General features: G+C 48.2%; 52 protein-coding genes, 1 tRNA gene and 2 pseudogenes. 24 read left to right on the forward strand and 31 right to left on the reverse strand.

Annotated features, from left to right (window positions below):
- Positions 1–319: 319 nt before the first annotated feature.
- Genes JCM11969_RS17715 through JCM11969_RS08010 form a run of 3 tightly spaced genes read right to left on the reverse strand, consistent with a single transcriptional unit; the run spans position 320 to position 3,159 of the window.
- Entirely contained in the window at positions 320–493 is a 174-nt protein-coding gene (locus JCM11969_RS17715; RefSeq protein WP_156319305.1) for a FeoB-associated Cys-rich membrane protein, read from the reverse strand.
- Between the two features lie 39 nt (positions 494–532).
- Complete coding sequence (feoB, locus tag JCM11969_RS08005) at positions 533–2,653, reverse strand: ferrous iron transport protein B (protein WP_054710361.1); 2,121 nt, start codon at positions 2,651–2,653, stop codon at positions 533–535.
- A 32-nt stretch (positions 2,654–2,685) separates the two neighbouring features.
- The gene (locus JCM11969_RS08010; RefSeq protein ID WP_054710245.1) at positions 2,686–3,159 is read right to left on the reverse strand and encodes a FeoA family protein; all 474 of its coding nucleotides are present in this window, start codon (positions 3,157–3,159) and stop codon (positions 2,686–2,688) included.
- Between the two features lie 464 nt (positions 3,160–3,623).
- On the opposite strand from JCM11969_RS08010, the gene JCM11969_RS18880 reads away from it, so the two are divergent.
- The 3 genes from JCM11969_RS18880 (at position 3,624) to JCM11969_RS08025 (ending at position 6,123) form a co-directional block, all read left to right on the forward strand.
- Complete coding sequence (locus tag JCM11969_RS18880) at positions 3,624–4,022, forward strand: helix-turn-helix domain-containing protein (RefSeq protein WP_054710247.1); 399 nt, start codon at positions 3,624–3,626, stop codon at positions 4,020–4,022.
- Complete coding sequence (locus JCM11969_RS18885) at positions 4,004–4,477, forward strand: hypothetical protein (RefSeq protein WP_225353185.1); 474 nt, start codon at positions 4,004–4,006, stop codon at positions 4,475–4,477. The genes JCM11969_RS18880 and JCM11969_RS18885 overlap by 19 nt, the downstream gene beginning before the upstream one ends.
- Positions 4,478–5,145: 668 nt before the next feature.
- Positions 5,146–6,123: a polyprenyl synthetase family protein gene (locus JCM11969_RS08025; RefSeq protein WP_054710253.1), complete on the forward strand. Its 978-nt coding sequence runs from the start codon at positions 5,146–5,148 to the stop codon at positions 6,121–6,123.
- Positions 6,124–7,001: 878 nt separating this feature from the next.
- Here JCM11969_RS08025 and JCM11969_RS08030 read toward each other — a convergent pair.
- The 10 genes and pseudogenes from JCM11969_RS08030 to JCM11969_RS08060 all read right to left on the reverse strand — a co-directional run bounded on the left by JCM11969_RS08030 (position 7,002) and on the right by JCM11969_RS08060 (position 17,949).
- A complete protein-coding gene (locus JCM11969_RS08030; RefSeq protein WP_054710256.1) occupies positions 7,002–8,642 on the reverse strand; it encodes an NAD(P)/FAD-dependent oxidoreductase in 1,641 nt (546 codons plus the stop codon).
- Positions 8,643–8,953: 311 nt separating this feature from the next.
- On the reverse strand, positions 8,954–10,282 hold the full coding sequence (locus tag JCM11969_RS08035) for a hypothetical protein (protein ID WP_054710259.1): 1,329 nt from the start codon (positions 10,280–10,282) through the stop codon (positions 8,954–8,956).
- Between the two features lie 609 nt (positions 10,283–10,891).
- Positions 10,892–11,503: a DUF4867 family protein gene (locus JCM11969_RS17090; protein ID WP_082409236.1), complete on the reverse strand. Its 612-nt coding sequence runs from the start codon at positions 11,501–11,503 to the stop codon at positions 10,892–10,894.
- A gap of 71 nt (positions 11,504–11,574) precedes the next feature.
- Entirely contained in the window at positions 11,575–12,240 is a 666-nt protein-coding gene (locus JCM11969_RS08045) for a transaldolase family protein (RefSeq protein WP_054710265.1), read from the reverse strand.
- Between the two features lie 44 nt (positions 12,241–12,284).
- Complete coding sequence (locus JCM11969_RS18890) at positions 12,285–12,443, reverse strand: hypothetical protein (protein ID WP_225353186.1); 159 nt, start codon at positions 12,441–12,443, stop codon at positions 12,285–12,287.
- Entirely contained in the window at positions 12,443–13,189 is a 747-nt protein-coding gene (locus JCM11969_RS19800) for an MFS transporter (protein WP_263850027.1), read from the reverse strand. The genes JCM11969_RS18890 and JCM11969_RS19800 overlap by 1 nt, the downstream gene beginning before the upstream one ends.
- A pseudogene (locus JCM11969_RS19805) lies at positions 13,155–13,712 on the reverse strand (MFS transporter). The gene JCM11969_RS19800 and the pseudogene JCM11969_RS19805 overlap by 35 nt, the downstream one beginning before the upstream one ends.
- An 843-nt stretch (positions 13,713–14,555) precedes the next feature.
- On the reverse strand, positions 14,556–15,926 hold the full coding sequence (locus tag JCM11969_RS08055; protein ID WP_054710269.1) for an aldehyde dehydrogenase family protein: 1,371 nt from the start codon (positions 15,924–15,926) through the stop codon (positions 14,556–14,558).
- Complete coding sequence (locus JCM11969_RS19810) at positions 15,926–16,288, reverse strand: glycoside hydrolase family 31 family protein (protein ID WP_263850028.1); 363 nt, start codon at positions 16,286–16,288, stop codon at positions 15,926–15,928. The genes JCM11969_RS08055 and JCM11969_RS19810 overlap by 1 nt, the downstream gene beginning before the upstream one ends.
- On the reverse strand, positions 16,285–17,949 hold the full coding sequence (locus tag JCM11969_RS08060; protein WP_263850029.1) for an alpha-glucosidase: 1,665 nt from the start codon (positions 17,947–17,949) through the stop codon (positions 16,285–16,287). Before JCM11969_RS08060 ends, JCM11969_RS19810 begins: the two co-directional genes overlap by 4 nt.
- 678 nt (positions 17,950–18,627) lie before the next feature.
- On the opposite strand from JCM11969_RS08060, the gene JCM11969_RS08065 reads away from it, so the two are divergent.
- The 4 genes from JCM11969_RS08065 (at position 18,628) to JCM11969_RS08075 (ending at position 20,732) form a co-directional block, all read left to right on the forward strand.
- Positions 18,628–18,885 carry a type II toxin-antitoxin system Phd/YefM family antitoxin gene (locus JCM11969_RS08065; protein ID WP_054710272.1) on the forward strand — a complete coding sequence of 86 codons (258 nt, stop codon included), beginning with the start codon at positions 18,628–18,630 and terminating at the stop codon, positions 18,883–18,885.
- A gap of 649 nt (positions 18,886–19,534) precedes the next feature.
- Entirely contained in the window at positions 19,535–19,852 is a 318-nt protein-coding gene (locus JCM11969_RS08070) for a hypothetical protein (protein WP_225353187.1), read from the forward strand.
- A complete protein-coding gene (locus JCM11969_RS18895; protein WP_263850030.1) occupies positions 19,810–19,986 on the forward strand; it encodes a LytTR family DNA-binding domain-containing protein in 177 nt (58 codons plus the stop codon). Before JCM11969_RS08070 ends, JCM11969_RS18895 begins: the two co-directional genes overlap by 43 nt.
- Positions 19,983–20,732: a LiaF transmembrane domain-containing protein gene (locus tag JCM11969_RS08075; protein ID WP_054710275.1), complete on the forward strand. Its 750-nt coding sequence runs from the start codon at positions 19,983–19,985 to the stop codon at positions 20,730–20,732. The genes JCM11969_RS18895 and JCM11969_RS08075 overlap by 4 nt, the downstream gene beginning before the upstream one ends.
- Before the next feature lie 36 nt (positions 20,733–20,768).
- On the opposite strand, the gene JCM11969_RS08080 is transcribed toward JCM11969_RS08075, so the two are convergent.
- From JCM11969_RS08080 to JCM11969_RS17720, 4 genes are read right to left on the reverse strand one after another with little or no spacing between them, the layout of a single operon-like run.
- Positions 20,769–21,533, reverse strand: coding sequence for a MucBP domain-containing protein (locus JCM11969_RS08080; RefSeq protein WP_225353191.1), 765 nt, complete (start codon positions 21,531–21,533; stop codon positions 20,769–20,771).
- A complete protein-coding gene (locus JCM11969_RS18900; protein WP_156319306.1) occupies positions 21,422–21,730 on the reverse strand; it encodes a hypothetical protein in 309 nt (102 codons plus the stop codon). Before JCM11969_RS18900 ends, JCM11969_RS08080 begins: the two co-directional genes overlap by 112 nt.
- Complete coding sequence (locus tag JCM11969_RS08090; protein WP_225353192.1) at positions 21,694–22,863, reverse strand: DUF3329 domain-containing protein; 1,170 nt, start codon at positions 22,861–22,863, stop codon at positions 21,694–21,696. Before JCM11969_RS08090 ends, JCM11969_RS18900 begins: the two co-directional genes overlap by 37 nt.
- A 21-nt stretch (positions 22,864–22,884) precedes the next feature.
- Entirely contained in the window at positions 22,885–23,046 is a 162-nt protein-coding gene (locus JCM11969_RS17720) for a DUF6056 family protein (RefSeq protein ID WP_156319307.1), read from the reverse strand.
- 811 nt (positions 23,047–23,857) lie between these two features.
- Between JCM11969_RS17720 and JCM11969_RS08095 the strand changes: the two genes are divergently transcribed.
- Both JCM11969_RS08095 and JCM11969_RS08100 read left to right on the forward strand, forming a co-directional pair.
- Complete coding sequence (locus JCM11969_RS08095) at positions 23,858–24,766, forward strand: ABC transporter ATP-binding protein (RefSeq protein ID WP_054710286.1); 909 nt, start codon at positions 23,858–23,860, stop codon at positions 24,764–24,766.
- Positions 24,766–25,539: a DUF2705 family protein gene (locus tag JCM11969_RS08100; protein ID WP_054710289.1), complete on the forward strand. Its 774-nt coding sequence runs from the start codon at positions 24,766–24,768 to the stop codon at positions 25,537–25,539. The genes JCM11969_RS08095 and JCM11969_RS08100 overlap by 1 nt, the downstream gene beginning before the upstream one ends.
- Before the next feature lie 781 nt (positions 25,540–26,320).
- Here JCM11969_RS08100 and JCM11969_RS08105 read toward each other — a convergent pair.
- Positions 26,321–27,268 carry an L-lactate dehydrogenase gene (locus JCM11969_RS08105; protein ID WP_054710292.1) on the reverse strand — a complete coding sequence of 316 codons (948 nt, stop codon included), beginning with the start codon at positions 27,266–27,268 and terminating at the stop codon, positions 26,321–26,323.
- Positions 27,269–27,504: 236 nt separating this feature from the next.
- Positions 27,505–27,696, reverse strand: a complete 192-nt coding sequence (locus JCM11969_RS08110; protein ID WP_054710295.1) for a hypothetical protein — start codon at positions 27,694–27,696, stop codon at positions 27,505–27,507.
- Positions 27,697–27,935: 239 nt separating this feature from the next.
- On the opposite strand from JCM11969_RS08110, the gene JCM11969_RS08115 reads away from it, so the two are divergent.
- Positions 27,936–28,514, forward strand: coding sequence for a hypothetical protein (locus tag JCM11969_RS08115; protein ID WP_054710300.1), 579 nt, complete (start codon positions 27,936–27,938; stop codon positions 28,512–28,514).
- 27 nt (positions 28,515–28,541) lie between these two features.
- Here JCM11969_RS08115 and JCM11969_RS08120 read toward each other — a convergent pair whose 3' ends face one another.
- The 3 genes from JCM11969_RS08120 to JCM11969_RS08130 form a co-directional block, all read right to left on the reverse strand.
- Positions 28,542–29,090 carry a L,D-transpeptidase gene (locus JCM11969_RS08120; protein ID WP_054710303.1) on the reverse strand — a complete coding sequence of 183 codons (549 nt, stop codon included), beginning with the start codon at positions 29,088–29,090 and terminating at the stop codon, positions 28,542–28,544.
- A gap of 950 nt (positions 29,091–30,040) precedes the next feature.
- A tRNA-His gene (locus JCM11969_RS08125) sits at positions 30,041–30,115 on the reverse strand.
- Between the two features lie 101 nt (positions 30,116–30,216).
- Positions 30,217–30,441 carry a hypothetical protein gene (locus JCM11969_RS08130; RefSeq protein ID WP_054710306.1) on the reverse strand — a complete coding sequence of 75 codons (225 nt, stop codon included), beginning with the start codon at positions 30,439–30,441 and terminating at the stop codon, positions 30,217–30,219.
- A gap of 587 nt (positions 30,442–31,028) precedes the next feature.
- Here JCM11969_RS08130 and JCM11969_RS18905 point away from each other — a divergent pair.
- The 4 genes from JCM11969_RS18905 (at position 31,029) to JCM11969_RS08140 (ending at position 33,826) form a co-directional block, all read left to right on the forward strand.
- Positions 31,029–31,280, forward strand: coding sequence for a hypothetical protein (locus JCM11969_RS18905; RefSeq protein WP_225353188.1), 252 nt, complete (start codon positions 31,029–31,031; stop codon positions 31,278–31,280).
- Complete coding sequence (locus tag JCM11969_RS19815) at positions 31,277–31,903, forward strand: ABC transporter substrate-binding protein (RefSeq protein ID WP_263850031.1); 627 nt, start codon at positions 31,277–31,279, stop codon at positions 31,901–31,903. The genes JCM11969_RS18905 and JCM11969_RS19815 overlap by 4 nt, the downstream gene beginning before the upstream one ends.
- A gap of 38 nt (positions 31,904–31,941) precedes the next feature.
- On the forward strand, positions 31,942–32,640 hold the full coding sequence (locus tag JCM11969_RS19820) for an ABC transporter substrate-binding protein (protein WP_263850033.1): 699 nt from the start codon (positions 31,942–31,944) through the stop codon (positions 32,638–32,640).
- A gap of 463 nt (positions 32,641–33,103) precedes the next feature.
- Positions 33,104–33,826: a gamma-glutamyl-gamma-aminobutyrate hydrolase family protein gene (locus JCM11969_RS08140; RefSeq protein WP_054710308.1), complete on the forward strand. Its 723-nt coding sequence runs from the start codon at positions 33,104–33,106 to the stop codon at positions 33,824–33,826.
- Positions 33,827–34,492: 666 nt separating this feature from the next.
- On the opposite strand, the gene JCM11969_RS08145 is transcribed toward JCM11969_RS08140, so the two are convergent.
- The 3 genes from JCM11969_RS08145 to JCM11969_RS08155 form a co-directional block, all read right to left on the reverse strand.
- Positions 34,493–35,839, reverse strand: coding sequence for a dihydrolipoyl dehydrogenase family protein (locus tag JCM11969_RS08145; protein WP_054710313.1), 1,347 nt, complete (start codon positions 35,837–35,839; stop codon positions 34,493–34,495).
- Positions 35,840–35,930: 91 nt separating this feature from the next.
- Positions 35,931–36,371, reverse strand: a complete 441-nt coding sequence (locus JCM11969_RS08150; protein WP_054710316.1) for a MarR family winged helix-turn-helix transcriptional regulator — start codon at positions 36,369–36,371, stop codon at positions 35,931–35,933.
- Between the two features lie 589 nt (positions 36,372–36,960).
- A complete protein-coding gene (locus tag JCM11969_RS08155; protein WP_054710319.1) occupies positions 36,961–37,200 on the reverse strand; it encodes a hypothetical protein in 240 nt (79 codons plus the stop codon).
- Between the two features lie 294 nt (positions 37,201–37,494).
- Between JCM11969_RS08155 and JCM11969_RS17725 the strand changes: the two genes are divergently transcribed.
- The 5 genes from JCM11969_RS17725 (at position 37,495) to JCM11969_RS08175 (ending at position 39,789) form a co-directional block, all read left to right on the forward strand.
- Entirely contained in the window at positions 37,495–37,668 is a 174-nt protein-coding gene (locus JCM11969_RS17725) for a DUF1659 domain-containing protein (protein ID WP_156319308.1), read from the forward strand.
- Between the two features lie 16 nt (positions 37,669–37,684).
- Positions 37,685–37,921, forward strand: a complete 237-nt coding sequence (locus tag JCM11969_RS08160) for a DUF2922 domain-containing protein (RefSeq protein WP_054710322.1) — start codon at positions 37,685–37,687, stop codon at positions 37,919–37,921.
- Between the two features lie 416 nt (positions 37,922–38,337).
- On the forward strand, positions 38,338–38,520 hold the full coding sequence (locus tag JCM11969_RS08165; protein WP_156319309.1) for a hypothetical protein: 183 nt from the start codon (positions 38,338–38,340) through the stop codon (positions 38,518–38,520).
- Positions 38,521–38,553: 33 nt separating this feature from the next.
- Entirely contained in the window at positions 38,554–38,979 is a 426-nt protein-coding gene (locus JCM11969_RS08170) for an immunoglobulin domain-containing protein (protein ID WP_054710328.1), read from the forward strand.
- A 468-nt stretch (positions 38,980–39,447) separates the two neighbouring features.
- Positions 39,448–39,789, forward strand: a complete 342-nt coding sequence (locus tag JCM11969_RS08175; RefSeq protein ID WP_054710331.1) for a hypothetical protein — start codon at positions 39,448–39,450, stop codon at positions 39,787–39,789.
- A gap of 77 nt (positions 39,790–39,866) precedes the next feature.
- Here JCM11969_RS08175 and JCM11969_RS08180 read toward each other — a convergent pair whose 3' ends face one another.
- From JCM11969_RS08180 to JCM11969_RS08190, 3 genes are all read right to left on the reverse strand, one after another.
- The gene (locus JCM11969_RS08180) at positions 39,867–40,718 is read right to left on the reverse strand and encodes a hypothetical protein (RefSeq protein ID WP_054710334.1); all 852 of its coding nucleotides are present in this window, start codon (positions 40,716–40,718) and stop codon (positions 39,867–39,869) included.
- Between the two features lie 85 nt (positions 40,719–40,803).
- Positions 40,804–41,337, reverse strand: coding sequence for a helix-turn-helix domain-containing protein (locus tag JCM11969_RS08185; protein ID WP_054710337.1), 534 nt, complete (start codon positions 41,335–41,337; stop codon positions 40,804–40,806).
- The gene (locus JCM11969_RS08190) at positions 41,330–41,719 is read right to left on the reverse strand and encodes a hypothetical protein (protein WP_054710340.1); all 390 of its coding nucleotides are present in this window, start codon (positions 41,717–41,719) and stop codon (positions 41,330–41,332) included. The genes JCM11969_RS08185 and JCM11969_RS08190 overlap by 8 nt, the downstream gene beginning before the upstream one ends.
- A gap of 301 nt (positions 41,720–42,020) precedes the next feature.
- Here JCM11969_RS08190 and JCM11969_RS08195 point away from each other — a divergent pair, with 301 nt between their 5' ends.
- The gene (locus JCM11969_RS08195) at positions 42,021–42,518 is read left to right on the forward strand and encodes a putative DNA binding domain-containing protein (protein WP_054710341.1); all 498 of its coding nucleotides are present in this window, start codon (positions 42,021–42,023) and stop codon (positions 42,516–42,518) included.
- Positions 42,515–42,718: an ATP-binding protein gene (locus JCM11969_RS08200; RefSeq protein ID WP_054710345.1), complete on the forward strand. Its 204-nt coding sequence runs from the start codon at positions 42,515–42,517 to the stop codon at positions 42,716–42,718. The genes JCM11969_RS08195 and JCM11969_RS08200 overlap by 4 nt, the downstream gene beginning before the upstream one ends.
- 69 nt (positions 42,719–42,787) lie before the next feature.
- Here the strand turns inward: JCM11969_RS08200 and JCM11969_RS08205 are convergent, their stop codons facing one another.
- From JCM11969_RS08205 to JCM11969_RS08215, 3 genes and pseudogenes are all read right to left on the reverse strand, one after another.
- Positions 42,788–43,087 (reverse strand): helix-turn-helix domain-containing protein, encoded by a 300-nt coding sequence (locus JCM11969_RS08205; protein WP_054710349.1) that lies wholly within the window; start codon positions 43,085–43,087, stop codon positions 42,788–42,790.
- Positions 43,088–43,377: 290 nt separating this feature from the next.
- Positions 43,378–43,575, reverse strand: coding sequence for a hypothetical protein (locus tag JCM11969_RS08210; RefSeq protein WP_054710352.1), 198 nt, complete (start codon positions 43,573–43,575; stop codon positions 43,378–43,380).
- A 90-nt stretch (positions 43,576–43,665) separates the two neighbouring features.
- Positions 43,666–44,576, reverse strand: a pseudogene (locus JCM11969_RS08215) (LysR family transcriptional regulator).
- A gap of 134 nt (positions 44,577–44,710) precedes the next feature.
- Between JCM11969_RS08215 and JCM11969_RS08220 the strand changes: the two are divergent.
- From JCM11969_RS08220 to JCM11969_RS08230, 3 genes are all read left to right on the forward strand, one after another.
- Positions 44,711–45,919, forward strand: a complete 1,209-nt coding sequence (locus JCM11969_RS08220) for an aminotransferase-like domain-containing protein (RefSeq protein ID WP_054710355.1) — start codon at positions 44,711–44,713, stop codon at positions 45,917–45,919.
- A gap of 584 nt (positions 45,920–46,503) precedes the next feature.
- Complete coding sequence (locus tag JCM11969_RS08225; protein WP_054710357.1) at positions 46,504–47,544, forward strand: matrixin family metalloprotease; 1,041 nt, start codon at positions 46,504–46,506, stop codon at positions 47,542–47,544.
- Between the two features lie 821 nt (positions 47,545–48,365).
- Positions 48,366–49,748: a hypothetical protein gene (locus tag JCM11969_RS08230; protein WP_054710360.1), complete on the forward strand. Its 1,383-nt coding sequence runs from the start codon at positions 48,366–48,368 to the stop codon at positions 49,746–49,748.
- The last annotated feature ends 131 nt before the right edge of the window (positions 49,749–49,879 follow it).

Below are 49,879 nucleotides of genomic sequence, written 5' to 3' on the forward strand. Positions count from 1 at the left end.
GGATAATCTGCGAACTAGGGCTACTGCTGGTTCGATACTTAACTCGTGAATTAGAAGTGTTCAATTTGAGTGTAGTGGAGTGAATCTGGGCGGGCGGCGTGGTGTCGAGACTAGTTAGCGAGGGTTCCTTCCTCGCTTAGTAGTCTAAGAGTCGGAGGAGATCCTTGAATTTCTGGAAGAAATTCAATAGCTCCGGAGCGACCCACTACGCCGCCCGCCCAGATTCACGGAACGGAACGCAAGTTACGCGCATTAAGGTTTCACAGGTATGAATAAGCCCACAAAAAAAGCCCCTTGCACAAGACAAGGGGCAAACATGTTAATCCGTTTTTTTAGCGTTATTGCGTTGCATCATTTTCGCTTGATCGACGAGGGGACAGCCGACTTCTTCACAGTCGTGACAGCCGCCTGAATGGTTCTTTTTGAAGAAACGCAGGTAGGTGATGTAGATGACAGCGCCAAAGATGATGGCGGCAAGAATGAGTGTTGACATGGGCGAGACGACCTTTCTGGTACTGAGGTGACGATCGAATTAATCCAGAGTGAGCTGATACTGATGACTTTCACGTTTGATAAACACGCCGTAAATCATCAGCGCAAGAGCAATGATGCCCATAATCAAACCAACGGGTGCGATAGCGTGGGTGAAAACCAGCGAGGATTGGTAGATCACAACGGCGACCATGTAGGCCACTAGGGTTTGATAGCCAACCGCCCGCCAGGTCCAGCCGGTGTCGCCGAACTCCTTGTACATGGTCCCGATAGAGGCAAAACAAGGGGCACACAGAAGGTTGAAGGCGAGAAACGCGTAACCAGCCATTGGGGTGTAATACCCGCGCAGAACGCTGGCAAATGCGGCACTGGAGCTGCCGGCGCCAAACGTGATGTGCAGGGTGCCGACGCAGTTTTCTTTAGCAATCAGACCGGCGAGGACAGCCACGGTGGCGTGCCAGTCACCGAATCCAAGTGGGGCAAAGACTGGTGCAATCAGGGAACCAAGTGTTCTGAGAATACTGTGGTTTTGGTCGACCATTTGCAGCTGCCAGTTGAAGTTGGACAGGAACCAGATCACAACACAGGAAAGAAAAATGATGGTGCCGGCCTTGATGATGAAAGACTTGGCCCGCAGCCAGACGCTTTGCACCAGGTTGCTGACCTTTGGAAAATGGTAGGCGGGCAGTTCCATGACAAATGGGGCTGGGGCGCCTTTGAACATCTTTGTTTTCTTGAGGAAGACCCCGGAGCCGATAACGGTGAGGATGCCGATGAAGTAGGCGGAAGGGGCGACCCAGGTGTTGTTTGGAAAGAAGGTCTCGCTGACCAGCGCGATGACGGTGAGTTTTGCCGAACAGGGCATGAACGTTGTCAGCATAATGGTCATCCGGCGGTCCTTTTCGCTTTCGATGGTTCGGGTCGCCATGATGCCGGGAACGCCGCAGCCAGTTGCAATCAGCATGGGGATAAAGGATTTTCCGGATAAGTTGAAGCGGTGGAAGATCCGGTCCATGACAAACGAGATCCGCGCCATGTAGCCGCAGTCCTCAAGAATGCCCAGACAGAGGAACAGCATCATAATCTGCGGCAAGAAGCCAAGGACGGAGCCGATCCCGTTGATGATCCCGTTAACCACGAGACTTTTGAGCCAGGGGGCAATATGTAAGGCTGTTAAGGCAGCGGTGGCGCCGTTTGGAATCCATTTACCGAATAACACGTCGTTCATCCAGTCACTGCCGATGGTGCCTACCGTTTGAATGGACAGGTAGTAGACCACCCACATGACCATGACGAAAATGGGCAGGGCCAGGAAGCGGTTGGTGACAATTTTATCTAGTTTATCGCTCATCGATTCGGTGAAGTCATCGGTATCGACCACGCACATGTTGATGACTCGCGCGATGAAGTCGTAGCGAGCGTTGACAACGATGCTATCGCTGTGGTCGTCGAAGATTTTCTCGGTGTCTTTGATGATGCCGTCAATTTCGGCTTGTTGCGCATCGGTGAGTTCGATGAGGTTACCGATTTCTTCGTCACGCTCAAACAGCTTAATGGCGAACCAGCGCTGCTGGGATTCGGAAACGACATTCTTGATCTGTTTGGTGATCATGTCGATGGCGGACTCGAGCCGGGCATCGTACTTTGGATAGCTGTAACAGATCGGATGTTCCTTTGCGTCCTTGACTTTATTGACCAGTTTATCGATATGTTCTTTCCGCAGGGCGCTGATGCTGACCACTGGTACGCCCAACATATAGGAAAGTTTCTTTAAATTAATGGTCCGGTTACCCTGTTTTTTTAACAGGTCCATCATGTTCAGGCTGATGATAAGCGGGGTGCCAGTTTCCATGACTTGCAGTGTGAGGTAGAGGTTACGTTCTAGATTGGTGGCATCCACGACGTCTAAGACTTCGTCGGGATGTTCTTCCAGCAGGTAGTTTCGGGTAATGATCTCTTCTGAACTGTAAGGGGACAGGGAATAGATGCCCGGGAGATCTTGAATGTCATAATCTTCATCATGCTTGAGCTTGCCGCTCTTGCGATCGATCGTGACGCCCGGCCAGTTACCGACGTGCTGATTGGTGCCCGTTAACGCGTTGAACAGCGTGGTTTTGCCACTGTTAGGGTTGCCAATGAGGGCGAGGTCTGTCTTGTCCATCTTCATATCCATGTTCATGTCCATTTCCATCGTTACACCTCTTCTAGTAACACACAGCTGGCATCGGCTTTCCGGAGACTGAGTTTGTATCCGCGCACAAGCAATTCGATTGGATCGCCCAGCGGAGCAACTTGGTTGATTTTGATCATGGTGTTGTTGGTCAGCCCCATGTCCATGAGCCGGCGCCGTAACGCCCGGTCACCGACCATTTTCCGGACGATGCCGGACATGCCGACCTTGAATTCAGCGAGCGGCTTGAGTTTGGCCGGATCACTTTCGTTAACGCTGCGAACAACGATACGTTGGGCAATGTCGAGACTGATGGCTAAGCGCTGACCCTGAAAGAAGATGACCATGCCGGAAGATTCAGCGGAAACAGAGACCACGGTAACGGCTTTACCGGCAATCATGCCCATTTCGGATAAGTGCCGAACGAGCTTCTTGTCGCCTAAGACCTGAATAATAATGTATTTGCCGCGGTTCTTTAGTTCGGAGAGTGCTTCCATCGTCATATGCCTCCAGTGATCCACCATTAAATTAAAATCTGGTTAGTATTCAAATAATTAGTATCTATTATATTCCAATATCCCCATTTTAGACACTAGGGAATTGCCCTAAATATAGATAAATGGAATATATTTAACAAGCAGTATAATAGGCTTTTATTTCATTTAAAAGTGCGGTATGTTAACACTAGATACTTTATTGGCATAGTTTTTTCGTGGTAATAATTCTGAATTATATAAAGAATTGTGATAAGAATAACAGTTGCGGAAAACGAAGTGGGTGCCGAATCGTGATGCGATGCAGTTCTAATGATACTCAATAGTTAAGAAAAATTGACTTGAAGGGTGGACTACATGGCATTTTTCGTGCCCGATTTGTTAAAATAGACAGTGGATAAGGAATAATTAGCCGACAAAATATACGGCGGACGACTATTTAAACTAAAAATGGAATGGTGAATAAAATGAATGTTGAACGGTTTATTAACGCACGTAAGGCGTTAGGCATGTCCCAGGCCGAACTGTGCGAGGGTATTTGTACCCAGGCAACGTTAAGCAAGTTTGAGAGCTCCGGCCGCACACCAGCTGTTAGAATTTTGGTACAACTGTGCGCACGTCTGGGTTTAAAACTCGATGATGTGTTCCCAATCAACCAACCGGCTAAATTGGAAGTCCACCATATTTTAGACACAGCTGAATTTAAGTTGATTACAAGTGAATACGAGAGTCCCTTGGCTGACCTGGATGGAATTAGTTTTGACCATTTATCAGATGAAGGCAAAATGCAGTACTTCTTTATCAAGGGGTATCTGACGGCGTTAACGGATGAGCCATTTCCGATTCGTTGTACTACTTCAATATGATCTTAAATGATCTGGATAACGAGCACCGAACGATTTACTCCCAGCTTGCTTATACGGGCAGCGGGGTCGCGTACAGTCGCAACAATGAGAACGAAAAGGCGGAATTTTATTTCCAAAAGGTCTTTGATGACCTGCAAAAGCTCCTTTTAAATAGCAACAAGGCCATCTGGCGCGCGCTAAACATGATCTATTACACGGCGGAATACTATAACCGAATCGGCGACTACAAAACGAGCGACGGTTTGCTGAACTACGGCTATGACGTGTGCTCAGATAAGCGCGTCACGTACTACATCGCAAAGATCTGCTTCCTGAGGGCGCAAAACTTGAAGGCAAGAAATGGCGACGAGGCGCAGATCATTGAAGAGTTGAATGACGCCAAGGCGTTTTCGAGGTTGAATCATAATTATAAGTTGATTGAGAAGATTGAGAGTTTTGAGGAGCAGAGTGTGTAGCAAGGCGGGTTAGGGGCGGTGTGTAAGGGACTCTGACGGAAAATCCCGGGCCTGGATTTTTTGTCAGAGTCCCTTACACGTTAGCCCCGTGCGGAACACGTTTCGGCAATGTGAAATCAAAGCACGTCGCAAGAACTACTTGGAGGACCAAAAGCATAATCCCGGTCCTGGATTTTGTGCCGGAAGTTGCTTACGCAGTAGCCCTCAGCCTTGCGGAACACGTTTCGGCACGGTGAAAGTGGAGCACGTCGCCAAAATTACTCGAAGGCCAAGCAGCAGAAAAGTCAGGGTCTGACTTATAGACCAGAGTCGGTTACACGTTAGTCTCGCCTTGCGGAACACATTTCAGCAATGTGAACTCAAAGCACGCCGCAAGGGAGTATTCTGCAAACACCTCACCCAAATCAAAAACACTCAAAACACCGCACCAAACCCGGGAGGCCAGCCCTCCTTTTTTACTGCCCACAACAAAAACCGACACCACCAAATATTTTTTTGCCAGAGTCACACACAACTGCCATAAATATTCTGAAAATATGTTAAACTTGAATTATTATTTTATACTTTCCAGGCGGCCTTATCTTGTGAGGCTGCAAACTAAACTAGGAGTCAAAACACGAGCTGCCGCGATGGTGAATCGTGTATAACGAGAGTAAGAGGGGTGCACCATGGCTCATAAACTTTGGCGCCAGTTTCCACAGGTGCAAAAAGAACTCACACAACTTCAACCATACTTATTAAAGGTGATTACCTTACCGAACCAACGCATTCACGTGAAGATTACCCAATTGCTGTCAGCTGGGGGTAAACTGCTGCGACCGGGATTCTTCTACTTATTTAGTGAGTTTGGCGATGAGCATGACGATGACCGGCTTCGCGCAGTCGCAGCGTCGCTTGAATTGCTGCACGTGGCAACGTTGATTCACGATGATGTCATCGACCGGTCACCGTTACGGCGTGGTGTGAAGACGATTCAAACGGAGTACGGTTCACGAAATGCCATTTACGCTGGCGATTATTTGTTCACCGCGTACTTCAATGAAGTCTTGAAGGCCTCGTCTGATCCGGCAGTGTTGAAGCTTCAGATCAACAGCATGCGCGAGATCCTAACGGGCGAGCTTGATCAAATGGATCTTAACTACCGGTTCAACGTGAGCGAGGGCGAGTATTTAAACGAGATCACGGGTAAGACGGCGGTACTGTTCTGGTTAAGCTGTCATCAAGGGGCCGCTATAGCGGGGGCTTCGGAGGCCGTGGCGACGCTGGCTGGCCAAATTGGGCTGACTATCGGCCGCGCCTACCAGATCATGGATGACATTTTGGATTACGATGGCGACGAGAAGGCAACGCGCAAACCTGTCTTGGAAGATCTGAAGTCGGGTGTTTACTCACTGCCTTTGATTCTGGCACTACAACAGTCACCAAAGGTCTTTAAGCCATTATTGAAAAAGAAACAAGACATGACGGATGCCGACGTGCTTGAAGTGCAGCGGCTTGTCATTGAAAACAAAGGTGTCGAACTGGCCAAAGCCCGGGCAACCGAGTTCACCGAACAGGCCCTTGACCTCATCAGCAGTTTACCTGATGTTCCTGTCAAACAGGACATTGACCGGTTAACGCGGTGGCTGCTGACGCGGAACCAATAATTGATATGAAATACCCCTTGCAAATTTGGCAGGGGTTTTTGTTTGCGTTCTGTGTTCGTTGCATTGCGCGATTTGGCACTCCGTTGTAGAGCGTGGAGGAAAACGGTTTGAGGGCGGAGCCTAAGCAACTCTGATAGAAATACCCGGGTTTGGTATTTTTGTCAGAATTGCTTAGGCAGTAGCCCTCAGTTTTCCGGAACGCGTTTCAGCTATGTTGCCGAGAAATACTGTTTAGTCCGTTGCATTGCGCGATTTGGCACTCCGTTGTGGTGGCTCGCAAATGAGCTAACTCGATTTCTGCTACGCAGCTCTCGAGTGGATCTCATTCGACTCGCATATCACTAGGTGGCCGAAGACCGCGCCCACCAAGTGATATCGACACCACAACTCCGTGCCAAATCGCTCCATTCCACTGACTGTGAGCTCATTATTGATACTTGCTAAGTATTGCAATACAGTCAATGCCAGTTCCTAGATTATCCGCACTCGACTGCAGGTCAATCATATTGTGCGAACCTAGGTCTGCTGAATTGGTGTTGAAGATCACTAATAGTGATTCACCAACGATGGGACAAACTTTGGGAATTCGACATCACGTAATATTCACCACAACTGTTAGCGTAGTGGAGCCGTAGGAGATCCTTGAATTTCTAGTTCACATTGCGGAAACGTGTTCCGCAGGCCAACTCCCTACTGTGTAAGGCAACTTTGCCAGAAATTCAAGACCGGAATTTCCGACAAAGTCGCCTTACATTCCGGGAGTTACCCGGCCTGCTCCACACTTTTGCCTCAGCCTGCAGGGCCGACCGGCGGAACGAAGTGGCAATAGAAAACAGAAGAACCTGAGAAATGATTTCTCAGGTTCTTCTTAATATCGATTATTTCTTGTAAATTGATTTTGGTTCACCATAACGACTGCGAGCCCAAGTTTTTTGTAACCACGGGACGAACCAGTAGTCCAGGCCAATGCTGCGGCCGGAGCCGTTCATTAAGGCGAGGGCGACGAAGAGGACCCAGCTGGTGGCCCAGGTGTGCAGGAAGACGAAGAAGCCGATGATGATCAGCAGGTTCGCGGTCCAAGTTCCTAAGCCAAGGAAGATGAGACAACCGAGGATCAGTTCGCAGTAGGCAATCCATCCCTGTCCGGAAATGAGCCACGGCATCGTGCCGTTGACATTGGCGAGGCCATCAATGAACAGCCCAAGTCCAAAGAATAACCGCAACGGTACTGACCACAGTACGTTAGATTGCCGTGAGGTGTGGTAGCCGAAAACTGTCCGGCCGTTTGCTGTGCGGAAGAATTCATCCAACAGGTACTTGAAAAAGTAGTAGCCAGAGCCGATCCGCATGAGATAGAGGAAGTTTGTACAGTGCTTAATGATCGTTGCAAACCACCCACGAACACGTTTGCCGCCAAAAACCTGCGCGATACCGTAGCGGGCACCGAAGGAAACAGCCAAGCCCATCGATTTGTCGGTGAAGATGGTGTAGTTTTGGGTGCCGTTGATGTCAGCCGCAACGTTCTTAGCGATGATCAGGGCTTCGTTTTCAGCCTCTTGTGCGGTCTGTGGGACGGCCCGTTCAGCACCGTCTTCCGTTGCGTTGGCGTCATCACCGGCGACGTAGACACTCTTGTCTTCTAGCCCCTGTGCTTGCAGGAAGTGGTTGACGACTAACCGGCCGCCACGACCAGCTTCAATGCCGAATTCATCAGCGATGTGGTTGGTCTTCACACCGGCCGTCCAGATCAGCGTGTTCGTTTGGATTGGGTCTTGGTCCTTGATCTCAACGGAGTCTGGGTTGACCTTAGTGATCATGGATTCTGTCCGGATTTCAACATTGTTTTTCTTCAGGTAAGCTTCTTCATGGGCGGCGTTGGTGCGGTCCAACATGTTGGTGATGGTTGGCGCAGCTTCGACCATGATGATCTTGATTTCGTCTGGATCCAGTTTGTTTTCTTTTGCCAAAACTTTGCGGTAATCGATAAGCTCGCCGACCGTTTCAGCACCGGTGAAGCCGGACCCACAGACAACCAGCGTTAGTTTTGCAGCGCGCTTCACAGGATCGCGTTCGATGGCACCTTCGCGGATGATGGTGTTGATGTGGTCACGCAGTTTGATAGCGTCTTCCATGGACCACAACGTCAGCCCGTTTTCAGCAACACCAGGGGTGCCGAAGTCGTTTGGTTCACCACCAAGACTGATGACGAGACTGTCAAATGGATAGGTGTCGTTTTCGGCAATCACGAGTTTCTTATCAGTGTCGATCTGTGACACGGTGTCGGTGACCAGTTGAACGTTGCGTTGCTTATGGAACAGGTTTTCCAAATCATACTGCACAGCATCGGGCTGGACCCGCTCTGTGGCAACTTCGTGTAACTGGGTCAGATAAGTGAAGTAGGAGTGACGGTCGATTAAGGTAATGGTCACGTCGGGATTAGACTTGAACTGCTTAGCCAACTTCTTGGTTGCTAAGACCCCCGCAAATCCGGCGCCGATGACAACGATATTTTTACTCATGAAATGATTCCCCCCTGATTCAGTAAAATAATATAGAATAATTATAAATTAATAACACTTATTATTATAATCAATTACCGCTATTACTTCAATGAAACACGCCCATATATTGTGGTTCACAAGTCAATTGCGACAGGGGCGACCTGCTGTTTGTTTGGAAAAGGTTAATCATAGGGAATGACCTGATTGAATTCACTTGAAAGGTGTATGCCAAAATTATAAATACCTTGTTGACTATCTTATTGAGAATATCAAAGAAAAAATGCACAAAAAAACGGAATCTGCAGAGAGCAGTTCCATTTTTTTTGCATTTAATACAAATCGTAAGGAAAATTCAACAACTTCGCCAGTTGAACCAGATCATCCCGATAATCGCCATAGACCAGCGCGAAGTGGGATTCATAACCGTGGCTGACAAACTGGTCAACAAGGTCAGTCACATCCTCGGTCATTTTGATTCGGCCGGAAGCGCCATTAAACTGCGGTTCCACGTCCTCGGCCTCGCCACTGGTAATGGCCAGCGAGTAGCCGTCCTTGGCGTTCCAGTGCACCCGCAACATGGTGACCTGACCCGGTTTCAATACCATATCCGGGCTGACCGGCATTTTGCGGTTCGGGTGAACACTGGCCTTCACGCCGTACTTTGGGTTCGCCAGCGAGAAGGCGCCGTAGTCGTGCCAAGTCGTGATGGAGTTGTCCTCGGGATCCATGCTGGAAAGGTCGCCAAGGAAAACGGCATCGCGGTTCGGTGTCAGCTGTTGCAGGACGTACATCGATAGCGCACCGTGAATATCACATTCCATCGCCGTTGGCAATTGCTCGTCACAAAGCTGGGACCACACGGCACCGGGCGCACTGTGATACTTGTCGAAAAAGTCTGGCCAACAGCGGGAAGCCAGGGCACCGAGGTTATCCTGTTTCTGATAACGGCGCATCAGGGTCGCAAACTTGACGTAGCGGGTGGTTTCATCCGCCTTGGTGTCCAATCCGTCAAAGTGCGCGTCGGCGTACGCTAGCTGGTCGTCGTAATCCTCGCCGGTGACTTTTTCGGCAGCGTCGAACGCGTCGTCGATATTGTAATGTTTCAGCGTGGTACCAAACGTTTGCGCGAGTTCGTCTGCATTGGCGTCTGAGAAGAAACCAGGCGGGTAGGTGCCGACCACACCAATGTTTAACGCAGCCAGATCTGATTTGACCTGGGCAGCTTCGACGAACACCTTGATCTTATTTTGGACGGCCGATTCATCTGGGTTGCCGTAGAGGTGTTCAAACGGATGATGCTGACTTGCCAGATAGTTGCCAGAACTCATGATGCCAGTCAGCGCGTTAAACCGCAGCCAGCCGTGGACGCTTGGTTCGCGCGGCGCCAGGAGTAAGATTGGCGTCGTTGGGTAGTACCGGTGAACCAGCTGGATAAATTCAGCATCGGTAAACGTTGTGTTTTGGAAAATGATACCGCTAATTGCTTTATCGTGGATACTACCGAGGTAGCTGCTCAGTTCCGTTGGGTCGCCCAGCGCATCTTTCGGTTCAAGCACATCATACTTAGCAAGAATCTTCTTCGTTGTTGCCATAATCGTTTCCGCCGACTTAGCATCAAACTTTCGCCGGACAACTGGTAAATATAAGATTTGAGACATTGATTGAGTACTCCTCTTCTCGTTTTAAATTTTTTAGATTGGATAGTATTCCGTTGCATTGCGCGATTTGGCACTCCGTTGTGGTGGCTCGCGATGAAGCTAATTCAGCTGTCGCTGTGCGCCATCTGAATGGATCTCCATCGTCTCGCATGTCACTAAATGGCCAAAGAACGGCCATCAAGTGACATCGACACCACGGTTCCGTGCCAAATCGCTCCATTCCACTCACGTTGGGCTATCTGCTTAAATAGGTTAAGTATCAAATATGAATTAAAGCCGGTTCGCAGATTATCCGCACTCGACTGCTGGTTAACTATCAGCAGTTAACCTAATGACTTGTGCGAATGGATAACGCGGTGAATATACAGGATGCGATATTCTTGTTGATCTAACGTAGAGTTAACTGATAGGTGCCTAATTCAGCAAGTATTAGCGGAGTGGAGCCGGTCGGCATTGCAGGCAGTCGTGTCGGTGTCTGATGGCGAGGGTCCTTTCCTCGCCTACAAACACGGGAGACGGAGGAGATCCTTGAATTTCTGGTAAGAAATTCAATAGCTCCGGAGCGACCCATTACAGCCTGCAGGGCCGACCGGCGCAACGCAGCGAACGTTACAGTCTATCTTCGACAACTGGGTTGATCGTCGTATTAATCCCAGAAAGCCCAACAAACGCACCGTTGTTCACCATCCGTAAGTTCTCCGGATGGGTCAGCAGCCACTTGTTACGTTGGAATAACAGGTCGTCTGGTTTGCGTTTGGAAGCAAGTGGGCTGTTGGTGCCGTCAGTTAAAACGACAAGGCACTTGAAACCGGCCGAGTCGACCGCGCATGGTGCGAAGTGCATCGTGGTGGGGTAGACTTCGATAGCGGTACCTTGCGGAATGAAGAAGGCGTGGGCCTTACTGGACTTCAATCGTTTGTCAACGAGGTTCTGGCGTTCAGCGAAAAACAAAACGAAGTCGGTGGCGGCTAAGTTGAGTTCGGAACAGTTGTGAAACTCAAACGCGTTGAGCTTGTTGCTGTGACCGTTGCAGTAGCCAATTTCGATGGGCTGCTCGCCGTAGAAATTTCGCGCGATCTGTTGGCGCTGGGTGTCATTTAAGAACTGCGGGTCATTTCTCGCGTATTGGTTGCCGGTCGCCGGAATGACCGTTTGCGTGTTTAACGTATTTAACAGGTTGGCTTGAAAGGCAGGTCGATGACTTGGCCAAATTGGGAAAATTCTGGGTCGGTGACGGTTTTGATCGTCACGTCATGGTTGGTGTGTTGCAGGTCAGATAGTGTTGTCATAGGCTACTCCGTTTTCGTGTTGTCCCAGGCGTCTTGGAATGTCTTGAGGCCGAGGTCGGTGTACGGGTTGGTAAAGCTGGTCTCGTAAACGGACAGAGCGCAGGTGACGATGTCGGCACCGTAAATGGCGGCCTGTTCCAACTGCTTAGCGGTCCGAATTGCGGCAACGATAATTTCAGTGTCAAAGTTGTAAGTCTTATAGATGTCCACGATGTCCTTCACGTAGGATAACCCGTCGTCACCGTAATCTTCGCGCCAGCCGACAAATGGGGAAACGTACTTGGCGTGAAGTTTGCCGGGCATGATCGACTGCGCTGCTGAGAACACAAGGGTCATGTTGGTGCGGATGCCCTGCGCTTCCAACCGGCGGGCCGCAATGATGCCTTGTTTGTTGGTTGGAATTTTAATGACAAAGTTCTTTGAAATGGCGCTGATGTCCTTGGCATACGCAACCATGTCGTCGGCGTTGTCCAGGTGCGGGTTAATTTCCACAGATACGGGGAAGTCTGGTTTGTCAGCCACGTAGTCTGCGATGTCTTGGATGGCTTTTTTAAACGGCTTCCTACTGTTCATGATGTGCTTTGGATTGGTGGTCACACCGTCAAAGCCGTATTGCTCGTAAGCAATTTTGATTTCGTCTAACTTGGCACTATCTAAAAAGTATTTCATTAGTAATGATCCTTCTTTCAAGTTTTAAAAACAGTGAAGACAATTTAGTTGGATTCTTCGATAACGGGTTCGGCAATTTGCTCGGAACCGCGACGTTTCAGCAGGTCCGTCACGATCTTGCTGTACTTCTTTTCAGTCAGGGAGTAGGCCCAGTACATTAAAATGATGGTGGCAATCGATAGCACAGCCGAGTAAATGAACATCAGCCCCCGAATCCCCATGAGCGCGGTTGCGGTCTGTGTTGCACCTGGCACGTAGCGACCCAGGCCAGCACGATGCCGGGCAGGAACCCAGCAATGGCTTGGGAGAGTTTCCGGAAGTAGGTGAAGAATGAGTAGACCATGCCTTCAGTCCGAATCCCGGATTGCCACTCGCCGTATTCCACGCAGTCGGACACAAGTGCCCAGTTCAGCGCACTCGTGAAGCCGTCGCCAAGGTAGGCGATGCTGGTGAAGAAGACCAGCAGGAAGGTGTTGTTGGCGAAGAAGAAGCCGAGAATGTCCGCGATGGCCCAGATGGCACAGCCCATCATGTAGACGTACTTTTTATCGAACCGTTTCGTTAAAATGGGTGCCAGCAGCACGGACACGAAGACCATGCCGATACTGAAGAAGCCGAGCCAAGATTCAGCGGTCATATCTTTGAGAATGTACTTACAGTAGTAGACCTGGACGGTGAGCTTGAGGTTAAAGGCGGAGAACGTAAACAGGTTCACGAAACTCAGCGTGATCAGCGGCTTGTTACGCAGGAGGGCTTTAAATGATTTCTTGAGCTCGGCCTTGCTGACCTTTTCCTTCTTAGGCGCCGAATAATTTTCCTTAATGTTGGCGTAGGAATACCACTGCGCCAGCACGCCGACGATGGCGAAGATGACGACGGCGATCGAGTAGCCGATCTTCTGGTTCGGCAGCGCTTCAACAATCGGCATAAACCCGATAGTGGCAATCATCAGCCATGTTGGAGCCAGCCTGCCGCCAGGACGCTAGTTCCGACCGCTCCTGACTATTTCGCGTCATCGTTGGGATCATCGACCCGAACGGCACGTTTGAAATACTGTAACAGGTCCCAAACAGCATGTAGGCGATGTAGGCTCAGATGAGTTTACCGGTCACTGAGAAGTTTGGCGTACTGAAGTTAGCAATCAGCAACAGCGCCAGGGGAATCGCAGCCCACAGGAGAAACGGTCGGAACTTGCCCCGTTTCGTAATGTTGGTTCGATTATCGATCCACGTCCCCACTGCCATATCGGCAAACGCGTCCCAGATCTTTGCCACCAGGAACACCGTCCCAGCAGCGGCACTTGGCAGGCCGACCTGATCTGTAAAGTAGTTCAACAGGTACAACTGTCCCATATCAAACAGGAAGTTATTCCCCATATCTCCCACGGCATAGCCGATCTTATTTCGCAACGTCACCATTCTTGGTGCTGTCTCATTCTGCGCCGTTGCTGCTTTTGTTTCTGTAGAATCCATTTAAGTGTAGCCTTCTCTCTTAGGTTTCAGTTTTTATATTGTCTTTTTAGTCCGTTGCATTGCGTGATTTGGCACTCCGTTGTGGTGGCTCGCGATGAAGCTAATTCGATTTCTGCTGCGCAGCTCTCGAATGGATCTCCATCGTCTCGCATGTCACTAGGTGGCCGAAACCCTCGCCCACCAAGTGACATCGACACCACAACTCCGTGCCAAATCGCTCCATTCCACTCACTTTGAAGATAATAATTACGGAGACTAAGTATCGAATCGGAATTAAAGCCGGTTCATAGATTATCCGCCCTCGACTGCGAGTCATCGGAAGTGAGGTAACGATATGATACCTACTGTTACCGTAGATGATGGTGATTGCAATGAATGCTACTTAAGATTGGGTGTTGAATGATTTACCACTATTTGTCGTGAACAGCGTGTGCAACAAGGACATGCATAGCTATGAGCAAGTCAACACAGTTTATGCCGTGCCCTTTACTCACCATGACCGAGGCATCACCGGAACATGCGGTGGCGGGGCAGTCGAGGGCGGATAATCTGCGAACTTGGGTTAACTGAGTTTCGATACTTCAGTTAAGAATTTATGGTGCTGAATGTCAGTGACGTGGCGTGAATCTGGCTGGTTGGCGTGGTGTCGATGGTTGTTAGCGAGGGTTCTTTCCTCGCTTATAACCATGGGAGTCGGAGGAGATCCTTGAATTTCTGCCAAGAAATTCAATAGCTCCGTAGCGACCCACTACGCCAACCAGCCAGATTCACAGAACAGAACGCCAGTTACAGCAAATCTTAACCACCCAGATTCACGGAATGCCACGGCCTCAATCACTATCCCTATCCCCGCGCAATCATTTTCTTGTTCGCAAACTCATACAACGCCTGATCGCTCATTTCCCGTCCGTAACCGGAGGACTTCACGCCGCCGAATGGCAGTTCAGGGTAACCGTTGGAGGGTTGGTTGAGGAAGATTTGGCCGGTGATGAGCTGGTCGGCGACGCGCTTAGCTTCGTCGAGGTCTTGGGAATAAACGGCACCCGCGAGGCCGTATTGCGTGTCGTTGGCGACTTGGATGGCTTCGTCGGTGTCTTTTGCAATGTGCACCTGGCCGACGGGACCGAAGAATTCGGCGTCGTACATGGGGTTGTCGGGCTTCAGATTGCCCAGCAGCATTGGCTTAAAGAAGAACCCATCGCGGTCCTTCTGCGCACCACCGTCAACCAGGATCTCAGCACCGTGTTCAACGGCGGTGTCGACTTGCAGCTGCAGCTGGTCGCGGGCACGTTCGGAGGACATTGGGCCGATGGTGGTGTCGTCCGCCATGGGGTCGCCGAGGACTTGTTGCTCAAACGTGGTCTTCATCTTAGTGACAAATTCGTCCGCGTTGGCTTCAGTCACGATGTACCGCTTGGCTGAGGTGCAGACTTGCCCCGCATTCCGCAAGCGGGAAATGGCGCCGTCAGCGACTGCCTGGTCAATATCGGCATCCGGCAGGACTACGAACGCATCGTTGCCGCCGAGCTCCAATGTCGTTTTGGTGAGGGCTTGGGCCGCTTCACTGGCGACGATTCGGCCTGCCTTGGTCGAGCCGGTCAACGCTACGCCCTGGACGCGGTCGTCGGCGATGATGGCGGCGGCTTGGTCGTTGGTCAAAAACAAGTTTTGGAAACCACCGTGCGCGTGCATGACACTGTAGACGGTCTTTTCAAACTGATCCGCGCAGCCAGCAACAATCGGGGCGTGTTTTAAAATGACCGGATTGCCCAACAGGAAGTTTGGCGCGAACACCCGCATGACCTGGGTGTACGGGAAGTTCCAGGGTTCGATGGCGAACACGATTCCGGTCGATTCGTACTGCATCTGCGCCTGCTTATCGCCCAAGTAGGTGTAGGGCTTTGGCGTCAGCGCCTTGGGGCCGTTATCCGCATAGTACTGGGCAATGTTGCCGGCAGCGTTCGCTTCAGCCAAGGCTTCGGTGTAGCGCTTGCCCATGTTTTCCGTGGCCGTTTTTGCGAGGACCTCAGCGTTGTCGTGGAAGGCCTTCGCAATCTCACCCAACTGCTGGGCGCGCTGGTCAAACGTGTGGCGGCGCTGGAAAGTGAAGTACTTGTCAGCACGGTCCAGCGCATCGCTGATATCCTCGGTGCTGTTAACGGGGTAGGCGGCAATTTCCTTGCCTGTATAGGGGTTGACGATCTTAAAATTCATTAGTATTCTGCTCCAATCTTTTCAAATAAGGCCGCAAATTCTGAGTCGGCGCGGTAGAAAACGGGGATCTGACCCAGCGGTGCACTGACTTCAACGGTGTCACCGCCAGTAAACCGGTCGCCGGTCCAGAGGTGGATCCAGTTGTCTTCGGGCAGGTAGGTCGACCAGGTTTGCTTGCCAGGCCGGTACACCGGTGCCACTAACAGATCGCGGCCAAGTAAGTATTCATACTGGATGTCGTAGGTGCCGGCATCGTCTGGATAGTGCATGAACAGCGGCCGCTGCATCGGCAAGCCTTCGCTGACCGCCTGCGCCGCGATTATTTTCCGGTACGGGGTCAGGGCTTTAAACACCTGGGTCATCCGGGCGAGATGCACTGAGGCATCGTAATCGTCGTAGACTGAAAATTCTGATCCGGTCGGTTACCCTCGTGCGTCCGCATCAGTGGGGTGAAGGCGGCCATCTCGGCCCAGCGCATGAAGAGTTCGCGCGAGCGGATGTTACCGTACAGGCTGGTGTAGCCGCCGATGTCGCTGTGGGAAATGCTGTTGCCGGTCAAACCAGCGGACAGGGCGGCCGGAATCGTTGCGGCGAGCCCGTCGTCCAGACTCCAGTTCACACTCTGATCGCCCGCCCACAGCACCGGCGCGTACTTCTGACTGCCAGTGCCGCCAGCGCGCATGAAGTACATGATCTGGTCGGTCAACCCAGCTTCCTTAACGGCGTCGTAGTTGCATTGCGCCCAAAGGACTGGCCACTTGTTGTGCATCACCATCGGGTCGGAGTGGTCGTACAACACAACGTCGGTGGGCAGGTACTCGCCGAAGTCAGCCATCCAACCTTTCATGCCAGTGCTGATCAGCCGCTGTTTGATGAGGTCCTTGTACCAGTCAAACGCGTCCGGGTTCGTGAAATCGACCACGCCGCAAAGGAACTCGCCGAAGTCAACAAGGTAGATGTCCCCAGTCTGCGTTTTAGCGAAATAGCCCAGGTCCTTCACATCCGCAAACAGTTGGGTGTCGTTTGCGATGTAGGGGTTGATGTAGCCGAGAAACGCGATGCCCTGGTCCTGCCACTGTTTAATGGACGTCGTCAGGTTGGGGTACAGGTTGTCATCGGCACGCCAGTCCCAGTAGAGCCGCTTGCCAAAGCTGGTCATGCGAATGCCTTCCCAGTCCTGCGCCCAGATGCCGGCAAGCGCCACGTCGTTTTCTTTGAGCTGGTCAGTGATCTCCGAAACGCGGTCGGTGCCGCCCTGCACGCCCAGAATGAGCCCGTTGTTGGTCCAATCGGGCAGCCCAGTTGTGCGGCCGACCAGGCTGGTTAATTTTGTAATCAACTCGGGAAAGGTCGGGGCGGTATCAAACGTCAATGACAGCGGTAAGTCCCAGAACTGCAGCTCGTGGTAGTCGTCATTTTGAAAATCAAAGTCGGCATAGTCGTAACTGGCCACGTGACAGTAGTACATCTGGGTCGAAATAAACGTGGGCGCTGGGTAGTTCGTGGTGTAGTAGTCGCCGCCAGAGTGGGTCTGGTCCGCCTGGAAGGTCGTCAGCGTGTGCTTGTTGCGGCCAACGCCGGGTTCGGACGTCCATAACGGAAAGTGGCGGCCGCGCAGGTCCAGGTGCGACAGTTGTTCACCGCACCCGTAAACGTGCTCGTCCTTGTCGGCCGTTAACCGGAACCAGAAGCGATTCCAGCCGTCCTTTAATAGGGTAGGTTTGATGACGAGCCGGTCAGCTGCGTCGAGAAAACAGGTGAGCTCAAGGTAAGCATCGCCCTGAAAACTAAACGTGAGCTGAATGTCGTCTTCAGTAACACGGTGATCGGTGAGGGTCAACGGCAGCTTAGCGGCCAGCGTGTCGCTAAGCTCAAAGTTACCTTGGTACATGGCAACGTCGGCGTCCCCGCGGCCAATAAAGACGATCGGCGAAGCGGCCGTCTCACGAAGCAGCGGCAGGTCATGGTAAAACAGGGTGTTGTTTAAAAAGGTGAGTGGAGCTTGTTGAGAAGTAGAAATCATAGGCCACCTCCATGGTTGGTTTTTGTGTCGTGATGATAAGTTTTTTGTGATTTTAAGTGTAGATATGGGTAAGGGTTTTGCGATGGTTAGTAATATAGCGATTGGAGGTTAAATGGAACTTAAAGGAAAGAGTGCGGAGCGAGCCGGTTAAGGGGCGGAGCATAAGGGACTCTGACCAGAAAGCCTGAACTGCGGGCTTTGTGGTCAGAGTCCCTTATGCAGTAGCCCCTTGCTCGCGGAGCACGTTTAGGCTATGAGCCAAGAAAGGCCGCCACGATCCCCGAAATACCGCCATTTCCACCAACCAGTGATACAAAAACCAAATATCACAGATACAAAATAAATATCACCCAAATTACCCAAGAAAAATGCCAAACACCCCAACAAAAAAACGCCTAAAAAGGGCAAATACAACCACATTTTTAGACGATGATTAAAGGCTGAATCAGTATTTTACGAATTGCAATCTACATGACAGTCATCGAATTTAACGATAGTTACAGAAAAGGACAGTTAATAATTAATGACTGATACTGACTATATTTATTATGGTATCAGTAGAAAAGAACAAAATTCGATTGAATAACGGTAGTACCCAAGTCATCTGATCACCAGAACGATACATGTTTGATACAATAAAATCGAAAGAAGAATGGATAACAAAGGAGACCTCATAACATGCAGACCTACACTGTCTTCGAAGCTAAACACAACCTGCTGCAAATTATTAGACAAGTGAATGAAACAGCACACCCTGTATTCATAACAGCAACGGATGAGTCCAAACCAGCTGTAATCATTTCTAAAACTGAATGGGATAGCATCACTGAAACCTTGGCACTGGCAAACAATGGGACGTTACAAAAAGTTTTCGAACGACAACAGGACAACTCAGGGGTTACTAATGCGGATGATTTGAATTGGGATGACCTGTAAGCGATTGTTTTCGAGGAAACACCTAAAGTTAAACATTGGAGTCGAATAATCGTGTCAATTGCCCGTGACCAATAGTGAGTTGGTTTTGGACAAGGTTTTTTTAATGTTGGTGACTCAAATAGTGCTGACATGTTACTTCGTTGCTCTGTTTGGTCTTGCAAGACGAGGTGGGGTGCTCCGACAAGGTAGAATGGCGCCATTACGCGACGATCTTTGAAAGCCCGAATATATGAAATAAGCGTTCATAGCAGCGATATGAAGCCAGTAACTTAATCGTGATTGTTAACCAGTCCATCGTAAGAAGCATTACTGCCTAGTATCTGACAAGCAGTCGAGGGCGGATTCTCTTCAAACTTGGTTTAAAGCTAATGTGATGCTTAACTTATCTGAAAAGTAAGCTCAACATTAGTGGAATGCAGCAATTTGGCACGGAGCTGTGGCGAGCCACTTCAGCGGAGTGCCAAATTGCGGAATGTAACGGACTATCACCTAACAATGGAAAGCTCCCTTGGGCACTTTTTGATTATTCCAAACAGACGGTTATCAAGAAAAACGTGCCACTTACGATAACTATTGACCCACTTACGCAAGAATCGTTGCCAAGCCCGCAATTAAAGGGTTTAATAAGAGCCATGGAGGGGAGCCGCACATGACAAGAGTCCGCATTGAAATTGATGATCGCCTGACCGACAAAGAAATTGTGATCCGCACGCCGGTCTATGACGCTGATGTTAAGCGCCTGTCGCAACAGCTTCAGGCGGCTGATAAGGTTCAGCCGCAGCTGCGGTTTTTTAAGGGTGACACGGAATACTACCTCGACGTCAACGACATCCTTTTCTTTGAGACGGAGGACCGGCAGATCAATGCGCATACGGTGATGATATTTTTGAGATTCACTACCGCCTGTATGAACTGGAAGATTTGTTGCCAGCGACTTTTATGCGAATCTCCAAGTCAGCAATTTTAAACACGACGAAGATCTTCGCGCTGACCCACTCCATTTCAAATAGCCTGGTGGAATTTCAGCATTCCCAAAAACAGGTCTATGTCTCACGCAAATATTACAAGCCGTTAAAGGCACGTTTGGAGGAACGACGATGAAACGATTACGAAATAAAAACTGGTTCTGGGGGACGTTCTTCATCCTCGGCGCCATCCTGTTGGGTGCCAGTCAACTGAATTTGATTTCTTACCACTTGAGTTTTTGGAGCATTCTCGCCACCCTGTTTCTGGCGGGCGCCTTGATCGAGAGTTTGATCATGTGGTCGATTGGCGGGATCTTGTTTTCCCTGGCGTTCCTGGGCATCCTGTACGCGACACCGCTGGGCATCACGCAGTTGGTACCGTGGACGATTCTGGGCATTGCCCTGCTGTTGTGGATCGGGTTGTCGATCATCTTTCATCCAAGACATCACTGGCAGCAACAGCAGTGGCGCGAGTGGCACCACCAAGCGCAGGTGCGGCGGCATCATCACGGCGGTTATGGCAATGAAGTCGATGAGGAGACCGTTTCGGATGACCAGGCTGAGGTCAATATCGATAGCCGGATGAGCAGTTCGGTGCGGTACATCCAGTCAAATAATCTCAAGCAGGTCAATATTTACGCGTATGCGACCGGCCTCAAAGTGTACTTCGATAAAACGATTGTGGCCGGTGACCTCACCGTGAACATCGACGCCCATCTGAGCGGCGTTGACCTCTATTTCCCGCATACCTGGCATGTCGTCAATAATATTGAAGCGTTTCTTGGGGGTGTTTCCCAGGGAGACGATAGCGGCGGTAATCCTGTGACCGTTTATTTGAACGGGAATGCGGCGCTGTCTGGGGTGAATGTGCATTATCTATAGGTAACAAAAAACGCCCATCATGACGATGAGGCGTTTTTAGTTGTTTTTACGAAGCTTGTCCTGTTCATCTTCTAAATCACCCAACAGTTTTTCCGACAGCGCTAGATCATCCCTATTCCGCCGTTGCCGAATCGCAACGAAATTATCGCAGACGAGGAACGCAATGATGCCAATCAGCAACAATTGCAGATTGCCATTCTTCAACAACCGAAGCCAAAGTTTGAGGCGTTGCACCTTAACTTGAATAGTGACAAGTCCCTGTTTCGGAACGGTGAACCGCGACCGTTGGTGAGGCGCAAGCCGGTAGCCAAACGGTGCTGATACGCTAAATGTGCTGCCAGTTTCCGCAGCCTTTTTGGCTGTCCGGACGACCTTGCCGTTGTGTATGAAGTCGATCGTGATTTCCTGTGAGGCAGGGTGCACCCAGCGCGTGACGGTTTGGTCGGCCGCCTTGGTGAAACGGTAAGATTCTTTGTTCTTTTCATTAGTCGTATAGCCAGTCGTTGAGCCGTTACTAATGTCATAGGTCTCGCCAACTCGGCCGTTGATGGGCTCCCGACCGACAATTTTAACCGTTTTCTCAACCTTGTACAGGATCGTGGCCGTCGCGTTGGCGCCCACATCCTTGACTGTGACGGTAACGGTCTGGTTACTGGCAGTCGTAAACGTGTAAGACTGGGGACTGCTGGCTAGCGTTTTGTAGCCAGTGACTGATGCGTGGCTGATATCGTAGCTGCTGCCGGCAGTGCCACTAATGGTTTCTGTGCCAACTTGCTTGCCGGATGCGGTGACGTAGCGGATGGTGGCCTTTTCCGTCGTGGCTGCTTGGCAGTGATCGGCTTGATGAGGCTCGTCCAGCCATGGTACGCCAGTGTGAGCACGTGTTGGGTTTGCCAGGCAATGCCGTTTTTATTCAGAGGTACTTTTGCGGGTGGCAGCCCATTGTCCACGGTGACCGTTTTCACGCCGTAGTAGGCCGCCATCCAGACGTTGAACACTGTTTGGTCGGCTTGCCGGGACTCACGTAGGTCTGCGTCCGGTAAACGTTGTGGCTGTTGGTCACCGGCTGCATCCCCGGCACCTTGGCGTGCGCAATGTGGTGGGCGGCGTCGTACCGGCAAATGGTGTCGCCAGCCTTCCAGTACCCGTATGAAGTCCGCAGCGAGCTGACAGCGGCATTGTAGCCCGGAATACCGGCAAACAACATCACGCCCGCCGCCAGGGCTGGGGTGAGGCGATCGAGTAGTGACCACCGCCGCAACTGGGCGTGGTCGTAAAACAGGATCAAAATGGCGGTGATGAAGTAAATATTGGGGCCGAAAAATACCCGGCTGACGATTTCTGGTGAAACGACTAGTGCCATGATCCCCAGCAGGCCACCAATAAAGTAGAAGAGAGCTGAGAAATAGTTACGGTTATCTTTCCATTTAAACGTGTGTCCATAGGTATGATGCTGCCAGTACATGTAGGCCAGAAACAGCGCGGTGAACAATATGATGGCGCCGGAATAGTGCAGCGTGAAGGCTACAATGTTGCTGAGTTCAAACTGTGAGCCCCGTTTGGTGATTTGTTTGCTGCCCGACATGACCACGGTGTAGAAACTGCAGGCACCGGCCAGGCCACCCGTCCATTTCCAGGCGAGTTGGCCCTTTGAGCGTGACCAGTCATAAAGAGTGAGCGCCAAGGCAACGAAAATGGTGAGTGGGGCCGTATTTTCGTTTGTACCGCCGGCGAGGAACCCAAGCACCAGCATACCCACAAACATGAGCCGCGGATGTTTTGCGTGGTAGTTGAACCGGTATGGCAGTAAATAGCTCAGATAGATGAGCGCCACCCAAAGGTAGTTGAACCCGCCAGATAGCCAGAGAATCGATGTTCCGTAGTCGGGCAGGCACCACCACATCAACGCAAAGGTGAGGGCAAAATAACTGACGCGCAATTTTTTGAAACTGCCGAAAACGTGGATATCAATCAGTAGGCCAACTAGGATGAACACGATTGAATTTGCGACGTTGTATGCGGCCTTTGGCAGCTGCATAAACAACTGGACGCCGGTATGGGCAACGAAGCGGCCGTTGTTGATCCGCGTATGGATCTGGATGGAGTGCAGCAATTGCCATAGATTGTGGATGCCGCTGAGGTGCTTGGTCGGTCACTCGCCGCGAAAGAAGAAGTGGTAGAGATAGTCGTCGGCCGCGTAGCCTGTTAAATCATTTAACTGTTTAAATAAGAAGTAGACAAAAAACACAATAATGGCAAATCCGCCGATCTTCAAGGCGACCCGTAACACCTTGTTAGATTGTTGTTTAGTCATGTTGATTCCCCTGAATTCAATTATTAATGTTGACATTATATTTATTTTACCATGCTGTATTGACGTGCTGACGTATAGCTTTTGTTTGGTTATTGCTTTTCGTTGCATTGCGCGATTTGGCACGCCACCGAGAGTGCTCGCGATGAAGCTAATTCGATTTCTGCTGCGCAGCTCTCGAATGGATCTCCATCGTCTCGCATGTTACTAAATGGCCGAGACCCACGCCCATTAAGTAACATCGACACCACTGCTCCGTGCCAAATTGCTCCATTCCACTGATAGTCAGCATGCTTATTACTTTGGGTTAAGCATTGAAATTTGATTAATGACAGTTTGGAGATTATCCGCCCTCGACTGCAAATTACCGACTGACAGCGAACCCAGTTGTGGTGACTATGAAAAGACAGAGTTTTGTATTTGCGATTGAAAGTGGACAATGTTTATTGCTATGGGGTCTGCAATAGCTCTTGCTGGTATTGACCGCAAATATCAGCGAAGTGGAGACGTAGGAGATCCTTGAATTTCTGTAAGACATTCAATAACTTCCCAGAGCGACCCCACTACAGCCTGCAGGACCGACCGGCGGAACGCAGCGGGGGACATGCACGGAATTTCTTGGATACATTGCGGAAACGTGTTTCGCAAGGCACGGGGCTAACGTGTAACGGACGATGACCAAAAAGTCAGGCCCGGACTTTTCGGTCATCGTCCGTTACACACCGCCCCTAACCCGCCTTGCTTCACACTCTGGCATTTGCAAACCCTTGCCACCTATGATTAAATTACAGTAGCAAAACATTGGGGGTATTCCATGGGCGATATATTAACCGTGCACAATTTGAACAAGAGTTTTGGCTCCAAGCACGTGCTGCACGACGTCGACTTTACGGTTGGCGAAGGGCGCATTGTGGGCTTGATCGGGCCAAACGGTGCCGGTAAATCGACAATCATGAAGACAATTTTAGGACTTATTAATTATGAGTCAGGGGAAATTCAGGTTGCTGGCCAGACGGTCACCCCAAGCAGCCACGAGGCGCTCGCGAACGTTGGTGCGCTGATTGAGTATCCTGGACTTTACCCGTATCTGACAGGGTGGGATCATTTGGACTTATTTGCCAATGGCGACCACCAGTTGATCCACATTCAGCGGATCATTTCAAAATTGAACATGGACGATTTTATTAAACGACTGGCCCGGGGCTATTCGGTCGGGATGAAGCAAAAACTCGGTGTGGCCATGGCACTAGTGAACGAGCCCAGTTTGGTCATTTTGGATGAACCGATGAATGGGCTGGACCCGCAGTCGATCAAGGACCTGCGTGACCTGATTATCGAAGAATCTCAGAAGGGCACCAGTTTCCTGATTTCATCACATATTCTGAGTGAGCTGGAAAAACTGGCGCAGGACGTGTTGATTATCGACAAAGGGAAAATCGTGAGCGCAACAACCATGCATCAGCTGCTGGTCTCACAGGGACGAAACACGATCTTCTTGCAAACGAGCGACGACCCGAAGGCACGCGATTTGTTGAAGGCTGCTTCGTTTGAATTGGACGATGGGCCGCAAGTTCGGATCATTGACCGGGCGGATGATACCTTGGCTAGCGCACTGAAGACGCTGATCAATGCCGGCCTCGACGTCAACGACATGCAGCGTGAGGAAGGCAGTTTGGAATCATCACTGCTGGACCTGCTGGCGAAAGATCGGGTGGCTGACTAATGGGTAATTTAATACGACAAGAGTTATTTAAACTATCACGAAAACACAGTACTTGGATCTGTACCGCGTTGATGATCGTGATGCAGATCGGCTTCGCGGTGCTCGCTAAAAACGACCCGAAGATGGTCAACCCAGAAGCTGCATTTCAGTCTACGTTTTACGCCAACCCGCTGATCCTCTACTTTATGATTGCGGCCTGCGCCACCATCATCACCATGGAGTTTCAGTACGGCACGATTCGCGCGTTGTTGTATCGAAAATACAGCCGCGGTCAGGTGCTCGTCAGCAAATGGGTCTGCATGTTTATTTACAGCGCTTATTGGTACGCACTGAGCTTTTTCGTTTCGCTTGTGCTGCGGGAATTCATGTTCAAGCACGTGATCAACCTGCATGCGACAACGGACGGCATCAGCGTATTTCGCTACACGGCCATGGTCGATGGCGGTAAATTCGTCACCCTTTGGCTGTTACTAAGCCTGGTGTTCCTGCTGGCAAACGTCTTCCGAAATTCGGCAGCCGCTGTGTCGGTCGGCATCATTGGCTACTTTGCCGCCAACCTGGTGATGCAGATTCTCGTCGTTCTCATTCAAGAATACGACTGGATCAAGTGGAATCCACTCACTATGATGCTCTACCCAAGCCTGCTTTCAGACCCTGATACGTACACGAAATTGTTGAACCTAACCAACACCCAGATGTTCTTTGGGAATGTCTTTTACATTGCTTTATTCTTGTGGATCGGGTATTACTTCTTTAAGAAACGGAATATTTAATTCGTTTTGCTCACTGGCTACTTTTGTCGGTGGGCTTTTTGTTTGGCGGTATCTTTTCGTTGCATTGCGCGATTTGGCACTCCACCGAGAGTGGCTCGCGAATAAGCTAAGTTGTCTGTCGCTGTGCGCCATACAACTGGATCTTATTCGTCTCGCATGTCACTAAATGGCCAAAGGACGGCCATCAAGTGACATCGACACCACGATTCCGTGCCAAATCGTTCCATTCCACTTACAAGCAGCAGACTTGTTACGTTTGGTTAAGCATCGAAATTTAATTAAGGCCAGTTCGAAGATTATCTGCCCTCGACTGCGAATTACCCAATGACTGCAAACCTTGCGATGTTGATTATGAACAGACCGAGTCGCGGTAACTTACTGAATGAGGGGAATCTTCTGATAAGCTGAGTATCTATGAGCACATACTTGCAATTAACCGCAAATATAAGCGGAGTGGAGCCGGTCGGCATTGCAGGCAGTAGTGTCGGTGTTTGTTGGCGAGGGTCTTTTCCTCGCCTACAAACACGGGAGACGGAGGAGATCCTTGAATTTCTAGTTTATATTGCGGAAACGTGTTCCGCAGGCCAACTCCCTACTGTGTAAGGCAACTTTGCCAGAAATTCAGCCCGGAATTTCCGGCAAAGTCGCCTTACACTCCGGGAGTTACCCGGCCTGCTCCACACTCTGGCCTACAGCCTGCAGGGCCGACCGGCGGAACGCAGCGAAAGTTATGCACAAAAAAAGCACCCACATAATGAGTGCTCTAATAGAGAATTCAGTATTAACGCCCAGTAACATCCGCAGTTTCAGCGGTTGGCAAGGTTTCGAACTTTTCGCGGATAAAGCCGGCTGATTCAGCTAATTTGGCTTCCTCGGCATCGGTGATCGGTAAGCGGAGGGCTTCGACGACACCGGATTTGCCGATGATGGCGGGGTGGCCGACGTAGGTGTTGTACTTGCTGCTCCAGCATGAGCAAGGGCAGGCGAGGTTGGCGTCATCCAGAACGGCGCGGCTGAGTTTCACGGCGCAGGTGGCAATGGCGTAGCTCGTGTACCCCTTGCCGGAGTGAACCGCCCAACCACCGCCACGTGCTTGAGATTCTAATTCTTCAAGGTCTAATCCGCGTTCTTCAGCGAGTTGCGTGATTGGCAGTCCATTAACGGAGACGGTGGACCAAGCAACAAATTGTGATTCGCCGTGTTCGCCTAACGTGTAGCCGGAAACGTTCTTCGAGTCGACGTTGAAGTTTTCGCCGACGACCTTTTGCATCCGGGCAGTGTCCAGGAAGGTCCCGGTGCCCAGCACTTGGTTGGTGGGAAGACCGGTGGCCTGTTGCAGGTAGTAGGTGATGCAGTCGCACGGATTCATGACGTCAATAATGACACCGTTGAAGCCGGACACTTTGATCTTAGGGGCAATGTCTTGGACGATTTCGCGGGTGTATTCAAATTCAGCCCAGCGGTTGCCGCTGGCGTGGTCGAGGGCGTGAATGTTGCCGGACGTGACAAACAAAATGTCCGTGTCAGCTAACTGTGAGTAGTCGTTGATGCGGATGGTGGTGTGTGAGTCCAAGCGCGCTTGAGCGTCTTGGAGATCTAATTGCTCAGCGCGGGCCTTTTTCTCATTTTTATCGATCAGCGTTAATTCGTCAGCAATCCCTTGGCAGACCAGGGTGTAAGCAACTGTGGCGCCGACGTGACCGACACCGATAATACCGTATTTTCTCATATGTAGAACCTTCTTCTATGTAGTATGTGGAATGTGTGTGAAAACTAATTATGTTTTAATGTTGTTCAATTTAACAATGATTGTGGGCCGTGTCAACAGCAAATCGAAAATAAGGGTTGGCCATTCTTCGTAAAATAACTGGCAAAGCCTGACATACTGGCGTTAGGAGGGCAATAAAAAAACACTATTAAATGATTAATAGCGTTCTAAAGGGTTTACTTATTATTGGGGTGAACCTATTTTTGCTGTTTTTGATACTTTTCCATTGAACGGCCGCCTTGAATGGCCAGCAGATATTGGTGCGCGTATTGGTTGCGGGCGATGATCTTCCGTAACAGAAAGACCATCCCAATCACGCTGATATCGATGAGTAACAGGACAGTAAAGGCGATTCCAATAAACTTCAATACACTGAGAATGATCATCATGCGACATCCCTCGTTTCCATTAGAGTTGCGTTACGTAGGCGTTTGTGAGACCTGCTGGTAATGCGTTCACCACTGGGGTAAACTTATCGGTGGTTCGTTAATGGTTATAGAATAGCGTTGAAATCGTAAGGATTTGTGTCGATTTTTTAAAGAAATTCCTAATATTCTGTGGTCAAAGTGTGAAGACCGTGTTGCAATCATTCAAAATAAGGAAAGAGTTTGAATAAAGAGGAGAAATTATGGGACTTATCTTGTACGTCATCCTATTATGGGGCATTTATCGGGTGACCAGAAAGGCGTTTGAATTCGAGAAAACGAGTCGGATGGAACAGGTCATCATCCCGGGGTACTCGCTGATCATGTTTCTGGTGACAATGGACTGGAATGCGCCAAGTATTGGTTTGTTAGCGATTCTGGCAGTCGTTGCGTTTGGCATCGCGTGGTTTCAAGCCGCTGGAACGGAAATCAAGGTGACCGGTGAATTAGATCGGTATCATCGGCCAGAAGTCCTATTGAAGAAGAACTGGCAGTACGTGGTCGGTTGGGCGGCCGTTTTCTTGATCGGCTTTGCGGTCGGGGTGGTGCCTGCCGGCAAATTTAGTTTGACTGAATTGGCTTCTGAATTGGGACAGGAAGTGCGAGAAGACCTATTCACCTTTATGAAGTTCGGTAGCAGCTACGACTGGTACGTTTGGGCGATTTCAGGGATTTCCAGCTACGCCTACACCTGGCTGCTGAAACGGCGGGAACCGACCATTGAAAAAGCGTTGGCACATCAAGAATCGCGGCGTGGACGACGTAAAAAAGAGCCGAAGTAAATTCGGCTCTTTTTGTTTGACTGATTTTTAGTGGATCACAACCTTCGTCCCAACCGGTACGTGGGTGTACAGCCACTTCGCATCCGGGATAGCGAGTCGAATGCAGCCGTGAGAAGCCTTGTGACCCAATTTTTTGGCCTCTGACGTGATGTATTGCCCCTTGCCATTGATTGGCACGCTATGGAACAGGTAAGTGCCGTGGCCTTTCCATGAAACGTAGTAGCGGGCACCGCCCAGCGGACCGCCGAAACGAAGGCCGTGTTCGGCTTGAATGTGGTAGGTACCCTTTGGCGTCGGCGTGCTGGTTTTGCCGGTAGAACAGTTCATGATATAAGTGATTTTATTCTTGTAGTGAAAGTAAACTCGCTGGCGTTTTGTGCTGACGTAGAGCCAAGTGCCCTTATGCGTTTTGAAACTCGGGTAGGCTTTATTCTGCGACGGTTTGCGCCAATTGATCACCTTGGCGGTTGCGGCCTGTGCGGTGGAAGTTGAAGTGGCGGCCTTTAGGCTGAGACCGCCGATAAGCATACCTGAAGTGAGTACGAGTGTCGTTGCAACTTTAGTAATGGTCCTCATTTTAATCACATTCTTCCCCAGAAAGTATGTTGCTTTACAGTAATTATACCGCTTACATTATTGGCAGGACAATGGGTTAAATGGTTGATCTACTTATTTGAAGCTTTGCTGTTTAGGTCCGTTGCATTGCGCGATTTGGCACTCCGTTGCAGAGCGTGGAGACAGGCGCCTAGGGAGCGGAGCAGAAGTGAGTCTGACCGTAAAAGTCCGGGTTTGACTTTTGCGGTCAGACTCACTTCTGTAGTAGCCCCCTGCCTGTCGGAACGCGTTTCAGCTATGTTGCCAGAAATACTGGTAGGTCCGTTGCATTGCACGATTTGGCACTCCACCGAGAGTGGCTCGCGATGAAGCTAATTCGATTGTCGCTGTGCGCCACTCGAATGGATCTCCATCGTCTCGCATGTCACTAAATGGCCAAAGAACGGCCATTAAGTGACATCGACACCACGGTTCCGTGCCAAATCGCTCCATTCCACTGATAATCAGCATGTTTGTAACTTTAGGTTAAATAGCGAAAAGGGAATTAATGCCAGTTCGAAGATTATCCGCCCTCGACTGCGAAGCATTAATGACAGCGAACCTAGTTATGGAATCATTGCTGTATGCAAGTTTGCCGCTCAAGTTTCACTGCAGGTAACGTTCTGTTTCCAAAGTAGGAGGCAACACTTTTCTCCAGTGAATCGCAAATATCAGCGGAGTGGAGCCGGTCGGCATTGCAGGCAGTAGTGTCGGTATTAGTTTGCGAGGGTCCTTTCCTCGCTTACTAATACGGGAGACGTAGGAGATCCTTGAATTTCTGTAAGAAATTCAATAGCTCCGGAGCGACCCACTACAGCCTGCAGGGCCGACCGGCGCAACGCAGCGGTGGCTAACCACCAAACTGAATGATGCCAATAACAAAAAAAGACACCCACCAAAGTGAGTGCCTTGCGTAACATAACTATATGTAGGGCGGTATGTGGGACTCGAACCCACGCGTGCCGGAACCACAATCCGGTGTGTTAACCAAACTTCACCAATACCGCCATTACAGCAATAACAATTATAGCACACCCATTAATGCTTTGGCACACTTTTTTACATTATTTTGTATCAGGCGTTTCATTATCGGTCGTGTCTTCACCCTTTAAGAGTTCGAGGGCCTTTTGATATTCGTTAACGGTTTCTGAGAATGGGTCCCAAAAATTATCTCAATGTCGGTGATCTTACGGACTTCAAAGCCCATCGCGGTGGGCATGATGTCGATCTCGTCGTTTTGGGCGAGCTTTAAGTCTTTAACGAGGTCTGCGGGTAGCTGCAGGAATAAGTTGCCGTCAGCATCGGCTTGAATTTTATTGGTTTGGGCGTTCATTTTTGTCCCTCCCGTGTGTAGTAGTTAACATTATTATAGCGCGAATTGCAGACAGTTTGGAATAAAGTGTTTGAATTTCCTTTAAAGAATGAGGAGACCGCCAAATAAAAAGGGGTGCGTCCTGATATTAAGACAGTTCAGCACAACTGTCCCATTTCGACGTCAAAGGCCTGTTATCACAGGGATAGCGTTTCGCATTGGGTTCAAAACGGGTAAGGGTGGGCATAGTTTCGCGTTGACAAATGAAAATTTGGTGAGTATTATTGAGCCAACTTAATTGAACGGCATTGATGGGAAGATTAAGCCAACCGAACTTGTGAAGCGAGCGTCCAGCGATGGGAGGATGCCACGCCAGGTTAGCCGAAGATGAGCCCAGAGCCTTCGTTTGGTGCAAGCTGAACGGACGTTAGACCACGTTACCGGCCGCAACTTTACATGAAGTTGATGAGGCAGTCAGTTCAAGCTGGCCGCAAACTCGGGTGGTATCGCGAAAACTTTCGTCCCGTTACTGGTGCAGACTAGTAACGGGCGGAAGTTTTTTGTTTGGTTAGGTGAATTTGGTTGTGTGTATAGAAGGGGTGGGTGTCATGAAGAAACGCATTCTTGCGTTATCCGTGCCGGCAGTTGCGATCGCATTAGTGTTAGCAGGCTGCGGCAACAGTTCAAGCAAATCGTCAGATAAGGTCCTGCAAACGACCGCGCAGGCCAACGTGGAAACGGTCGATCCAAACCGGGTCACCGACGTTGGCTCAGATCTGGCCGTCACGCAGACGGTTGAGGGGCTCTATAAGCAAAATAACAAGGGCAAGATCGTGCGTCAGTCGCAAAGAAGATCGTGAAGCCGACTGATAATGGCAAAGTCTACACGTTTAATTTAAAGCAAACAAAATGGAGCGATGGGTCAGCCGTCACCGCACAGGATTTCGTTGCCTCGTTCCGGCGTCAAGTTGAGCCTAAGACCAAGTCACAGCGGGCCGCCCATTTAGAAGACCTCGTAAACTACTCTGGCGTTGCATCAGGGAAATTGAATCCCGACAAACTCGGCGTTAAGGCGCTGGGCAAGTATAAGCTGCAAATTACACTGAGTCACAAGGTACCCTACTATAACTACGTGTTAGCGACGCAATTGTTCCCAGTTAACCGCAAAGATTTGAGCAAGTGGGGGACTAAGTACGGGACCAGTTCCAAGTACGCTGCTGCCAATGGGGCATACGTCATCAAGGACTGGAACTCCTCAAAGGATACCTGGAACCTTGTGAAGAACAAGAACTACTACGGTGCCGGTCACGTCAAGATCAACAAGATCCACTTCCAAGTTGTGAAGACGCCACAAACTGGGCTGCGACTCTTCCAGAGCAAGAAGGTTCAAGAGACCCAACTCTCCGGGAGTTACGTTTCAATGGTCAAGAAACAGTATAAGAAGGACCTCGTTGTGTCGAAGTACGGCCAACAAGCTTCCTGACTTGGAACAACTATGATAAGACTGCGAAGAACCTGAACCTGCGTTGTGCCATTAGCGATTCACTGAATCGAAAAGTGTTGGCAAGCGACGTGTTGAAGGATGGTTCACAACCAGCCAAGTCGATCGTGCCATCTGGCGAAGTTAAGGGCAGCAACGGGAAAGACTTCAACACCCAAGTGGGCAACGGGTTGGCTTACAACGCAACCAAGGCGAAGGCCTACTTCAAGCTGGCGCAAAAGGAACTGGGTAAAAAGAAGATCACCATTCAGTTGTTGACTGCTGATACGGATGCTTACAAGGCCGTTGGCGAATACATTCAGGCGCAAGCCCAGAAAGTCTTGCCTGGATTGACCATCTCCATCAAGTCCATTCCGCTGGAACAAGAGATCTCAGCATTCTCTGACCACAATTACCAATTCGGGACTTTGGGCTGGTCCACCGACTTCCCTGACCCAATTGATTACCTGAACATTGCTGCCAAAGGTGGGCAGATCAACTTCACCAACTGGACCAATGCCAAGTATCAAAAAGTCATCGATCAAATCAACGACACCAACGGTCAAACCGCTGCTCAACGGGTTAAACTGCAACAGAAGGCTGCTAAGATTCTGAACCAGGAGCAAGGGGTTACACCTCTTTATCAGTACGCTTCGGTGCACTTGGTTTCTAGTGATCTTAAGGGTTTGAGTTATCCTTTGATTGGGTATCAGAAGTATGAATATGTAAGCTGGAAGTAGATTTCGTTGCACTGCGTGATTTGGCACTCCACCGTGGTGGCTCGCGATTGAGCTAACTCGATTTCTGCTGCGCAGCTCTCGAGTGGATCTCAATCGTCTCGCATAATAGTAACCGACCGAAGTACGGTCGCTAACTATTATCGACACCACGGTTCCGTGCCAAATCACTCCGTTCCACTTACGTTCTGCTTACTAGATTCTCTTGTTAAAAATCAAAATGGCATTAAAACTAGTTCCTAGAGAATCCGCCCTTGACTGCAGGCCAACTATGGTCAGTGAATCCCTCGGCGGATGCGTGGGTAGCTCGACAGCTTCAGTGAGAAGCTTGGCAACAATCCGTTGCTTGATAGTAATTCGAACGCTGTGGTTCGAAGCTGACAAGGTGAGCAACGTATTCACTACGTTTTCTCTTAAGCATCATATTTCTAATTTCAAACACCTTAAACCAGAAAGGGGCCTTCATATGAAGCCTAAAATTGGGATTGCCAGTAATCATTTGATTCATCCTAACCCGCGATTTGATACCAACTACATTGATTACGTGCAGATTGGGTACGTCGATGGGCTTCGCCAGAGTGGGGCTCAGCCGTTTATTTTTCCGCTTGGGGCGCCTGAAGACGCTGCCGACTACATTGATACCGTTGATGGGTTGCTGCTCACTGGCGGGCAAGGGGTCACGCCGATTCTTTACGGTGACGAACCCATTCAGCAGGTTGAAGAAACTGACATCTATCGCGACCAGTTTGAGATTGCGCTGGTGAAGGCGGCGATTGCTTCTGGAAAGCCGATTCTTGGCATCTGCCGTGGCGAACAGATCATTAACGTGGCGCTCAACGGCACGCTCTATCAAGATATTTACGTGCAGGCTGGTGTTAACGGCAAGCATAACCAGTTGCCGACGTCGTGGGAGATTCCAACGCAGCACGTGACCACCACGACTGGTTCGTGGCTCAACACGCTGTTGGGTGACCGCTTCTTGGTGAACACGTTCCACCACCAAGCCATCCATGAACTGGGCGATAACCTCCAAGCCGTTGCTAAGAGTGATGACGGCATCGTGGAAGCCATTGAATCAACCGACAAGCAAATTTTTGCCGTGCAGTTTCATCCGGAAATGATGTTTGAAGCGCACCCTGAGTTTTTGAAAATTTTTCAACACCTTGTTGACGTGATTAACCAAAAATAATGCTGTTCTAGTTATAACTACGAAAAAAGTCGTCCCACTATTTTTCCTGGGACGATCTTTTATGTACTGGAAACGCCTTCGTAACGCTGTGCTTTTGCAACAACTGTTCATTTTCTGAAGATCATGTACACATGTAAGACAATGAAAATTAACAGCCAACTGCTGTCATATTTGAAAATAAGTGTTAAACTACCAAATGTACCGGTAAGATATCGAGTTGTGTGTTTTCTTCGATTTTTGAAAGGGGAAATTGATAGTGGCTAAGCGTTACGTTGTCACTAAACCAGACGAACATATTGTTCACCGGACGAACAGTATCCAAACTGTTACCCAGATCACGAAGCGGCTAAGTGGGTCGTGGAGCAATATATAAATAGTGACAAGCTGCTGGATGGTTGGAAAATTGTCGACCAGGAAGACCAGCAAGCAAGCTAGTGAAGAAGCCCAGGTCGGATGATCTGGGCTTCTTTGTTTATGCTGATAGCATTTATTAATGCAGTATCTTGGAGTATTGTAAAGTCAAAAAAGATAACCCCAGGCACATAGGATTGCTCAATACAGTAATCTGCATCTACCCCATTCTGACCCAGCGTTAGTCCTTCACAAGTTATCTTCTTAGTGTGATTTTAAATGATTGTCCAGATTATCGTCAATTTAAAGGTAAAGTTAGTCCCGGTGGAGCGACATTTGTAACAGATCAATGATGCCAACGGATGAACTAGGAAACGCAAAGATCTGCTTCCCCAGATCATTCGCTGACATGCGGCCATTGATGATCAAGGTTAACAGGTTGATCAGATCTGGTGCGTCATTACCGATAATCTCGGCACCTACAAGATAGTTGTTCGCATCAAAGACCGCTTTCAGATCGGCATCTAGTTCATTCTTGTATTGGAAAGCCAGACGTTGACCATAGGGGATATCTTGAATGTAATACGTATCAGGGTCGGCTTCGGCAGCTGCCACACTAACGCCAACTTGTGCCAGTCGCGGCATGGTAAACACAACGGCGGGAATGGCTGGGTAATCGATTGGTGATGGGTTACCGAGAATTTGACCGGCAATGTAGTTGGATTCAAACGTTGCGGTGGGGGTCAAACGCGCAATTGGCTTGTCGATAACGTCACCGCTTGCGTAAACGGATGGCAAGCTCGTGCGTAGGTGGTCGTCCACTTCGATTCCGCGTCGATTAAACGCGATACCAACGTCTTCCAACCCAAGGTTTTCGACATTTGGTACCCGACCAGTTGCCCCTAACACGTAATCGGTATCGATGGTCAATCCGCTGTCAGTGATGGCTTGAAAATGGTCGTCCACCGGCACAACACGTTGCAGACCCTCACCAAAGTGGAAGGTCACACCAGCGGCCGTTAACTTAGCAACCAGCTGGTCAACGTGTTGCGTGTTAAACGCTGCTAGTGCCCGCGGGCCATATTCGACGACGTGGACGTCACTGCCCAACGCGGCTGCCATTGCAGCAAATTCCAACGAAATGATTCCTGCACCGATAAACGTGATTCGCTTAGGCATCGTTTCTAGGTCAAGGAATTCTCGGCTATCGTGCAAGTATTCTGCACCTTCAATTGGTAGTTTGGCGGGACGCTGCCCAGTGCCTAACACAATGGCATCGGCGGTATAGGACTTGCCTTCAACAGTCACTGTGTGGCCGTCAGTTAATGAGGCGTGGCCCATCATCAGATCAATGCCCATTTGCTTAAACAACCCAGTCAACTGCACACTTAGCGGGTCGATCACGTCGTGCTTGTAAGCCATGAGTTGCGACCAATCGATCTTAACGGGTTCATTGACACCTTTACCCTGATACTGTTTCAGTTGCTCGCTCAACTCAAACGGTCCGTCTAGTAAAATTTTGGCATCACAGCCGTAGTTTGTGCAGGTTCCGGCAACGGTGTCTTCTTCCATGATGGCCACGTTCTTACCAGCCTGTTTCAGTGCCACAGCGGCATGCCAGGTGGCGTGCCCACTGCCAATAAAGATAACGTCATAGTCCATGAGAATTCCTCCTAAAAATGTTTAATTGATCGTGCACGACTGAAATGGCCAAAATAATGGGACAGCCATACGGCGATCCCGTTTTAATCAATTAATTGTCTAGCCCGGTTTCAAATGCCGAAATCAGATCGTTGTTTAATGCCAGCGCTTGCTTGTACTGCTCTGGGGAGAGGTGATAGTTGGCAATGCAGTCGGCGAGCGCTTCAAAGATCGCGTCCTGTTCGTCATTGCCCTTATCAGTCAAAGAAACAATCAACTGCCGGCGGTCATTTTCCGGACGAACCCGGGTCAACCAGCCGTTCTTCTCCAGTCGCTTCAACAGTGGGGTGAGGGTGTTGCTGCTAAGCTTCAACTCATCACCCAGCTCGTGAAGGGTTTGGTTGTCATGTTCCCACAGGGACATCAGCACCAGGTACTGCGCATAAGTCAGCCCCAACGGCGCCAATGCCTGCTGATAAAATTTGTTAAACAACCGGTTCATGTTATAAACCGAAAAACACAGTAAATTCGTCAGTTGGATATCGTCGTTCATGTTGGGCCTCCTCTAATTTCTATCGTGCACGATAGAAATAATATACCACGTTGTGTGATAAAAGGCAAAGTCGGTTTGATTTTTTTTGGGGTGAGTGCCGATTGTTTCTTAAGTAACCGGCCCTATATTGCGCAGTCAGAAGAATAAGCGACCTACATTGAAATACAACTTAGGCCAAAAATCAGTAATAGATCACTGATTTTGAACCATTTACCAGAAAGAATGAGAAGCATTGCTAAAAAGAAAATAATAAGCAGTCGAGGGCGGATTCTCTACAAACTAGGGTTAACACCATTGTAATGCTTAACTAGTGGTGAAAAATAAGCTCAACGTTAGTGGAATGGAGCGATTTGGCACGGAGCAGTGGTGTCGATGGCACTTAGCGGAGGGGGTCTCTCCGCTTAGAGCCATGCGAGACGATGGAGATCCATTCGAGAGCTGCGAAGCAGAAATCGAATTAGCTTCATCGCGAGCCACCACAGCGGAGTGCTAAATCGCGCAATGCAACGGACTATCAACTGAGACTAAAAGACACAAAAAACCACTAAAAGTCAACAAAACTGCTAACCATCAGTGGTTTTTAAACCCATTATTTTTTACTAGACTTCTTAGCCTTAGCACGTTTCTTGCTAGGCTTTTTGGTTTGTTCCTTGTATTCATCCAAATCAAGTACGATGAAGCTTAACCGCTGCTGACCATACAGCGCGATTTCGCTTGGGGCACTTGGCACAGGAATCTCAGTCGTGGTGGCAAGGGCCTCGCCAATGGCGTGGGCCGCTTTCGAAACGGCGTCATCTTCGTCGATGCCAAGGACTTTGACCTCAGGCACATCGGGACGGTGATCTGGATTCTGTTCAGTTCGACAGTTGGATCAAAGACTACCGGGTATACTAGACGCTCAGCCATAAAAAATAGCCTCCTATAGAATTAAAACTAATGTCTCTATGATACCTAATTTTCGCCCTAAAGAGAAGTTTTTCGAGAAAATTTAAAAATTGGTTGACAGATTTGGCTGCGATTTTGTTTGTATAAGTGTAAGGCGTTGGCCAACAACTTACCAAATAAACCAATTTAGGAGCGATACTCATATGAACACGACATGGACTAAAACAACCTGACCCTGATGATGCGGACTGCTGACGATAAGTTGATTCGCCAAACTTTCAACAACCTGGTACAAGCACCTAGCGACAGCCAGATCAAGACCTTCGCCGGCGTTGTTGAAACGTTGACTGGCAACACCTTTGACCACGCAATCGTAACCACGACCGACGACGTTTCTGACATCGTTTTATAATAGGAGGACAATAACTATGGCTAAGAATTCATCAAAGAGCGTTTTGCAACTGATCTTCAAGGGTGAAGACGAAAAATTACACACCTTTAGTTTTAACAAGGCCGTGCCTGACCTGGACGAGGCTACTGTGAACAAAGCGATGGCAACTGTGACGTCACTTGACATGTTCCAAAAGGATGGGGTGCAACTCTACCTTAACGTGATCAGTGCAGCGTACGTTGACACAGTGACACGCGGACTCTTCGAAGTTTAAGCGTCAAGTCTGACCCACGGCCCCCGTTCATTTTCTGAACCATCTGCATGACGGCTTAAGGGGGTCCTGGTATGAATCATCTGTTACAAAAACGGTTGTTGTGCCTGCTGATGTTAGTGGCGGCGCAGCAACTACATCAAATGGAATTGGCTATTCTGGCATTGTCATTGTGGCCGATGAAATAGAAAAGCGCCTGGGAAGGGATTCCCGGGCGCTTTTTTGTACTATAGTGCAAATTTCCGGTAAAAATCAGAAATTTTGTATTACAGCACAAATTTTTGGTAAAAAGAGAAATCTTTGTAGTATAGTACAAAGATTCTGACCTGAATCCCAAGAGCGTATTCCTCGATTCCCACCCAATCTTCTTGGTACACTAAGGTTAACGGAACCGGCCCCAGACGCTCGAAGGAGTGATCATGATGGAAAACCGAGTTAACGAATCGCGACAAAACTTGCAGCAGTGCGAATTTGCGACCCAGTCGGAGCGGTTGACGCAGCGGGTGGCAAAATTGTTACACCTCCAACCCATTGAAACGGCCACGATTCACGGCGGTCATGGTCAGGAATGTGGGACTGTGACGCTGTCAGTGGCTGTCTAGCCAAGTGATCCCGATGACCAATTCCAGTGGTTCATGGGGGAGCAGGAACTGTTTACCCAGACAACGGATAAAATAAAACTAACCAACGTGCCTTTGGGACTAGACGGCGTGCATTTTCGTTGTGTGGTGGTGCGGGAGAGTAAGAAGGGCCAGCTCAGAGCAACGGCAACCACAACCCTGGCGATCAAGCCGCGGCTGCCGGTTATTCTTGCGAACCAGCCGCTGCATCAGGTGCCGGTCAACTCACCATTGTTTCTCAAGGTCCGAAGCACTTCGGAATACGACCAGGGCTACCAGTGGTACTTCAACAACGACCCGATTCACGGTGCGGTGAAGAATGAGCTCAGGCTGAATCGGTGCCAAACCCACAATACCGGCACGTATACGGTGGAAACGATGCGCAACAATCGTGCGGTGGCAACCAGCGTGAACGTTGTCGTGCGGGCGCCGAGCGACTAGTGTTCAAAAAATCGAAGTAAGAATATTAGCATTCAAGAATCAATCTGCGTATAATAGGCCTCAGTTATAACGATACGTCGTTGTAATGCTAACTTCATTGCGTACTGAAATACTTCCCCTGTATTTATTTCAGTAACAAGTAGTCCCCAAACATGTGGAAGGGAGTTCGAGAGAGCTCTCTTTTTTTGTAGAGTGCGGAAGAAGGGCGTTTAAAGGGTGGAGCCTAGTTGACTTTGACCGAAAAGGCCCGAACTTGGCCTTTTCGGTCGAAGTCGGCTAGGTGCAACCCTTTGCCCTTCTGTAGCACGTTTAGGCTAGATAGAAGTGGAGCACAATGTAAAGCGGGCCTTTGCAAAGAAAAAACTAGAAAACAGAGTGCAACACCACCCACGCCACACAAAAAGTTGCCCAAACCAAAACTTTCCTCTAAACTAAAAACCAGCAAATAAAAAATCAGGAGAAAAACAAATGCTCCAAATCCAAGCAATCAAAGTCGGCAAAGCCCTAGTCTACGGCTTCAAACCAACCTCACAAGTCACCTTCATCAAAGAAGAGGTCGGCAAGCGCACCCTAAACGGCAAAGAAATCGCCTACGTCAAAATGCCAAAACAGATCCGAGTAGAAATTGTGTTGCCATACGGCTCAGAAATGATCAACGCAATCAACCACGAAAACGGGATGCCGGTTGAAGTCATCACTGAAGATGGCACCCGCTATCACGTGGGTGGGACTTTCCTCGGCCATGACCAGATCGATGATAATGAAATTCGGTTTGAATTGGTGGGGAGCGACTATCAAGTCGTTGAATAACTGCAATAAAAAAGTGACTCAGCAAGATACGCTGAGCCGCTTTTTTAATATGAGCCCAAAACACTCATGAACTTCTACTATTTCGTAAGGTAATAATCAGGCAGATAGGAGTATGTGTTATTGCCATACCCGTTTAAAAGAATAATTTTAGTTGCTGGATCATATAGCGCGCCGTTCCAGATGTTTGTCGGGTTATAGTTTTTATTGATTTGAATAGCGGCAGGAAACTTCGAACGCGTAGTTGCATTCAATTTGTTAAAAGACTTGTAGCTTCCAAATGGTTTGACATCCAGTGTTTTGTTATCTGACTTTAGAAAATAGGCTTTGTAATGTTTCGTGTTATTCGTGAAGTTAGCTGAGGGTGCATGTTCGCCGTTAAAGACGATATCAACGGCATATTTTGGACTGGATTTCTTCCAGTAAATGGTTGATTCACTCTTATAGACAAATGCCCTGAAATCATTATATGGATCTAGTTTGTTTCTGGTAAGTGTCGAAGTTTGGACAGTAATGTCACTCGGACCACCGATGATTTTACCCTGCGCAGTCACACCTGCTTCTGTCAGGCTGGAAACATGCAGGGACGGGTAACCTGTTTTGAAGTTCTTTGCCAAAACCCAGCCATTAATGTCATCCGCGGGCGATATTGCCTTGATTCGGTAATAGGTGTTTTTGCTAGTGGTTAGCTTGTAATAAACTCCGAGTGAGGCATATCTATATTTAGAAATAGAAACATTTTTACCTTTCTTGGTCGCTAAATAGCTCTTGGAATGGTTGTTGATAAACGTTCCGTTGCCAACGAAGTGAGCGCCAATATTGGGCATATCCGTAATTTTAGACTTTGCCGAGGCGTCTACTGGTTTGATGGTAGCAACGGATAGACCTAAGACCATTGCTGCAGCAACACCCGCGATAACACGTTTTCTCATACTAATTTCCCCCTGAAATCAATCTACGTTTCATAAGTTAAAGTATACGCCGATTTTCCCAACAAATTCCAGTTAGATAGTGGTGCTAAAGATTTTGAGTTTTAAGATACGTATTTATGGTTTGAAACATTTTCTTAGCATTAAGTCCACGTCCTTCAAAACGGGATTCAATAAGGCTATGATGCATGCTAACAAGCTTTTTTAATTGAGTAGGTTCTGTTAAATAATCGAGTTTAAGCTGCTGGGTATATGACTGAAGCACTAAATCGCGTTCAATATTTGATAAAGTGCTAAAACCCATTCCTAAAAGTGTCGCAGTCTCTCGCAATGAAAGACCAATTCGCTCACGAGTGGCTTTTATTTCGGCGGGTGTTAGAAAATTAAACTGTTTGCGATATTCGGCGAAGTCTGCGTGAATATTGAAATCCGGATCGGTTTTCGGCTCCAGATAGTTGTCGCGATTACTGATATCAGCGTTTATCGGGACCCAATAGCGATGCGTATTCATGACGGTTTCTTCTGCGACCTGTGCCTTTTCTTCTAGTTCGATGACGTTGTAGTGTTCATCCTTGTCCGTTACAATATTATGATATTTAATTTGTGTTGTTGGGTTAATCATTGGTGAATTCTCCTTTATTTTCGTCTAACTTTATCCAGCTATCGTCTACCATCTTTTCTGTTGGGTGAAATGATTCGATTAGAGTCCCACCTTCGCGGACATCAAATTTCACATAGAAGTCTATTTGACTAATGTAAACCACAAATTCAAAAACCTCAGTATTTTTTAGCCAATGATGCGCATGCGGGCCACGAAAGAATTTTGCCATTTCTAAGTGAGTGACAGCTTCAAACAGAACTTTTTCATAAGTCACATTATGCGCGGATAGATAGGTTCTAGATTTAGCGTGCAAATTACTATCAATGCGTTTAGTGGCATAATCATATTCAATCTGTTTAATGATTAACGGTATGAGTTGTCGATACAAGTTATCGGTATGCATTTCCTTTTCTCCTTGTTATTGTACAGTAACAGTTCTAAAATGCCAACTCTAATGATTTTGAGTCGATTATTGCTGACAACAATAACTACGTAATAAAAAATTGGGAGAACGGAATTCTTTGCAAAGACTAATTTATGATTCAGTACATGTAAAAAATTAATTTGAATGTAGTGTGGTAAAAATCATTCTAACTGATATTATTAAGGACGTTAATCTTATTGTTCTGTAAAAAATATTTGATCTTAGTTAAGTTTGAGAAGGCAGTTCAGCAGTCAGAGCAACAAACGAAAGGGGGAGACGAATGCAGCAAGTATATCAGGTGGGAAGCCAATTTGATTCAGAAGTGGCACTGAACCAGAAATTGACGTTTGACGCAGCCAAAATGAAATTCCTTCAGTCTAGTATCGCTTTCGACGAGAAAGCCTTACAGCTCTTTCATGATCAGGATTACAATAATGCGGCCTTGCTGCTGAGCGACCAGTGCCAAGAAGTGACTAAAGTCGCAGTATTTGAGGGGAAAGAAGTTGACCAATTCTTGGACAAACGTGCGTACACTGGGTCAATCGTGACGCAAATTGATGCGACTTTAAACTATCTAGATTCAGCAAACCACCGACGAGCCATCATTACGGGTGAAGCGCAACGCAGCGAGCGACAAGATTACCCGGAAACAGCGATCAGAGAAGCAGTCGTGAATGCGTTCATCCATCGCGATTACATGTTGCATTCAAACGTGAAGGTAGAAGTATTTGATGATCGGTTAGAAATTTTGTCACCAGGCGGTATTCCTCAAGGTTGATCATTTCTGATATTGAAAATGGTTTAGTGGCAGCGCGTAATCCTCGGTTGGTACATATTCTGGATAAGATGGGTTACTTGGAAAATTATGGGACTGGCTTAAAACGGATAGTTAAGGCTTATGCGCAATCGGATTTACGGCCGGAAATTAAAGTGACTGAGAATTCGTTTTTGGTAACTTTGCCTAATTTGAACGGGTAAGGATTCGAAAATTAATCTTGAGATAATAAAACACCTCTGCACTGGAAAAGCCTGCAAGGGTGTTAATTTTTAAAAATCAATTACTGAGTGCAATGCTTTTGGGTCTTCATCCAGTAATTGGAGTAATCTCTTAGCACTGCCAGTTGGGTTACTTTTACCACTTTCCCAGGATGAAACTGTTCGTGGTGAGACATTTAGCATGGCCGCAAAGACAAACTGGGTCGCTGGGATTGATGACCTGATATTCTTAATTCGTTCAGGTGTGAATTCAGGCATATTTATAAAGCAATGTGTTTCTATTTTGATGTTTTTATCGCCATCTAAGTAGGCTTCTAATTCATGTAAGCTTTTTTCTAGTGCTTTTGACATTTTTTTGCTCCTTTACGTGGAGTTTCAGTATCATCGGTTTGTTGCAGGGTTTAGTATACATGAACTAATAGTCTGTTGTGCTAATGATGCACTGGGATGATAGCGACAAAAAAGCCATCCGTTAATTACGGGTGGCTTACGTTCTTTATTGTCTTTCTAGCAAGATAGCCTAAACGAGCTCCGGAAAACTGAGGCTCCTGCCTAAGCAACTCTGACAAAAATGCCAAAACCCAGGCATTTCTGCCGGAGTTACTTAGGCTCCGCCCTCAACCCGTTTTCCTCAGCTCTCTCTAACTAAAATGCGGCACAAAATGCCCCACAACCACCATAACCAACTGAACAACAGCCAGCACCGCCGCGCTGCCGCCCATTACGCCAAACAGATAAGCTTCCCAGCGTTCCGAACTTTTCCGGTGATAGAAGATGACTGCGCAACTACTGCAGACGATCGCTACCGCAATAAACATCATAAAGATTGACCAACGCAACGCTTGAAGCCTCCTTGATATTAAAAATCGCTAAATTTCTAATAAGAAGTATAGCACCATAGACTAACCGTAACGATTACATCAAAGTTACTATTTTGTTTCATTTCGCGTTAACAGGGCTTCGGGGTACATGTCGGCGATGTAGGTGTGGATCTGGTTCAGCATGTGCTGGGTCGATGGGGTCTTGGCCTGCACGGATGAGGTGACCAGCACGATGGACCGGTAGAACGTGTGCTCAAAGGGGTAGACCACGACGTCGCCGATGATTTTTTGCAGCGCCAGCTCGGGGAGGATGCCCAGGCCGAGGCCGGCTTCCACCATGGCGACGATCGACTGGTCATCGATGGAGAAATGGATCAGGTTGGGCTGAATCCCGTAGTAATCCAGCGTGGCCTTGGTATCCCGGTCGTAGTCGCCGGGTTGCAGGATGAAGTCGAAGTCGGCCAGGTCATCCTTGGTGACGGAGTGGCGGTTCTCGGGGACGAAGCCTTTGGTGCCACACAGTAGATCTCATCTTGAATCAGACTGTCGACGATCAACCGGTCCTCGTGGACGGGCAGGACGACGAAGCCGATGTCCAGGGTGCCGTTTTTAACGTCACGGACGATCTGGTCGAAGCCGGATTGACTCACCGAGATGTCGATGCGCGGGTACTGTTTCTTGAATGCCTGAATGATCGGCGGCAGCCAGTTGATGCAGACGGACGAGAACGCGCCGATGCGGATGAGACCGGAATTTAGACCGTTGATGTTGTCAGCTTCCTGTTGTAAGCGGGCAACATTGTTGAGAATTTCTTGAATAATCGGTAAAATGAGCTCACCATTAGGGGTCAGCTCGGCGCCGGTCCGGGAGCGCACGAAGACGGGAAAGCCCAGGTCGGATTCGAGCTGGGTCACCGAGTGGCTGATGGCGGATGGCGTGACGTTTAATTTGAGGGCCGCTTTCTGGAAGGTACCTTCCGAAACGACCGTGCTGAAGACTTGGTACGCAAATGGCAGCATTTGATCAGTCCTTTTTAGTTGAAAACGATTCATCTATACGTGAAAAATGTGAACTTTACTAACGTTATGGGTCAGTATAGCATACTACATAGGAAGAAATTCGATAACAATTGGTTAAACTGGAGGTTGAGCAGATGGAAAACTTATTCGCAGACCGCGTCCACCCGGAAACGGCATCTCGTTTGGCGGGGCTGTTCCCGGTGATGGATTACGATGACGCAATCAAATTTACGGCGGGTGCCCCGGCAGAGAACCTGTTTCCAAGTGATGAAATGAAACAGGCGTACCTGGCGGCCATGGCGGCGGAGGGCGACCATACCTTCCAGTACCACACGGTGGAAGGGCCGTACGAGCTCCGTGAGCGGTTGGCAAAACGCGCGCGGGAACGGATGAAGATCACGGACGCCAAGCCAGAAAACGTGATGCTGACGGCGGGCGGCCAACAGGGTATCGACCTCGTGGCCAAGCTGTTATTGAACAAGGGTGATGCCATGGTGGTCGAGGCGCCAACGTATGTGGGAGCGCTAGCGTCGTTTGATATGTATGAACCGACGTACTACGAAGTCAATCTGGAAGCGGACGGGATGGCTATCGACCAGCTGGAGACCCTGTTGCGGGCGCACCCGGAGATCAAGTTCCTGTATACCGTGGCGGACTTCCACAACCCGGGCGGCGTGACCCTGTCGCTGGCAAAGCGCCAACGCTTGGTCGAACTGGCGAACCAGTATGATTTCATGATTCTGGAGGACACCCCGTACCGCGACCTGCGCTATGTGGGTGAGTCGCTGCCGACCATCAAGTCGTTTGATACGGAGGGCCGCGTGATCTTCCTGTCGAGTTTTTCAAAGGTGCTGATGCCGGCGCTGAGACTGGGGTGGCTGGTGGCGGATGAGAAAGTCTTGAAGCAGCTGTATAAGCTAAAGGAGGGTGCCGACCTGGAGGTGCCGAACCTGACAGCGGCAGCCGTGAACAACTTCCTGGCCAACAATAGTCTGGATGACCACATTGCCAAACTCAATCAGGAATATCTGATCAGACAGCAGGCCATGCTGAAGGCTATCGCAACGTATATGCCAGAAGGCGTGACGGCAACGAAGCCGGAGGGCGGTTTCTTCACGTGGGTGACGGTGCCGGAATCAATCAATACAACGGACTTGCTGTATAACGAGGCAACGCCGAACCAGCATATTGCCTACGTGCCGTCAAAGAATTTCTATGCGTATAAGGATCATACAAACGGCATGCGCCTGAACTTCACCGGCCTGACGCCAGCCCAAATAGATGACGGCATGAAACGGCTGGGAACTCTGTTGGCAGATAGGTTAACTAAGGTTATCAATTAGTTTTTCAAAAATATTATTCCAACTACTAGTAATTCTTGGAATAATAGGTATAATAGAAGTGTCCTATAAATTGATTTATGGATTGTGGTGGTGACAAGCCCCTTTCTGTAAGGAAAAGAACTTAAAACTATTACAATCAAAACTTTAACTTGTTGCTGGTCCAAACAGCGCGGCGCATCTACGATTTCCGGTAGAGGCGTCTTTTTTTTACCTTAAGGTGCGGAAGAAGGCGGTTAGAGGGCGGAGTGTAAGGTACTTTGACCTAAAAAGTCCGGGCCTGACTTTTTGGGTCGAAGTGCCTTACACAGGAGCCCTCTGCCTTCTGTAGCCCAATTCGGTTAGATAAGAGTCGAGAGGAATGTAAAATTTAGGAGAAAGCAAACTGCAGGAATATATTTTAATTGTGATAAGTCAGTATGCCCGAACGAATAGATCCAGATTTAGTACATAAAGATGTTCCTGGTCGTCATAACTACCCCGCTTAGGCTATCGTAAGTTATCATTCTATCATCATAAAATATTATTAATGATATAATTAGTACATAAATCAATGCACTAATTATAAATAGTGGGGAGTGCTCTATATGCGAAAGTGGAGGGTTATAGAAATAATTGTTTTAGGGTTGATATGTGGATTGATAGCAAAGCCAGTTTCAGTAGACGCAAGCAAGGTCACAATTTCGAATGTGAAACAAGTGAGCTCTTGGAGTGTCACCATCAAGCCAAATACAAAGGGATACGTATTTCATACAAAGAAAACATCATTTAATCCAGAAAAAATGATTCCTTCTAAGATGACTAGTCTTAACAGCTTTGTTAAATATGGATCAACTGATTCACAGTATACATTGCATACTAGTGAATCAATGTTAATTAAGGTAGGAAATCAAAAGGCCCAACGCTTATCAGAAGTTATGATGTACAACTCTGGTACAACGTATCTTATCTACACCGCTTCTCAAAACATTAATAAAATCGGGTTACAAAGCCCGTTACATCCTAAATTTACGTTAATTCCTTTACCGTATAATTCATATAATTATAAGAACACATCATTAGCCTTACTCAACAAGTATGCCGGGAATAAATCTCCTATAAAAAATGGTTTGAAGCATCCAGTAAAGTATTTTAAACAATTGAACTATGCTGAGACCAATTTTGGTATCGGAGATGTATCTAACCACTTTATTAAACATCAAGCACAAGTTAAAGTACTGGACAAGAATTTGTTAACGCCAACGAAGAAAGCGATAGCAGCATGGAACAAGGCAATGGGAAAAAAGATATTTATTTTAGATCAGAAGTCTAGTGATCGTAGCTTTGTGGTAGATTTCAACGACTGGAGTAAGATGCCAGCAGATATTAGTGACGCTGTTGGAGTGTATGATTCGGACGACAATATTGATTATAAAGGTGAAACGATTACTTGGTCAGTCTTTATTCGAGACGGAGAAGTAGAAAAATCTGACTTGCAAGGTGTGCTTGAACATGAATTTGGACATGCGATGGGGTTAACTCATTCGAAACTGAAATCAGATATTATGTATAGTAAGTCTGGGCAGAAGAAAATCTCAAAACGGGATCTAGATCGTGCGAAAATTGCTCATTATTTAGGAGCTTGGTAGGGCCTTTTTCTGCTGTAGCTAAAGTTCAATATTATCGTATTGTTATCATCCGAACCTTGGAGAAATGGATTTACTATAAATTAGCAGCGTTGTTCATTAGAACTCATGAGTAATTTCATGTTGTCACTGCTATACAGAGATCATATTGGCAGCCATCACTTTATAGTGGCTGTTTTTTAATGGTCTGATTATGTAAAGGTGACGAGTCGTTGCAAAAAGATGAATTATAAGTTTTGCCATTCGTAAAAACATAGTGGGCAAACCTCATCCAATCAAGGTAAATAGCCTAATCATAAATCAATAGACACTTATTTCTTCCTATATAAAGTCACTAACCCTACCCGAATAAAAATCCAAAACCAAACAATCATCGAACAAAATCAAAAGATTGTATCCAAATTTAACCGATATTTCCTAAAAAATCAGATAAAAATCCCGAAATTGAAACCACTTTCTTAACCTTTTTAACCTTTCCAAAATAAAAAAGCAGAACATTAGCACATAACATTGAATAGCGTTATCATGAACTTAGACCCTGACTGAGCACCATAAGGGCGGGGCTGAAAGCGTATATTACAGATTGTTTCAGTAGTGTGAATATATGACACAATGAATACAATCCTTAGTTATGCTTGATTTTCCACAAGCCCTTACGGTATACTTTTTTTCAGGGTCAATTGAGGAACCCTTCGATATCGTTGTCTGTATATATTACTTAACATTCTCAGCGATATTGTGTATACTGTTTATGCTTGATGAGTTACATAACTATATGTTTGGAGGAATATCACACACAAGCAAGTTTAAAGAAATCTCTTTATTTGGGCTTAGCTGCATTATCATTTGTCGCTGCCGGCGCTGCCGCAACTACAACTGCTAACGCAAGCTCATACGCCAAAGTCACATCAAACAAGACTTTGACTACGGACGCTACTACTCGTAACGTCACATTAACAGGTACTAACGCACTGTATACTAAGGCTGGTACTTTAAAGGGTGCTAAAGTAGTTGCAACTACTACTACTGCATCAGCTCTTAACAAGTCTAACCAAGGTAAGGCAAACTTCCGTGCATACCGTGTCGCTACTACTAACCGCGGCTCAGTTTACTACAAGGTTGTTTCATTCGACGGTAACTACCGTGGCTGGATCTACGGCGGCAAGTCAACTTCAGCTTATGCTGGTGGTGTAGCATCATACGATACTACTAAGACTGCTACTGCCCCAAGTGCATCTGACTCATATACTCTGTCAGCTGCAACTAGCACAACTGAAAACACATTATTCTACAAGCAACCAGCTTGGGCTCAATACAAGGTTGGTCGTGCCACTGTTGATGGCAAGACTTTGACTAGTACTGATGCTTACAAGAGTTCTAAGTTTACTTTTGGAGCAGCTGTAACTACTTCTCGTGAAGGCGAAACTTGGTACCAAATCGCTTCTGTTGATGGTTCAACCACTAACGGTTTAGTTGGCGCTTGGGTAAAGGCTTCAAACGTTAAGAACACCGCACCTACAGCTACTGCTGACAACAGTGTTAAGGTTGTTTACACTGACACTAAGGGCAATGCATTATCAAGCTCATATGATCAAACCTTTGTAACTACAAACACTGATACTAAGGCCGGTCAACTTGCTGCTTCTACTTTCAAGAACGTTGACAACCAATCATTATCAGACTTTGCTAAGTTGAATGTTCCTTCAGGTTACAAGTTCTCAAGCTTTGTAAACACTGATGCAACATTTGGTGGTACTCAGTACGTTAAGGTTACTGAAGCCGCTTCTTCTAAGCTAACTCTTAAGGTTGGTGCTATTGCTAACGCTTCAGCTCTTACTCCAGATACTACTGGTGCATTAGCTGTTAACGATACTGTTAACCCAAGTTCTATCAACTTCGATAGTACTGCATTGGCAAACCTTGCTAACGCATTGAAGGGTGATAAGACTGTTAAGGTTACTTCAACTGACGATGTTTACAATGCATTGTCTGCAGCTTTGAACGCTACTGCTGGTAACGTAAACTACACTAATTCTAAGGGTACTCAGTACCACTACACATTTACTGTAGGTCAAAAAGCTACTTTCAACACAGTTAACGAATTAGCTCACTATGGTGATAGCTTGACTGCAAACGTTACTGCTACTGTTGTACTTGGCAAGGCACCTGTTGCAAGCACAACCACTACAGCTGATGTTTTCAACTAATTATTAGTTGACTAAAAGGAGTCTCAGAAATGGGGCTTCTTTTTTTGTGAATTCAATTTCGATGTTTGAATTTAGGACAAAAATTCAAACGTGTGAAACTAGTTTTCTTAGAGCTTTGATGGTAGAATAGT

The sequence above is a fragment of the Secundilactobacillus paracollinoides DSM 15502 = JCM 11969 genome, assembly GCF_001311135.1.
GTDB lineage: Bacteria > Bacillota > Bacilli > Lactobacillales > Lactobacillaceae > Secundilactobacillus > Secundilactobacillus paracollinoides.

Bases quoted from the DNA above. Each gene is read 5' to 3' on its own strand.
- JCM11969_RS08105 (WP_054710292.1), bottom strand. From the start codon at position 27,268: ATGAGAAAATACGGTATTATCGGTGTCGGTCACGTCGGCGCCACAGTT.
- JCM11969_RS19810 (WP_263850028.1), bottom strand. From the start codon at position 16,288: ATGACCCAGGTGTTTAAAGCCCTGACCCCGTACCGGAAAATAATCGCG.
- JCM11969_RS08190 (WP_054710340.1), bottom strand. From the start codon at position 41,719: ATGCATACCGATAACTTGTATCGACAACTCATACCGTTAATCATTAAA.
- JCM11969_RS08095 (WP_054710286.1), top strand. From the start codon at position 23,858: ATGGGCGATATATTAACCGTGCACAATTTGAACAAGAGTTTTGGCTCC.
- JCM11969_RS17715 (WP_156319305.1), bottom strand. From the start codon at position 493: ATGTCAACACTCATTCTTGCCGCCATCATCTTTGGCGCTGTCATCTAC.
- JCM11969_RS08115 (WP_054710300.1), top strand. From the start codon at position 27,936: ATGGGACTTATCTTGTACGTCATCCTATTATGGGGCATTTATCGGGTG.
- JCM11969_RS08180 (WP_054710334.1), bottom strand. From the start codon at position 40,718: ATGAGAAAACGTGTTATCGCGGGTGTTGCTGCAGCAATGGTCTTAGGT.
- JCM11969_RS08035 (WP_054710259.1), bottom strand. From the start codon at position 10,282: ATGTCTCAAATCTTATATTTACCAGTTGTCCGGCGAAAGTTTGATGCT.
- JCM11969_RS18890 (WP_225353186.1), bottom strand. From the start codon at position 12,443: ATGTTCATTTACTCGGCTGTGCTATCGATTGCCACCATCATTTTAATG.
- JCM11969_RS08070 (WP_225353187.1), top strand. From the start codon at position 19,535: ATGACAAGAGTCCGCATTGAAATTGATGATCGCCTGACCGACAAAGAA.
- JCM11969_RS08170 (WP_054710328.1), top strand. From the start codon at position 38,554: ATGGGGGAGCAGGAACTGTTTACCCAGACAACGGATAAAATAAAACTA.
- JCM11969_RS08060 (WP_263850029.1), bottom strand. From the start codon at position 17,949: ATGATTTCTACTTCTCAACAAGCTCCACTCACCTTTTTAAACAACACC.
- JCM11969_RS08140 (WP_054710308.1), top strand. From the start codon at position 33,104: ATGAAGCCTAAAATTGGGATTGCCAGTAATCATTTGATTCATCCTAAC.
- JCM11969_RS08185 (WP_054710337.1), bottom strand. From the start codon at position 41,337: ATGATTAACCCAACAACACAAATTAAATATCATAATATTGTAACGGAC.
- JCM11969_RS08075 (WP_054710275.1), top strand. From the start codon at position 19,983: ATGAAACGATTACGAAATAAAAACTGGTTCTGGGGGACGTTCTTCATC.
- JCM11969_RS08145 (WP_054710313.1), bottom strand. From the start codon at position 35,839: ATGGACTATGACGTTATCTTTATTGGCAGTGGGCACGCCACCTGGCAT.
- JCM11969_RS08045 (WP_054710265.1), bottom strand. From the start codon at position 12,240: ATGAAATACTTTTTAGATAGTGCCAAGTTAGACGAAATCAAAATTGCT.
- JCM11969_RS08220 (WP_054710355.1), top strand. From the start codon at position 44,711: ATGGAAAACTTATTCGCAGACCGCGTCCACCCGGAAACGGCATCTCGT.
- JCM11969_RS08195 (WP_054710341.1), top strand. From the start codon at position 42,021: ATGCAGCAAGTATATCAGGTGGGAAGCCAATTTGATTCAGAAGTGGCA.
- JCM11969_RS08025 (WP_054710253.1), top strand. From the start codon at position 5,146: ATGGCTCATAAACTTTGGCGCCAGTTTCCACAGGTGCAAAAAGAACTC.
- feoB (WP_054710361.1), bottom strand. From the start codon at position 2,653: ATGGACAAGACAGACCTCGCCCTCATTGGCAACCCTAACAGTGGCAAA.
- JCM11969_RS08175 (WP_054710331.1), top strand. From the start codon at position 39,448: ATGCTCCAAATCCAAGCAATCAAAGTCGGCAAAGCCCTAGTCTACGGC.
- JCM11969_RS08150 (WP_054710316.1), bottom strand. From the start codon at position 36,371: ATGAACGACGATATCCAACTGACGAATTTACTGTGTTTTTCGGTTTAT.
- JCM11969_RS08160 (WP_054710322.1), top strand. From the start codon at position 37,685: ATGGCTAAGAATTCATCAAAGAGCGTTTTGCAACTGATCTTCAAGGGT.
- JCM11969_RS08130 (WP_054710306.1), bottom strand. From the start codon at position 30,441: ATGAACGCCCAAACCAATAAAATTCAAGCCGATGCTGACGGCAACTTA.
- JCM11969_RS08030 (WP_054710256.1), bottom strand. From the start codon at position 8,642: ATGAGTAAAAATATCGTTGTCATCGGCGCCGGATTTGCGGGGGTCTTA.
- JCM11969_RS08225 (WP_054710357.1), top strand. From the start codon at position 46,504: ATGCGAAAGTGGAGGGTTATAGAAATAATTGTTTTAGGGTTGATATGT.
- JCM11969_RS08165 (WP_156319309.1), top strand. From the start codon at position 38,338: ATGATGGAAAACCGAGTTAACGAATCGCGACAAAACTTGCAGCAGTGC.
- JCM11969_RS19800 (WP_263850027.1), bottom strand. From the start codon at position 13,189: ATGATTGCCACTATCGGGTTTATGCCGATTGTTGAAGCGCTGCCGAAC.
- JCM11969_RS08055 (WP_054710269.1), bottom strand. From the start codon at position 15,926: ATGAATTTTAAGATCGTCAACCCCTATACAGGCAAGGAAATTGCCGCC.
- JCM11969_RS17720 (WP_156319307.1), bottom strand. From the start codon at position 23,046: ATGACTAAACAACAATCTAACAAGGTGTTACGGGTCGCCTTGAAGATC.
- JCM11969_RS18905 (WP_225353188.1), top strand. From the start codon at position 31,029: ATGAAGAAACGCATTCTTGCGTTATCCGTGCCGGCAGTTGCGATCGCA.
- JCM11969_RS08010 (WP_054710245.1), bottom strand. From the start codon at position 3,159: ATGGAAGCACTCTCCGAACTAAAGAACCGCGGCAAATACATTATTATT.
- JCM11969_RS08110 (WP_054710295.1), bottom strand. From the start codon at position 27,696: ATGATGATCATTCTCAGTGTATTGAAGTTTATTGGAATCGCCTTTACT.
- JCM11969_RS08205 (WP_054710349.1), bottom strand. From the start codon at position 43,087: ATGTCAAAAGCACTAGAAAAAAGCTTACATGAATTAGAAGCCTACTTA.
- JCM11969_RS08120 (WP_054710303.1), bottom strand. From the start codon at position 29,090: ATGAGGACCATTACTAAAGTTGCAACGACACTCGTACTCACTTCAGGT.
- JCM11969_RS08100 (WP_054710289.1), top strand. From the start codon at position 24,766: ATGGGTAATTTAATACGACAAGAGTTATTTAAACTATCACGAAAACAC.
- JCM11969_RS08065 (WP_054710272.1), top strand. From the start codon at position 18,628: ATGCAGACCTACACTGTCTTCGAAGCTAAACACAACCTGCTGCAAATT.
- JCM11969_RS18880 (WP_054710247.1), top strand. From the start codon at position 3,624: ATGAATGTTGAACGGTTTATTAACGCACGTAAGGCGTTAGGCATGTCC.
- JCM11969_RS17725 (WP_156319308.1), top strand. From the start codon at position 37,495: ATGATGCGGACTGCTGACGATAAGTTGATTCGCCAAACTTTCAACAAC.